The organism is Kitasatospora sp. NPDC048545, from assembly GCF_040651155.1.
GTDB lineage: Bacteria > Actinomycetota > Actinomycetes > Streptomycetales > Streptomycetaceae > Kitasatospora.
In genome coordinates this window covers 1-57,671 of record NZ_JBEZIQ010000020.1, presented here as the reverse complement: position 1 = coordinate 57,671, position 57,671 = coordinate 1, and the positions used below count along the sequence as shown (strand labels likewise).

At 73.4% G+C, this 57,671-nt stretch carries 48 protein-coding genes, 1 rRNA gene and 2 riboswitches (1 of these 51 running past the window's edge); of the genes, 20 read left to right on the top strand and 29 right to left on the bottom strand.

The features are described from left to right. Nucleotides 1-110, bottom strand: partial view of a response regulator transcription factor gene (locus AB0D10_RS20335; protein ID WP_360258073.1) — the start only. 580 nt of this gene lie to the left of the window's left edge; the window shows 110 of its 690 coding nt (coding positions 1-110); it begins with the start codon at nt 108-110; its stop codon lies off the left edge, out of view. A gap of 195 nt (nt 111-305) precedes the next feature. On the opposite strand from AB0D10_RS20335, the gene AB0D10_RS20330 reads away from it, so the two are divergent. Further along, complete coding sequence (locus AB0D10_RS20330) at nt 306-1,904, top strand: metallophosphoesterase family protein (RefSeq protein WP_360258071.1); 1,599 nt, start codon at nt 306-308, stop codon at nt 1,902-1,904. Nucleotides 1,905-2,077: 173 nt separating this feature from the next. On the opposite strand, the gene AB0D10_RS20325 is transcribed toward AB0D10_RS20330, so the two are convergent. Further along, nucleotides 2,078-3,316, bottom strand: a complete 1,239-nt coding sequence (locus AB0D10_RS20325; RefSeq protein WP_360258069.1) for an ATP-binding protein — start codon at nt 3,314-3,316, stop codon at nt 2,078-2,080. Between the two features lie 161 nt (nt 3,317-3,477). Between AB0D10_RS20325 and AB0D10_RS20320 the strand changes: the two genes are divergently transcribed. Then, nucleotides 3,478-4,041 (top strand): hypothetical protein, encoded by a 564-nt coding sequence (locus AB0D10_RS20320; RefSeq protein WP_360258067.1) that lies wholly within the window; start codon nt 3,478-3,480, stop codon nt 4,039-4,041. A 213-nt stretch (nt 4,042-4,254) separates the two neighbouring features. Further along, nucleotides 4,255-5,091, top strand: coding sequence for a (2Fe-2S)-binding protein (locus AB0D10_RS20315; RefSeq protein WP_360258065.1), 837 nt, complete (start codon nt 4,255-4,257; stop codon nt 5,089-5,091). Between the two features lie 309 nt (nt 5,092-5,400). Here AB0D10_RS20315 and AB0D10_RS20310 read toward each other — a convergent pair whose 3' ends face one another. The 5 genes from AB0D10_RS20310 to AB0D10_RS20290 all read right to left on the bottom strand — a co-directional run bounded on the left by AB0D10_RS20310 (nt 5,401) and on the right by AB0D10_RS20290 (nt 12,105). After that, the gene (locus AB0D10_RS20310) at nt 5,401-6,453 is read right to left on the bottom strand and encodes a hypothetical protein (RefSeq protein WP_360258063.1); all 1,053 of its coding nucleotides are present in this window, start codon (nt 6,451-6,453) and stop codon (nt 5,401-5,403) included. A 250-nt stretch (nt 6,454-6,703) separates the two neighbouring features. Continuing rightward, a complete protein-coding gene (locus AB0D10_RS20305) occupies nt 6,704-8,302 on the bottom strand; it encodes an alpha-amylase family glycosyl hydrolase (RefSeq protein WP_360258060.1) in 1,599 nt (532 codons plus the stop codon). A gap of 238 nt (nt 8,303-8,540) precedes the next feature. Next, nucleotides 8,541-9,161: a bifunctional 4-hydroxy-2-oxoglutarate aldolase/2-dehydro-3-deoxy-phosphogluconate aldolase gene (locus AB0D10_RS20300; protein WP_360258058.1), complete on the bottom strand. Its 621-nt coding sequence runs from the start codon at nt 9,159-9,161 to the stop codon at nt 8,541-8,543. Next, nucleotides 9,158-10,804 carry a D-aminoacylase gene (locus AB0D10_RS20295; protein ID WP_360258056.1) on the bottom strand — a complete coding sequence of 549 codons (1,647 nt, stop codon included), beginning with the start codon at nt 10,802-10,804 and terminating at the stop codon, nt 9,158-9,160. Before AB0D10_RS20295 ends, AB0D10_RS20300 begins: the two co-directional genes overlap by 4 nt. Then, complete coding sequence (locus tag AB0D10_RS20290; RefSeq protein ID WP_360258054.1) at nt 10,804-12,105, bottom strand: alanine racemase; 1,302 nt, start codon at nt 12,103-12,105, stop codon at nt 10,804-10,806. Before AB0D10_RS20290 ends, AB0D10_RS20295 begins: the two co-directional genes overlap by 1 nt. 270 nt (nt 12,106-12,375) lie before the next feature. On the opposite strand from AB0D10_RS20290, the gene AB0D10_RS20285 reads away from it, so the two are divergent. From AB0D10_RS20285 to AB0D10_RS20270, 4 genes are all read left to right on the top strand, one after another. Next, nucleotides 12,376-13,605, top strand: coding sequence for a sugar kinase (locus AB0D10_RS20285; RefSeq protein WP_360258052.1), 1,230 nt, complete (start codon nt 12,376-12,378; stop codon nt 13,603-13,605). Then, complete coding sequence (locus tag AB0D10_RS20280; protein ID WP_360258049.1) at nt 13,602-14,351, top strand: IclR family transcriptional regulator; 750 nt, start codon at nt 13,602-13,604, stop codon at nt 14,349-14,351. The genes AB0D10_RS20285 and AB0D10_RS20280 overlap by 4 nt, the downstream gene beginning before the upstream one ends. 28 nt (nt 14,352-14,379) lie before the next feature. Further along, the gene (locus AB0D10_RS20275) at nt 14,380-14,808 is read left to right on the top strand and encodes a RidA family protein (RefSeq protein WP_360258047.1); all 429 of its coding nucleotides are present in this window, start codon (nt 14,380-14,382) and stop codon (nt 14,806-14,808) included. A 131-nt stretch (nt 14,809-14,939) separates the two neighbouring features. After that, entirely contained in the window at nt 14,940-15,659 is a 720-nt protein-coding gene (locus AB0D10_RS20270) for a DUF2470 domain-containing protein (protein ID WP_360258045.1), read from the top strand. A gap of 520 nt (nt 15,660-16,179) precedes the next feature. Here AB0D10_RS20270 and AB0D10_RS20265 read toward each other — a convergent pair. Further along, nucleotides 16,180-17,166, bottom strand: coding sequence for a LysM peptidoglycan-binding domain-containing M23 family metallopeptidase (locus AB0D10_RS20265; protein WP_360258042.1), 987 nt, complete (start codon nt 17,164-17,166; stop codon nt 16,180-16,182). A 2-nt stretch (nt 17,167-17,168) separates the two neighbouring features. Next, nucleotides 17,169-17,306: riboswitch (cyclic di-AMP (ydaO/yuaA leader) on the bottom strand. 357 nt (nt 17,307-17,663) lie between these two features. Here AB0D10_RS20265 and AB0D10_RS20260 point away from each other — a divergent pair. After that, nucleotides 17,664-19,199 (top strand): MFS transporter, encoded by a 1,536-nt coding sequence (locus tag AB0D10_RS20260; protein ID WP_360258040.1) that lies wholly within the window; start codon nt 17,664-17,666, stop codon nt 19,197-19,199. Between the two features lie 40 nt (nt 19,200-19,239). On the opposite strand, the gene purB is transcribed toward AB0D10_RS20260, so the two are convergent. Beyond that, nucleotides 19,240-20,670, bottom strand: coding sequence for an adenylosuccinate lyase (gene purB / locus AB0D10_RS20255; protein ID WP_360258037.1), 1,431 nt, complete (start codon nt 20,668-20,670; stop codon nt 19,240-19,242). Nucleotides 20,671-20,788: 118 nt separating this feature from the next. Between purB and AB0D10_RS20250 the strand changes: the two genes are divergently transcribed. After that, entirely contained in the window at nt 20,789-22,942 is a 2,154-nt protein-coding gene (locus AB0D10_RS20250) for an ATP-binding domain-containing protein (protein WP_360258035.1), read from the top strand. 141 nt (nt 22,943-23,083) lie between these two features. Here the strand turns inward: AB0D10_RS20250 and AB0D10_RS20245 are convergent, their stop codons facing one another. From AB0D10_RS20245 to AB0D10_RS20235, 3 genes are all read right to left on the bottom strand, one after another. Beyond that, nucleotides 23,084-23,539: a MarR family transcriptional regulator gene (locus AB0D10_RS20245; protein ID WP_360258032.1), complete on the bottom strand. Its 456-nt coding sequence runs from the start codon at nt 23,537-23,539 to the stop codon at nt 23,084-23,086. A 104-nt stretch (nt 23,540-23,643) separates the two neighbouring features. Further along, nucleotides 23,644-24,060 carry a DUF3037 domain-containing protein gene (locus tag AB0D10_RS20240; protein WP_360258030.1) on the bottom strand — a complete coding sequence of 139 codons (417 nt, stop codon included), beginning with the start codon at nt 24,058-24,060 and terminating at the stop codon, nt 23,644-23,646. Next, nucleotides 24,057-24,812, bottom strand: coding sequence for a HipA family kinase (locus tag AB0D10_RS20235; protein ID WP_360258027.1), 756 nt, complete (start codon nt 24,810-24,812; stop codon nt 24,057-24,059). The genes AB0D10_RS20240 and AB0D10_RS20235 overlap by 4 nt, the downstream gene beginning before the upstream one ends. A 180-nt stretch (nt 24,813-24,992) precedes the next feature. Here AB0D10_RS20235 and AB0D10_RS20230 point away from each other — a divergent pair, with 180 nt between their 5' ends. Then, a complete protein-coding gene (locus AB0D10_RS20230; protein ID WP_360258025.1) occupies nt 24,993-26,351 on the top strand; it encodes an NAD(P)/FAD-dependent oxidoreductase in 1,359 nt (452 codons plus the stop codon). A gap of 224 nt (nt 26,352-26,575) precedes the next feature. Here AB0D10_RS20230 and AB0D10_RS20225 read toward each other — a convergent pair whose 3' ends face one another. Together AB0D10_RS20225 and AB0D10_RS20220 are read right to left on the bottom strand one after the other, a co-directional pair. Then, nucleotides 26,576-27,802: a GDSL-type esterase/lipase family protein gene (locus AB0D10_RS20225; protein WP_360258023.1), complete on the bottom strand. Its 1,227-nt coding sequence runs from the start codon at nt 27,800-27,802 to the stop codon at nt 26,576-26,578. 228 nt (nt 27,803-28,030) lie between these two features. Continuing rightward, the gene (locus AB0D10_RS20220) at nt 28,031-29,368 is read right to left on the bottom strand and encodes an aminotransferase class I/II-fold pyridoxal phosphate-dependent enzyme (protein ID WP_360258021.1); all 1,338 of its coding nucleotides are present in this window, start codon (nt 29,366-29,368) and stop codon (nt 28,031-28,033) included. Between the two features lie 34 nt (nt 29,369-29,402). Here AB0D10_RS20220 and AB0D10_RS20215 point away from each other — a divergent pair, with 34 nt between their 5' ends. The 6 genes from AB0D10_RS20215 to AB0D10_RS20190 all read left to right on the top strand — a co-directional run bounded on the left by AB0D10_RS20215 (nt 29,403) and on the right by AB0D10_RS20190 (nt 35,124). Further along, entirely contained in the window at nt 29,403-30,071 is a 669-nt protein-coding gene (locus AB0D10_RS20215; RefSeq protein WP_360258018.1) for a pyridoxamine 5'-phosphate oxidase family protein, read from the top strand. Between the two features lie 14 nt (nt 30,072-30,085). Continuing rightward, on the top strand, nt 30,086-30,790 hold the full coding sequence (locus tag AB0D10_RS20210) for an FMN-binding negative transcriptional regulator (RefSeq protein WP_360258016.1): 705 nt from the start codon (nt 30,086-30,088) through the stop codon (nt 30,788-30,790). 128 nt (nt 30,791-30,918) lie between these two features. After that, nucleotides 30,919-32,331 (top strand): sugar porter family MFS transporter, encoded by a 1,413-nt coding sequence (locus tag AB0D10_RS20205; protein WP_360258014.1) that lies wholly within the window; start codon nt 30,919-30,921, stop codon nt 32,329-32,331. Nucleotides 32,332-32,388: 57 nt separating this feature from the next. Then, entirely contained in the window at nt 32,389-33,090 is a 702-nt protein-coding gene (locus tag AB0D10_RS20200) for an alpha/beta fold hydrolase (RefSeq protein WP_360258012.1), read from the top strand. 109 nt (nt 33,091-33,199) lie between these two features. Continuing rightward, entirely contained in the window at nt 33,200-34,468 is a 1,269-nt protein-coding gene (locus tag AB0D10_RS20195; RefSeq protein WP_360258010.1) for an MFS transporter, read from the top strand. Between the two features lie 98 nt (nt 34,469-34,566). Further along, nucleotides 34,567-35,124, top strand: a complete 558-nt coding sequence (locus tag AB0D10_RS20190; protein ID WP_360258007.1) for an HAD domain-containing protein — start codon at nt 34,567-34,569, stop codon at nt 35,122-35,124. Here the strand turns inward: AB0D10_RS20190 and AB0D10_RS20185 are convergent. Then, nucleotides 35,102-35,890: a CPBP family intramembrane glutamic endopeptidase gene (locus AB0D10_RS20185; protein ID WP_360258004.1), complete on the bottom strand. Its 789-nt coding sequence runs from the start codon at nt 35,888-35,890 to the stop codon at nt 35,102-35,104. The two genes, AB0D10_RS20190 and AB0D10_RS20185, sit on opposite strands and share 23 nt — an antisense overlap. Before the next feature lie 105 nt (nt 35,891-35,995). Further along, entirely contained in the window at nt 35,996-37,501 is a 1,506-nt protein-coding gene (locus tag AB0D10_RS20180) for a glutamate--cysteine ligase (RefSeq protein ID WP_360258001.1), read from the bottom strand. 381 nt (nt 37,502-37,882) lie between these two features. On the opposite strand from AB0D10_RS20180, the gene AB0D10_RS20175 reads away from it, so the two are divergent. Both AB0D10_RS20175 and AB0D10_RS20170 read left to right on the top strand, forming a co-directional pair. After that, a complete protein-coding gene (locus AB0D10_RS20175) occupies nt 37,883-38,455 on the top strand; it encodes a hypothetical protein (protein WP_360257998.1) in 573 nt (190 codons plus the stop codon). A gap of 419 nt (nt 38,456-38,874) precedes the next feature. Further along, entirely contained in the window at nt 38,875-39,066 is a 192-nt protein-coding gene (locus AB0D10_RS20170; RefSeq protein ID WP_030256473.1) for a DUF5999 family protein, read from the top strand. A 137-nt stretch (nt 39,067-39,203) separates the two neighbouring features. On the opposite strand, the gene gcvP is transcribed toward AB0D10_RS20170, so the two are convergent. Next, nucleotides 39,204-42,104 (bottom strand): aminomethyl-transferring glycine dehydrogenase, encoded by a 2,901-nt coding sequence (gene gcvP, locus AB0D10_RS20165; protein ID WP_360257996.1) that lies wholly within the window; start codon nt 42,102-42,104, stop codon nt 39,204-39,206. Between the two features lie 238 nt (nt 42,105-42,342). Beyond that, a riboswitch (glycine riboswitch) is annotated at nt 42,343-42,446 on the bottom strand. Between the two features lie 151 nt (nt 42,447-42,597). On the opposite strand from gcvP, the gene AB0D10_RS20160 reads away from it, so the two are divergent. Then, nucleotides 42,598-43,761 (top strand): PRC and DUF2382 domain-containing protein, encoded by a 1,164-nt coding sequence (locus AB0D10_RS20160; protein ID WP_360257993.1) that lies wholly within the window; start codon nt 42,598-42,600, stop codon nt 43,759-43,761. Between the two features lie 225 nt (nt 43,762-43,986). Beyond that, on the top strand, nt 43,987-45,483 hold the full coding sequence (locus AB0D10_RS20155; RefSeq protein ID WP_360257990.1) for an MFS transporter: 1,497 nt from the start codon (nt 43,987-43,989) through the stop codon (nt 45,481-45,483). 190 nt (nt 45,484-45,673) lie between these two features. Here AB0D10_RS20155 and AB0D10_RS20150 read toward each other — a convergent pair whose 3' ends face one another. From AB0D10_RS20150 to rrf, 12 genes are all read right to left on the bottom strand, one after another. Then, nucleotides 45,674-47,077 carry a DNA polymerase IV gene (locus AB0D10_RS20150; protein ID WP_360257989.1) on the bottom strand — a complete coding sequence of 468 codons (1,404 nt, stop codon included), beginning with the start codon at nt 47,075-47,077 and terminating at the stop codon, nt 45,674-45,676. Between the two features lie 56 nt (nt 47,078-47,133). Next, the gene (locus AB0D10_RS20145) at nt 47,134-47,799 is read right to left on the bottom strand and encodes an ElyC/SanA/YdcF family protein (protein ID WP_360258255.1); all 666 of its coding nucleotides are present in this window, start codon (nt 47,797-47,799) and stop codon (nt 47,134-47,136) included. Between the two features lie 156 nt (nt 47,800-47,955). Then, on the bottom strand, nt 47,956-48,600 hold the full coding sequence (locus tag AB0D10_RS20140; protein ID WP_360257987.1) for a MerR family transcriptional regulator: 645 nt from the start codon (nt 48,598-48,600) through the stop codon (nt 47,956-47,958). A gap of 223 nt (nt 48,601-48,823) precedes the next feature. Continuing rightward, on the bottom strand, nt 48,824-49,300 hold the full coding sequence (locus AB0D10_RS20135; protein WP_030062493.1) for a bifunctional nuclease family protein: 477 nt from the start codon (nt 49,298-49,300) through the stop codon (nt 48,824-48,826). A 97-nt stretch (nt 49,301-49,397) separates the two neighbouring features. Next, complete coding sequence (locus AB0D10_RS20130) at nt 49,398-50,093, bottom strand: MerR family transcriptional regulator (RefSeq protein ID WP_360258253.1); 696 nt, start codon at nt 50,091-50,093, stop codon at nt 49,398-49,400. A gap of 179 nt (nt 50,094-50,272) precedes the next feature. After that, nucleotides 50,273-51,154: an FHA domain-containing protein gene (locus AB0D10_RS20125; protein WP_360257985.1), complete on the bottom strand. Its 882-nt coding sequence runs from the start codon at nt 51,152-51,154 to the stop codon at nt 50,273-50,275. A 226-nt stretch (nt 51,155-51,380) separates the two neighbouring features. Continuing rightward, nucleotides 51,381-52,304: a DUF881 domain-containing protein gene (locus AB0D10_RS20120; RefSeq protein WP_360257984.1), complete on the bottom strand. Its 924-nt coding sequence runs from the start codon at nt 52,302-52,304 to the stop codon at nt 51,381-51,383. Nucleotides 52,305-52,632: 328 nt separating this feature from the next. Beyond that, nucleotides 52,633-52,965 carry a small basic family protein gene (locus tag AB0D10_RS20115; RefSeq protein WP_030062488.1) on the bottom strand — a complete coding sequence of 111 codons (333 nt, stop codon included), beginning with the start codon at nt 52,963-52,965 and terminating at the stop codon, nt 52,633-52,635. Further along, complete coding sequence (locus AB0D10_RS20110) at nt 52,962-54,062, bottom strand: DUF881 domain-containing protein (protein ID WP_360257982.1); 1,101 nt, start codon at nt 54,060-54,062, stop codon at nt 52,962-52,964. Before AB0D10_RS20110 ends, AB0D10_RS20115 begins: the two co-directional genes overlap by 4 nt. 178 nt (nt 54,063-54,240) lie before the next feature. Further along, nucleotides 54,241-56,736: a mannose-1-phosphate guanyltransferase gene (locus AB0D10_RS20105; RefSeq protein WP_360257979.1), complete on the bottom strand. Its 2,496-nt coding sequence runs from the start codon at nt 56,734-56,736 to the stop codon at nt 54,241-54,243. 124 nt (nt 56,737-56,860) lie between these two features. Further along, nucleotides 56,861-57,481, bottom strand: a complete 621-nt coding sequence (locus AB0D10_RS20100) for a CDP-alcohol phosphatidyltransferase family protein (protein WP_360257977.1) — start codon at nt 57,479-57,481, stop codon at nt 56,861-56,863. A 98-nt stretch (nt 57,482-57,579) separates the two neighbouring features. Beyond that, nucleotides 57,580-57,671 (bottom strand): 5S ribosomal RNA (gene rrf, locus AB0D10_RS20095); the annotation flags it as partial.

The window sequence follows — 57,671 nt, the reverse complement described above, 5'->3', positions numbered from 1 at the left end:
ATGTCCGGCTGGGCCGCCAGGATCCGCCGCACACCGCGCCGCACGGCCTCCTGGTCGTCCGCGATCAGGGTGCGGATCACCCGCGGGCACTCGCCGTTCGCGCTCGTCACGCCCAGCAGTCTGCCACGCGGCCGGTCGGCGGGCCGTCCCGCCGAGCAGCCGGCGGGACCACGGGTCGCCCGGCGGGATCGCAGGTCGCCCGGCGGGACCACGGGTCGCCCGGGAAGCGGCAAGCGGCCGCCCCGGCGGGAAAGTTCACGCGGCGGCCCCGGCGCGGTTCACCTCCGTGCGGTGGGCTGACCGCCATGAACGCTTCCAGTGGACGTCTCCCCGTCAGCCGGCGCGGGCTCCTGGCCGGCGCCTCCGGCCTCGGCCTCGGTGGCGCCGTGTCGCTCTCCGGCCTCGCCGCCGCCCCCGCCGCGGCCGCCGACCCCGCCGCCTCACCCCTGCTGTGGCAGCAGCCCGGGCACTCCGGCGCGCCGCGGGTGGGCGGTCTGCACCTCCAGTTCGGCCCGGACGCCTCGCGCGAGGTGGTGGTGTCCTGGCACACCACCCGGTCCGTCGCCAACCCCCGGGTGATGTACGGGACTTCGAACGGCGGCTTCGGCCGGACGGTGCAGGCCGCGACCCGCACCTACCGGGACGCCGCCTCCGGCACCGAGGTCCGGGTGCACCACGCCCGGATCACCGGCCTGCGCCCGGACACGGACTACGTCTACGCCGCCGTCCACGACGGCACCACACCCGAGCTGGGCACCGTCCGCACCGCACCGCGCGGCCGGGCCGCCTTCACCTTCACCAGCTTCGGCGACCAGGGCACCCCCACCCTCGGCAGGAAGACCGCCAACGGCTACGTCAACGACAACCTCGGCAGCCCGGCCGCCGGCGACACCACCGCCGGGGTCGAACGGATCGCCCCGCTGTTCCACCTCCTCAACGGCGACCTCTGCTACGCGAACATCGCCACCGACCGGGTCCGCACCTGGTCCGACTGGTTCGAGAACAACACCCGCTCCGCCCGCCACCGCCCCTGGATGCCCGCGGCCGGCAACCACGAGAACGAGAAGGGCAACGGCCCGGTCGGCTACGGCGCCTACCAGGCCTACTTCGACCTGCCGGACTCCGGCTCGGACGACGAACTGCGCGGCCTCTGGTACTCGTTCACCGCCGGATCGGTGCGCGTCATCAGCCTCAACAACGACGACGTGGCGTACCAGGACGGCGGCAACTCCTACATCCACGGCTACTCCGGCGGCGCCCAGCAGCGCTGGCTGGAGCGCGAGTTGGCGACGGCGGACGCGGACCCGGAGATCGACTGGATCGTCGTCTGCATGCACCAGGTGGTGATCTCCACCGCCGACAGGTTCAACGGCGCCGACCTCGGCGTCCGCGAGGCCTGGGTGCCGCTGTTCGACAGGTACGGCGTCGACCTGGTGGTCTGCGGCCACGAGCACCACTACGAGCGCTCGCACCCGATCCGCGGCCAACAGCCGACCGACACCCGCACCCCCGTCCCGGTCGCCACCGGCACGAGGACCATCGACACCACCAAGGGCACCGTCCACATGGTGATCGGCGGCGGCGGCACCTCCGCGCCGTCCAACCAGCTGTTCTTCGACCCTCCGAAGGCCCGCGTCATCACCGGCGTCGGCGCCGCCGACCCGGCCACCGGCAAGCGCCCGCCGGTGTACGTGGTCGAGGACGCCCCGTGGTCCGCCTTCCGTGACGCCGACAACCCGTACGGCTTCGCATCCTTCGACGTCGACCCGGGCCGGCGCGGCGGACAGACCACCATCGACGTCACCTACTACTCCGTCAGCGGCCCGTACGGCGACCTCGTCCCCGTCAACCGGTTCACCCTCACCCGCCCGCGCGGCGCCCGCGGCGGCGGCCGGGGCCGCTGACCCTCCCCGCCACGGGCACGTACACCCCGCGCGCTGCACGACACGCCCCGCACGTACGCCCCACCGCGCGCGACACGCCCCGGCCAGCACCCCGCGGGACACGCCCCGGCCCGTACCGCGCGCACCGCGGCGGCGCCGGACGGGTCCGCACCCCGGCCGGCGCCGGCCCCGTACTACCGCCCCGGCAGCGTGCAGCTGACCTGCCAACCCGCGGGCTCGACCGGTCCCGTGGTCAGCGAGCCGCCGTGGGCGGCGGTGCGGGCGGCGAGACCGGCCAGTCCGGTGCCGCCGGAGCCCGGGCGGCGGCGCAGCAACGGCTTGCGGGCGGGGCCGCCGTTGTCGGTGACGGTCACCACCACGGCGCCGCCCCGTCCGGGGGCCACCCGGACGGCGACCTCGGTGGCCTGCGGGGCGTGGCGGCGGATGTTGGTCAGGGACTCCAGGACGACGGCGTAGGCGGTGGCCTGGGTCTCGCCCGGGAGCAGATCGGCGGTGTCGGGGGCCAGGTCGACGGTGGCGCCGGTTCCGCCCGTCGCACCGAAGCGGGCGACCAGCTCGGGGAGGTCGGCCAGGCCCAGGCGGCGCGTGGTCGCCCCCGGGGACCGCTCACCCCGCCCGTCCGACCCGGTCCACCCGTCGTCCCGCCCCTGCGGATCTCGCAGGGCCCCGACCATCTCGTCCATCGAGTCCAGCGCCCGCAGCCCGGCCTCCTCCAGCCGACGGAGCAGCGCGGCGGTCTCCTCCGGTTCCTGGCAGGGGAGTTGGCCGGCCTGGGCCTCCAGCACGATGCCGGTGATCTCGTGCGCGACGAAGTCGTGCAGCCCCCTGGCCACGTCGAGCCGCTGCTCGCGCCGGGCCCGTACGACGGCCCGCTCCCGGCGGGCGTCCAGCACGCGCAGGTAGAGGGCCGCCCCCGCGACTCCGAGCACCGGCAGCAGCGAGATCAGCACGCCGATCACCGGGCCGGCCGCGCCGCCCTGGGGCGTCCGCAGGGCGAACCGCAGCGGGAGCAGGACCGCCGCGAGCCCGACCGCTCCGCCGACCGGCCCGGCCCACCGGTCGGGCAGCCGGCGGACGGCCCGGAACAGCACGCCGAGCAGGGCGAGCCACTCGAAGGGCAACCAGAACGCGGGCAGCCGGTACGGCCCCGGGTAGAGCAGGTCGAGCAGCAGCGAGGCGCCCGCCACCGCCCCGGCAGCCGTGCCGAGCGCGACCCGGCCGATCGGCCACGGCAGGAGGGCCACCACCGCGGCGGCCGCCGCCATCAGGGCGAGCAGCACGGCCGGGCCGTACTCGCCCGGGTGGGCGAGGGCGACGGGCGCCGTCAGGACCAGCCCAGTGACGACGGCGAACAGGCGCCGGAACCGGGCGCCGCGGGGCCCGGCCGGCCTGGACGAGGATTCGGTGCGCACCCGGCCGAGCCTACGGGGCAGCTCTCCCGGGGGAGGCGGGGCTCCTCCCCGGGAGGGAGCAGGACGCCGTCAACTCCCCTCCGCAGCGGGAGGCTTGCCCGGCCGGGCTGCAGCAGACTCGTGGTCGTCGAAGCAGTCGCCCCGAAGGAGGACGAACCGTCATGAACCGCCGACTCGCCACCGCCGCCGCCTCACTCCTCCTGCTGGCCGCGACGGTCGCCACCGCCGCCCCGGCCTCCGCGGCGCCCGGCTCCGCAGCGGACCCGGCCGCGGCCGCGGGCGCCCCGACGGCGGTGAGCGTGCGCGGCACCGGGGACACCGTGCTCACCTCAGCGTTCCGCGACTTCGCCGGCGACCCGGTGCGGATATCGGTCGACGCCCGCGCGGCCTCCTCCATGGACCCCGGCAACACCCGCGGCCACTTCCACGTCCGCCACGTGCACGCCGACGGCCGACTGGTCGCCGACTTCGAGGGGGACATCACCTGCCTGGCCGTCGGCGGCCGGGAAGCGATCGCCACCGGTGTGATCACCAAGGGCGAGGCGCCGTGGTTCCCGGGCCTGGAGCCGGTCGGCCAGAAGGTGTCGGTCTCGGTCGAGGACGACGGCCGGCACGGGGACCGGCTCGGCTGGGTCTGGGGCGCGCTGGGCCAGCCGGTGTCGGACTGCCAGGGCACGGTACCGTTCATCCGCACGACCGGTGGCGACTTCACCGTGCGCGGCTGACACCCGCCCGACCAGGGCCTTCCGAGGCCCGCGAGGGTCCCACCCGGCTCCGCTCGGGCCCGCTCGGGGCGGCTGCCGCGCACCGGCGCGCCGCCGTCCGGCCGCCGCCCCGAGCACCCGGACCCTGGAGGCCCCGATGTCACCCGACCGCCCGACCGCACCCGGGCCACCCGAAGCCGGCGCGGGGTTCAACGACCCCACAGGGGAGGGCCGTTGAACCCCGCGCCAGACCCGTCCCGCGCCACCGCGAACCGTTCCCGTGGAGCCGCGAACCCGTCGCGCGCCACGCCCGGTGCCGCGCACCCGACGTCCGACGCCTCGCACTCCGCGCCCGGGCCGCTGCCCGACTACCGCCGGCTCGCCGCCGTCGGCCCGTACTTCGCACTGGACACCTCCCCCGGCGGCGCACCGCCCGCCGGCTTCCGCCCACTGTCCGAGCTGTACGGCACCGGGCCGGACGCGCCGCTGCGCGCGCGCCTCCGGGTGGTGGCGCAGCGGCTCGGCACTGCCGAACCCCGGGTCGCCGCCTCGATCCTGCACCTGGGACTGGCCGCCCGGTTCTGGTCGGTGGGCCTCGGATCTGCCGTCCTGCTGGGTACGGTCCCGACGCTGGACCACGCCTGGGTGCGGATCCCGGACCAGGGCCCGATCGACCTCTGGACGCCACCGGAGCCCGTCCGTCCGGACGCGGGAACGCTCGCCGACCAGCTCCACACCGCCGTCCTGGTGGGCCACGTGGAGCCGCTGGCGGCTGCCGTGCGGGCCGCCGCCCCGCTCTCCCCGCGCCTGCTGCTCGGCAACACCGCCTCCGCGCTGGCCGGGACGCTGCGGGTGCTGGACGCCCACGCGCCGGGCGCGGCCGGGGCGCTGGTCGCGGAACTGCTGGACCGCCCGCCGCTCGCGGGTTCCGGCACGCTGCGCACCGGCCCGCGCGGCACGGCGTTCCGGCGGAACAGCTGCTGCCTCTACTACCGGGTCGGACCGGGCGCCGGTCTCTGCGGGGACTGCTGCTTCACCGAACCGCCCGCGCTGCGGAAACCGAACCACTGACCGCGAATACCCGGGCAGCTGAAGGTCATGCGCGCCACCGCGGTCGCACCGCCCCTCCCGGGCGTCACACCCGCACCACGACCCGGTCCCCCGCCCCCGCCTCCGCACCCTCGCCGACACCTCGCCCTCTCAGCGCCCGAGGAGCCCGAAGAGCCCGAGGGGCCCGAAGAGCCCGGGAAGTCACGCTGAGCCGCCGCCCCGGCACGCGCGTCGGCCCGCGTCCGGCTTGTCCAGGGCCGGGCGCGGGCCGTGAATCCCCACCCGGTGCCGATGCCCTGGCACCCGGTGAAGCCTCCCGTAGGGGCGCGGTCAGACCGCGACCGCCTCCTCCATCTCCTCCTCGGCCTCCGCCGGGGTCTCCACCGCCCGGCGCCCGCGGCCCTCGTACAGCGCCGCGGCGACCACGGCCGCCGCTCCGAGCAGCAGCCAGACCAGCAGGGTCACGACGTGCCCGCCGAGGCCCGCGCCGCCGTCGAAGTACATGACGCTGCGCGCACCCTCCAGGAAGCCGGCGCCGGTCCAGAAGCCGTGCAGGGCGCCGAAGAAGCCGTTCTGCAGTTCGGGCCGGTAGATGCCGCCCGAGGAGGTGAAGTTGAGCATCACGAACAGCACCATCAGGGCCAGCGTGGTCCACTTCTTCAGGAAGGTGTGCAGGCCGGTGCCGATCAGCAGGATGCCCGCCGAGTAGAGCCAGCCGAGCACCCAGATCGCGGCGAGGTCGTGGTCGACGACGTGGAACACCGGCCCTGCGGTGACGATTCCGATGACGCTGACCACCAGCGAGACGGCCACCCCGGTCAGTGCCCGGACGGTCATGCTCAGCGCGGCACCGGCGGCGCCGATGACCGCGACGCTCGCGTACGAGCCGATGCTCAGCGCGACCAGCAGGAAGAACAGGCCCTGACCGGTCGGGTCGCCCGCGGCGGGGGTGGTGAGGTCGGTGACGTGCAGCGGCACGCCCTGCTTGTCGGTGACGGTGGTGAACACCGCCGTGGCGGCCACCACCGAGGTGTCCGAGTTCCCCTTGGCCACGATCAGCTCGGGGCTCCTGCCGTCGGGGACGAAGGCGCCGACCAGGTCGCGGTCGCGCAGTTGCCGCTCGGCGGCGGACCGGTCGTCGACGGTACGGACGTCGAGCGCGTTCCCGGCCTTCTCCTGGATGGCCTGCGCCAGTCCGTGCGCCTGCGGCGTGGTGCCGACCACGGCGACCTTGAGGTGGTGCGGCTCGGGCTGGTGGAAGGCGCCCTGGTAGGCGAGCGCCATGCCGAGGCACATCAGCAGCGGGGTGATCAGGTGGACGGCGAGGTGCTTGAGCGAGTGCCCCGTGGTGGGCGCCGCGGCGGGGTTCTGGGGTGTGCTCATGGCGTGCGTACCGTCCTCCGGTGGTGTCTCATCCTGCAAAGAAGGTGGCAAATACAACCATCGCACCGAGGAGCGCTGCGCAATACAGGTGGCAAATGCAACCATCTATGGATGTAGCTTACAACTATTCGACACCGGGCGGAAGCCGGCCCCACCACCCGTACCGGCCGACCGGCTTCCCGCCCGAACGCCCCGGCCTCAGCCCCCCGACCCGGGCACCCCCGACCGAGCACCCCCGCCCCGGGCGCCCTCAGCCCAGCTCGAACACGCCGTACGAGAACCCGTCCGCCCGCAGTTCCCCGTCCGTCACCCGCACGCCCTGCGCGTCCAGCGGCCGGATCCCCTGCGGCACCTCCGCAAGCACGTCCGACAGCCGTACGATCCCCGGCTCCCGCCGCGGGTTGACCGCGACCAGGTACCGCCCGGACCGGGTGTACACCAGCGGGTACCCGGCCTGCCTGACCTCCGCCCCGCCGGCGGAGCCCAGCCCCGGGTGCGCCCGGCGCAGCGCGATCAGCCGCCGGACGGTGTGCAGGAGCGAGGTCGGATCGGCGCGCTGGGAGAGCACGTCCGGGCGGTGCGGGTCCGGGTCCACCGGCAGGTACAGCCGCTCGGGGGGCGCGCTGGAGAAGCCGGCCGTGGGGCCGGGCGTCCACTGCATCGGGGTGCGCGAACCGGCCCGGTTGAAGCGCGGTCCGAGCACGCTGCCCTCGGTGTCGGGCAGTCCGGGCTGGTAGCGCATGCCGATCTCGTCGCCGTAGTAGACGGCCGGGAGGGTGGGCCAGGTGAGCAGGAAGGCGAACGCGGGGGCGAGCTGCTCGGCGGTGCGCGGGCCCGCGGCCAGCCGGGAGAAGTCGTGGTTGGCGGTCGGCAGCACGATGTGCCCGCTGCCCTCGGTGAGTTCGGCGGCGGAGCGCCAGGCGTCCAGGAAGGGCTGCGGGGTGCCCCGGCCCTCGGCGTCGAAGTAGCAGGACTCCTGCTGCCAGAACTCCTCGACCGTCCCGCCGTTGTTGTTCCAGAGGCAGCGCAGCGGGAGCCCGTTGTCCTCGCCGCCGAAGTGCAGGAAGAAGTCCGCGTGGAAGCCGGCGGCGACGGCGGCGGACGGGTCGCCCCACTCGGCGAACAGCGCGGCCCGGGGGTGGTCGCGGTCCAGCCAGTCGCGCAGTCCGGTCCAGAGCTTGGCGGTCTCGGCCTTGCCCGGGTCGTCCTTGACCAGTGAGTAGGCCATGTCCACCCGGAAGCCGGACACGCCGACGCCGAGCCAGTGCGCCATGATGTCGCGCAGCGCCGCCCGGTTGGCCCGCGGGCCCTCGGCGTCCACCGGCTGCCGCCAGGGCTCGTCCGGACTGCTGCGCGCGTAGCCGAAGTTGAGGGCGGGCTGGCAGTCGAAGAAGTTCGGCCGGTACCAGCCGGGGCGGCTGCCGGGCGAGGTGACGAAGCCGTCCACCCGGCGGTCGGACCAGATGTAGCGGTGGTCGGACGGGTCCTCGGCGGCGGCCAGGAACCAGGGGTGGCGGTCGGAGGTGTGTCCGGCGACGAGGTCCAGCAGGACCCGGATGCCCCGGCGTCCGGCGGCCTCGACCAGCGCGGCCAGGTCCTCGGTGCCGCCGTAGCGCGGGGCCGGCGCGAAGTAGTCGGTGATGTCGTACCCGGCGTCGCGGAACGGCGAGGCGAAGCAGGGGTTGAGCCACACCGTGTCGACGCCGAGCCAGGCGAGGTGGTCGAGGTGGTCCGTGATGCCGGCGAAGTCGCCGACGCCGTCGCCGTCGGAGTCGGCGAAGGTCTGCGGGTAGATCTGGTAGAGGACGGCGTCGGCGAGCCAGTCGGGGCCGGGGCGGGTCGAGGTCATGGGCGGGTCCTCCTGCCGGGTCCGGGGCCCGGGGTGCACCGGGCGGGGCTGAACCGGGCCGGACTCGGCCGGGGCCGAGCCGGGTGCCACCGATTCTCGTCCAATCCCGGCCGTCCCGACAGCCCGCCCGACAACTCTCCCCGACGGCCCGCCCCGACGGCCTGCCCCGACGATTCGCCCCCGGCTGCTCCGCCGGTACGCCCCGGCCTCCACACCCCGGACCGGCCACCGGACCGACCTACGACGCTCCGCACGCCTGCGTGAACGCCCGGGCCCGCCGGGTGATCTCCGCCCAGTCCCCCGCCGCGACCGCCGCCGGCGGTACCACGTCCGTCCCGGCGCAGACGGCGAGCGCGCCCTGCGCCAGGAACTCGGCGGCGTTGCCCGCGTTCACCCCGCCGGAGGCCACCAGTGGGACGTCCGGGTACGGGCCGCGCAGGTCCTTGAAGTAGCCGGGGCCGAACGACCGGGCCGGGAAGATCTTGACCGCGGCCGCCCCCAGGTCCACCGCCCGGGCCACCTCGGTCGGGGTCAGCGCCCCGAGCACCACCGGTATCCCGGCTGAGGTCGCCGCCGCCGCGACCTCGGGCCGGCAGCCCGGGGTGACCAGGAAGGAAGCCCCGGCCGCGGTCCCGCGCTCGGCCTGCTCCGCGGTCAGCACGGTGCCGACGCCGACCCGGTGGCCGGCCTGCGCGGCACGGCGCAGGTGCCGGGTCACGTCCGGTGTGGTGTAGGTGAATTCGGTCCATCGGATGCCGCCCGCGGCGAGCGCGGCGCACAGCGCGGCGGCGTCGGGGATGTCCGGCGCGCGGACCACCGCGATCACCCGGTCGTCCTGCAGGGCGGAGAAGGAGTTCATGCGGCTCGGGTTCCTCGGTCGGTGCGGCGCAGGGCGCGCCCGGGCCGGGCGCCGGTGGTGCGGCCCTGCCGGACGACGGCGGTGCCGTTGACGTACACGGACTCGATTCCCTCGGCGGGCCGCCGGGGGTGCTCGAAGGTGGCGGCGTCCCGGACCCGTTCCGGGTCGAAGAGCACCAGGTCGGCGTGGTGGCCGGGGGCGATCAGTCCGCGCCGGTGCAGACCCAGCCGGGCGGCGGGCCGGCCGGTCATCCGGGCGACCGTCTCCTCCAGGGTCAGTACACCCAACTCCCGGCTGTAGTGGCCGAGGTAGCGCGGGAAGGTGCCCCAGGCACGCGGGTGCGGCCGGGCGCCGACCAGCAGCCCGTCGCTGCCGACGGTGTGCGCTCGGTGGCGCATGATCGCCCGGACGTTCTCCTCGTGCCCGACGTGCTGGAGGATCGTGGTGGCCAGCTGGTCCCGGCGCAGCAGGTCCAGGAAGACCTCGGTGCCGGTCCGCCGTTCCTCGACGGCGAGTTCGGCGACGGTCCTGCCGACGGCCGGTGCCAGCTCCGCGGACCGGACGCCGGAGATCTGGATCGTCGTCCAGTCGGTGACCACGCCGTGGCAGCCGTCGCTGCCCTTCTCCTCCACTTCGTACCGGATCCGGGCGCACTCCGCCGGGTCGGCGAGCCGGGCCAGGGTCGCCGCCGGGCCGCCCTCGGTGGCCCGACTCGGCAGCAGGGCGGCCAGGGTGGTGGAGCCGGGCAGGTAGGGGTAGCTGTCCAGGGTGAGGTCGACGCTGTCGGCGAGCGCCCGGTCGACCAGTTCCAGCAGCTCGCCGGCTCGGCCCCGGTTGACGCCGAAGTTCATCGTGGCGTGGGTCAGGTGCAGCCCGCAGCCGCTCTGCCGGGAGATCTCCACCATTTCGGCGTATCCTTCCAACGCGCCTTCTCCGTAGGAGCGTTGGTGCGGAGCGTGGAAGCCGCCGTAGGCCGCGACGATGGTGCACAGCTGGACCAGTTCGGCGGTGTCCGCGTAACTCCCGGGCGTGTAGCTGAGACCGCTGGACATGCCGACCGCGCCGTCCAGCAGGCTCTTCGCCAGCACCTGTCGCATCCGGTCGAGTTCGGCCGGGGTGGGTGGCCGGTCGGCCCAGCCCATGACGAGGGTGCGCAGCGTGCCGTGTGGGACGAGGTAGCAGGCGTTGACGGCGACCCCGGTGCGGTCGATCCGGTCCAGGTAGCCGGCGACGTCGCGCCAGTCCCAGTCGAGGTCGGCCGGATCGCCGTTCCAGCCGGCGAGTTGGCGGCGCAGCGCGGGCAGCGTGGTGTCGTCCACCGGGGCGTAGGACAGGCCGTCCTGGCCGAGGACCTCGCAGGTGACGCCTTGGGTGACCTTGGCCGGGTGCTCGGGTTCGAGCAGCAGGGCGAGGTCGGAGTGGGCGTGCATGTCGATGAAGCCGGGGGTCAGGACCAGTCCGTCGGCGTCCACCACGTCGGGTGCGTCGAGGCGCCCGCCGATCCCGGTGATCAGGCCGTCGGCGATCCGCACGTCCGCCCGGTAGCGGTCGGCGCCGGTGCCGTCGACGACGGTGGCGCCGCGGAATACCGTCGGGCCCGTCGGGCCCGGCGTGCCCGGTCCGGCCGTTCTCGCCCCGGCCATCAGAAGAACGTCCTGACCAGTCCGGTGACCTTCGGCTCGGCGGCGTCCGCGGAGTCCAGCACCGGGATCGCCGTCCACTTGTCGAAGGCCGTGCACGGGTGCGACACGCCGAAGCGCAGTACGGCGCCGATCGGCGCGAGGTCGCCCGCGCCGCTCAGGAAGGCGTGCTGGTCGTTGAGCGCGGTGATCCGTGCCGTCGTTCCGGTCAACTCGACTCCACCGCGCACTCGTTGCGGCTCGGGCAGGCCCTCGTCGAAGGGCAGGTCGCGCTTTCCGGCGTCCAGCAGGGCGAGTTGTGGTTCGGGTCGGGATACCACCCGGGCCCAGCCGTGCAGCGCGCCGCGGAACGGTGTCTCGCCGGCGCCCCGGGCGAACGGCGAGACACCCCGGTAGAAGCCGTCGTCGTGGGCGACGTAGGCGCCCGAGCGCAGCACCACGAGGGTGTCCGGCAGGCCGGCCAACTCCTCGACCACCAGGTCGAAGTAGGCGCTGCCGCCGGCCGTGACCACCGGTGGCGCGTCGTCCGGGCAGGCGCCGGCGAGCCGGCCGTGGAGCCGGGCCAAGGTCCGGAGGTAGCCTCGGACGGCGGCCAGCCCGTCGGCCGTGGCGTCGTGCGCGAGCGCGCCCTCGTAGCCGCCGACGCCGGCGAGGCGCAGCATGGGGGCCCGTAGCACGGCGGCGGCGACCTCGACGGCGGCGTCCACGCCGCGGGCACCGGTCCGCCCGCCGGGCCCGCCGAGTTCGACCAGCACCTCGACCGGCCGTTCGGCGCCGGCGGCGCGCAGCGCCTCGTCCATCAGCCGCACGCTCTCGGTGGAGTCGACCCAGGAGAGGAAGGCGAAGCCGGGGTCGGAGGCCAGTTCGTCGGCGAGCCAGGCCAGTCCGGCCGGGTCGAGCAGGGTGTTGGCGAGCAGGATCCGCCGCACCCCGAAGGCACGGGCGACCCTGACCTGAGGCAGGTTGGCGAGGGTGATGCCGTGGCTCCCGGCGGCGAGCTGCGCCTGCCAGAGGGCGGGCGCCATGGTGGTCTTGCCGTGCGGGGCGAGCGCGACGCCCGCCTTGGCGCACCAGTCGGCCATGGTGCGGACGTTGTGCTCGACCGCGGCGCCGTCGAGGGTGAGCAGCGGGGTGCCGAGCGAGGAGAGGGTCGGGCCGTCGGCCAGCCACTCCCGCACGGTACGGCCCCACGACTGCGGGGGAGCGGCCTTGAACCGCCAGTCCAGCGGCTCGTCGGCCAGGGCCGCCACCGCGCCGACGGCGATCCCGGGCCCGGTGCCGCTGCTTGCGAAGGTCTGCTCCACGATCCTCCTTCCGTCATGTTGCAACATGCGCAACGCGGGTTGCACATGCTGGCAGCACGGTTCTAGCATCGGCGCCGGATCACGGTCAACGGAACCGGCCCACGCTCCACGGGGAACCGGCTCACGCTCGACGAACCGACACACGCCCGGCGAACCCGGCCCGCACCCTTCGCGGACGGTCGCCCGGCAGAGTCGACGCACGGTCAACGGACACGGTCAACGGAGTCGGCCCGCTCCCCGCGGAACGGCCGCAGACGAGGAGCCCCGCACATGCCGCGACAGGACATCCCGGGGGCGACCCGCCCGGGTCCTCCCCCGACGGCCGTGTGCGTGGGCGAGTCGATGGCCGTCCTGCTCCCGGACCGCCCGGGCCCGCTGGAGTCGGTGGCGAACTTCCGGCTCTCCGTCGGCGGCGCCGAGTCCAACGTGGCCGGCGCACTGGCCGCACTCGGCGTGCCGACCGCCTGGATCAGCCGGGTCGGCGCGGACGGCTTCGGCCGGCGGCTGCTCGCCGAGGTCGCCGCCCGCGGCGTGGACGTCTCGGCGGTCGCGGTCGACCCGCACCGCCCGACCGGCCTCTACCTCAAAGAGGTCGGCGGCACCACCGGCCACGACCACGACCTCGGCCCCGGCCGCAGCCGGCTGCACTACCACCGGCGCGGCTCCGCGGCCGCGGCGCTCTCCCCCGCGCTGCTCGCCGACCCGGCCGCCGCCCCGCTGCTGGCCGACGCCCGCCTCCTGCACCTGTCCGGCATCACCGCCGCCCTCTCCGACGACTGCCTCGCCCTGCTGCGCGCCCTGCTGGCCGACCGCCGCCCGGGCCGGCTGGTCAGCTTCGACCTCAACTGGCGCCCGTCGCTCTGGCGCGACCGCGACCCGTCGGTGCTGCCGCCGCTGCTGGACGCCGCCGACCTGCTGCTGCTCGGCGCCGACGAGGCGCAGGCCGCCTTCGGCACCGGCGACCCCGTCGCACTGCGCCGCCGCTTCCCGACGCCCGCCACCCTCGTGGTCAAGGACGCCGACCGGCACGTCACCGCCCTGGAGCGGGACGGCACGACGGTCACCGAACCGGCCCTCGCCGTCGAGGTGGTGGAGGCCACCGGCGCGGGCGACGCCTTCGCGGCCGGCTACCTGGCCGGCACCGTCCGGGGCCTGGACCAGCGCCGCCGGCTGCGGCTCGGCCACCTGAGCGCGGCCTGCGCGCTGACCGCCCACGGCGACCAGGCCGAACTGCCGCCCGCCGCCGTGGTGTCGGCCCTGCTCGACGCCTCCCCCGCGGACTGGGCCGCCACCCGGGTCAGCGCGGACGGCATCACCGGCCCCGCCCTCACCCCCGACCGCGCACGGGCCAGCGACCCCGCGCAGGCCCGCCACGGCGCACGGACCGGCGGCCCCACCCCCGCCGACGACGCCCACGGCGCCGGTGACCGGACGCCGGGCCCCCGCCCGGGCCCGGGCACAATGAGCGGGAACCCCAGCCCTCGAAGCGGAGCACGATGAGCCAGACCGTCACCCGCGCCCTGCGCATCCTCGCCCAACTCGGCGAGGGCGAACGCTCCCTCGACCAGCTCGCCGAGGTGCTCGGCGTCCACAAGACCACCGTGCTCCGACTGCTCCAGAGCCTCGAAGAGGAACGGTTCGTCTACCGCGACGCGGCCTACCGCTACCACCTGGGCGCCGGCCTCTTCGCCCTCTCCGGCCTGGCACTGGAGCAGCGCGGCATCCGCCGGATCGCCGCCCCCCACCTGGCCGAGCTGAACGCCGCCACCGGTCAGACCGTGCACCTGGCCGCCTACGAGGGCGGCGAGGTGGTCTACATCGACAAGTTCGACTCCCGCCACCCGGTCAGGATGTACTCCCGGATCGGCCTGCGCGCCGCCCTGCACAGCGCGGCCGTGTCCAAGGTGCTGCTGGCCGACCTGCCCCTGCCGGAGCGGCGCAGGGTGGTGGCCGGGATCGACTTCACCCCGCACACCGAACACACCCTCACCACGCCCGAGGCGCTGCTCGCCGAGCTGGAGAAGGTCGCCGCCCAGGGCTGGGCGCAGGACCACGCGGAGCACGAGGCCTTCATCAACTGCGTCGCCGCACCGATCCGGGACGCCAGCGGCCGGGTCGTCGCCGCCGCGTCCATCTCCGTCCCGGACGTCGTCCTCCCGTACGAGCAGGTGCTGGACCTCCTCCCGCAGCTGCTCGCCACCGCCCGCACCGTCTCGGCCGACTGCGGCCGCCCCGAACACCGCTGACGAACCGTCACGAGATCCGAGGAGTCCCATGCCCCCCGAGCAGTCCCCGATCGGCGAGAAGACCGAGATCCGCACCGAGGGCGCCCCGGCCCCCGCCTGGACCTTCTCCCAGGGCGTGCGCAAGGGCCCGATCCTGCAGGTCTCCGGGCAGGGCCCGCAGGACCCGGCGACGGGCGAGTACCTCCACCACGGCGACGTGAAGGCGCAGACCCGGCGCACCCTGGAGAACGTCAAGGCCGTCGTCGAGGCCGGCGGCGCCACGATCGAGGACGTGGTGATGTTCCGCGTGTACCTCACCAAGCGCGCCGACTTCCCACTGATGAACGAGGCCTACGCCGAGTTCATCGAGGAGAACATCGAGCCCGGTGGAGTGAAGCCCTGCCGCACCACCGTCTTCGTCGAGCTCCCGCAGGAGCCGATGCTGGTCGAGATCGACGCCCAGGCCGTCGTCGCCTGACACCGCGCCGCCCGACGTGCCGAAGGGCCCGGACCGCCCGTCCGGGCCCTTCGGCACGTCCCGGCGCCTGCTTGCCGAACCCCAACCGCGAACATTAGGTTAGGCTCACCTAACTATCTGGAGGTCCGTCCATGAGCCAGCCCACCGGCGACACCGAGGTCCCCGAGCCCACCACCGCCGAACGGATCCAGAGCCTGCTCAGCACGACCTCCTCGCTCGCCGTCCGCGCCCTGGGCGAACACCACGACCTCGACACTCCGGTCTCCGCCCACGGCTCCCGCCTGCGGATGCGCGCCCCGCTGGACGCCCCGCTCACCGTGGCCGCCGCCCACGCCACCGACGGCCTCGCCGTCGTCCTCGACGTCACCGACGTCTCCCCCGTCGCCGTCCGGGACCGCGTCCGCGGCCGGCTCACCCTGGCCGGCCGGCTGCGACTGGCGCACCTCGCCGACGACGGCCTCAGCGTCCACCTGCGCGTGGACGTCGCCCACGCCGTCCTCGCCACCCCGTACGGCACCGGAGCGGTCACCGCCGCCGACCTCTCCCTCGCCGGCCCCGACCCGATGGCCCGCCACGAGGCCGCGATGCTCACCCACTTCGCGGACGACCACGCCGACGCGATCGAGGTCCTCACCCGCCTCCTCGACCCCGCGCTACTCGCCCGGAACCCGGACGTCCGCCCGCTCGCCCTGGACCGCCACGGCCTGGTGCTGCGCCTGGACCACCCCGACGGCCACCGCGACGTCCGCCTGGTCTTCCCCGAACCGGCCCGCGACACCGAGGACTTCGGCCACCGGATGCACGACCTGCTGGCCGCCGCCCAGTACGGCCTGCCGGCCCACCGCGGCTGACCGGACACCCCGCGACCGCTCGCCAGACGAAGCCGGCCCGCCGCCCCTCACCCGACGACCCTCGCCCAACGGCCCTCACCCGACGACGCGGAACCGCCCGAGCCCGGCCGCCGGAGCACCGAACTCCCCACCTGTTCCAGCGCGTTCGGCAGACCCGTCGCCCACCCGCGATCCCCGGCCGACTCACCACCCGCGCAACGAAACCGCCGACGCCGCCGGCCTCGACAACGGCCCGCCCCGCATCGAACCGCCCCGCGCCCCTGCCGCCCCGCCTCCCGGAAGGTCACGCACCCGGAACGTCGCGCCCCGGAAACGGCAGCGCCCCGGAAACGGCAGCGGCCGGCCCGGCTCGCGAGGGAGGTGAATCCCGCGAGCCGGGCCGGCCTGGGCGTGTCCCGCGCCCATGTCCACTGCACGGCGATCATCCGGTCGAGCGGTCACCCGACATGACCATCCCGGAGGACCGATTCGCTCCGCAGCAGTGGTGGTTCCTGAAACCCTGGACCTGATCCCCGGAGGGTCAGAGCGCGACGCCGTGCGCGCGCAGGTAGGTGACCGGGTTGATGTCCGAGCCGTACTCCGAGCCGGTGCGGATCTCGAAGTGCAGGTGCGGGCCGGTCACGTTGCCGGTGGCGCCGGAGAGGCCGATCTGCTGGCCGACGGTGACGGTCTGACCGATCTTCACGCCGATCACCGAGAGGTGCGCGTACTGGGCGTAGTGGCCGTCGGCGAGCTTGATCTCGACCTCGTTGCCGTAGGCGCCGCCGTTGCCGGCCTTGACCACGACGCCGTTGGCGACGGCGCGCAGCGGGGTACCGGTGGAGGCGACGAAGTCCTGGCCGGTGTGGTGGCCGGAGGCCCACATCGAGCCGGCCACACCGTAGGCCTCGCCCAGCACCGGGTTGGCCAGCGGCGCGACGAAGCCGGAGGTGGCGGCGACCGGAGCGGCGGTCACGGCCGTGGCCGGAGCGGCGGTCTGAACCTGGGTCTGCACCGGGGCGGCGGGCTTGGCGGCCTCGGTCTTGACCGTGACCTGGGTCTGCGGCTTCACGGGGGCAACCGGGGCGGCCGGCTTGGCCGGGGCAGCGTCCGCGGACGGCGCGGCGGCCGGCGCGGCGGCGTGGCCGGCGAGGGTGAGCTGCTGACCCGGGAAGATCAGGTTCGGGTTGGCGCCGACGACCGAGCGGTTCTGCTCGTACAGCGCGTGCCAGCCACCCTCGACGTTCTTGACGTCGGCAATCTTGGACAGGGTGTCACCACTGACGACGCGGTAGCTCTCGGACGTGGCGGCCGCGGCGGCCGGAGCAGCCGGAGCGGCCTTCTCGACCGGCTTGGCGGCGGCGACAGGCGCGACGGCGGCGGGCGCGGCCGGGGCAGCGGGGGCGGTGTGGGCCTGGGCGCTCATCGCGGTGACGAGCGGGAGGGCGAAGGAGACACCGGTGACGGCGGTGGCGATGCCGATGCGGGCGGCGCGGGGCAGGACGATACGACGAGCCTGAGCAGGCATGGAAGTTTCCTCTCCGACGCCTGCGAGGTGAGCTGTCGGGTTCGGGCTGGAGTTGCCCGGCCGCATGCGCGGCTTCACCCCGAGCCGGCCCTGGACGCCCGCGCCCTGAGGCGCGAACTCCGGTCCGGCGACTTACCTGTGGGTCCCCCGCTCCTGCCGTACAGAGTTCAGATCGAACCGCCGGGCAGCGGCAGGACTCGGCGTTCCACCCGGCGGATCCGTCCGGACTGGCCGGGCGGTCGCTGAACTAAAACCCATCCGTTCGGGTGAAGCAATGTCGATCTCTTGAAGCCGCAACGATCCCCCCTGGGTCCGGTGACCCTCCGGATGATCCCCAGTACGGTGCGTACACCATCCATTCACCCCGAGCCACTGATCCGCGACCCTGCGCCGAAGTCGGCCACACCGCGCAGCCGACCGCTCACACAGCGCCCCCGCCGCCGACACGCCACCGGTGAGCCTTGTCACGTACGCCCCACGGGGCGCAGGATCAGGCCGTGGCCACCTCCGAGGCCGGCACCCTGCGCCTGGGCACCGCGCAGGGTCGCTGGGTACTACTGGCGACGGTGCTCGGCTCCAGCATGGCGATGCTCGACGGCACCGTGGTGAACGTCGCCCTGCCCCGGATCGGCGCCGACCTCGGCGCCTCCCTGGCGTCCCTGCAATGGACGCTGAACTCCTATCTGCTCACCCTGGCGGGCCTGATCCTGCTCGGCGGCGCGCTCGGCGACCGGTACGGCAGGCGCCGGGTCTTCCTGATCGGCGTGGTCTGGTTCGCCGCCGCCTCCGCGGCCTGCGCCGTCGCACCGAACATCCAGGTACTGATCGCCGCCCGCGCCGTCCAGGGCATCGGCGGGGCGCTGCTCACCCCCGGCTCGCTCGCCATGCTCCAGGCGGTCTTCCACCCCGACGACCGATCGACGGCGGTCGGCCTGTGGTCCGGCCTCGGCGGGGTGTCGGCCGCGGTCGGCCCCTTCCTCGGCGGCTGGCTGGTGGACGGCCCCGGCTGGCGCTGGATCTTCCTGCTGAACCTGCCGCTCGCGGCGGCCGTGATCGCGGTCTCCACCCGGTCCGTGCCGGAGAGCCGGGACGAGAGCGCCTCCGGCCGCTTCGACGCGCTCGGCGCGGTCCTCGCCGCGCTCGCCCTCGGCGCGATCACCTACGCCCTGACCGCCGCCGGCGAGGGCGTGTCCGCCGCGGTCTGGATCAGCGGCGTGCTCGGCGTGGTGCTCGGCGCCGCCTTCGTGGTCGTCGAACGCCGCACGCCCGAGCCGATGCTGCCGCTCGGACTGTTCTCCTCCCGGCTGTTCACCGCCGTGAACCTGGTCACCCTCTGCGTGTACGCGGCGTTCAGCGGCGTCTTCTTCCTGCTGGTGGTGCAGCTGCAGATCGTCGCCGGGTTCTCCCCGCTGGCCTCCGGCTTCGCGCTGGTGCCGATCACCGTGCTGATGCTGGCGCTGTCGGCGCGCGCCGGGCGCCTGGGGAAGCGGATCGGCCCGCGGATCCCGCTCACCGTCGGCCCGCTGCTGTGCGCCGCCGGCGTGCTGCTGATGCTGCGGATCGGCGCCGACTCCTCCTACTGGGCGGACGTGCTGCCCGCCGTCACGGTGATGGGCTGCGGGATGACCCTGCTGGTCGCACCGCTGACGGCCACCGTGCTGGCCGCCGTCGAGGTCCGGCACGCGGGCATCGCGAGCGGGGTCAACAACGCCGCCGCCCGGGCGGCCGGTCTGCTCGCGGTGGCCGCGCTACCGGCGCTGGCCGGACTGAGCGGCGACGCCTACCGGGTGCCGGCCGAGGTCGACGCCGCCTTCCACACCGCGATGCTGATCTGCGCGGGCCTGCTGGCCGGCGGCGGGCTGATCGCCTTCGCCACCGTCCGCGGCAACGTGCTCGACCCCGAGGACCACCCGGTGGCCGAGCCGGACTGCGAGTGGAACTGCGGCACCACTCCGCCGCTCGACCCGGGCCACGTCCGCACGCACGAGGGCCCTGCCACCGGTCCGGCGGCAGGGCCCTCGCCCGAGAGCTGACGCTGCGTCACATCATCGGTGCGTCAACGGATGCGGCACCTCAGAGGATGTCGCCCGGCGCGTACTTGGCGGCCTCGGGGTAGGCGGCCGCGACGGCCTCCACCCGGCGGACCACCTCGGCGACCTGGGCGCCGGCCGCACCGGTGAAGGAGAGCTTGTCGGCCAGCAGCGCGTCCAGCGCGGCCCGGTCGAGCGGGATCCGCTCGTCGGCGGCCAGGCGGTCCAGCAGCTCGTTCTCCCGGGCGCCCGCGCGCATCGCCAGCGCGGAGGCGACGGCGTGCTCCTTGATGACCTCGTGCCCGGTCTCCCGGCCGACACCCGCGCGCACCGCGCCCATCAGCACCTTGGTGGTGGCGAGGAACGGCAGGTAGCGGTCCAGCTCGGCCTCGATCACGGCGGGGAAGGCGCCGAACTCGTCGAGGACGGTCAGGAAGGTCTCCAGCAGGCCGTCGAAGGCGAAGAAGGCGTCCGGCAGCGCGACCCGGCGCACCACCGAGCAGGAGACGTCGCCCTCGTTCCACTGGTCGCCGGCCAGCTCGCCGGTCATCGAGGCGTAGCCGCGCAGGATGACGGCCAGGCCGTTGACGCGCTCGCAGGAGCGGGTGTTCATCTTGTGCGGCATCGCGGAGGAGCCGACCTGGCCCTCCTTGAAGCCCTCCGTGACCAGCTCGTGGCCGGCCATCAGGCGGATGGTCTTGGCCAGGCTGGACGGCGCGGCGGCGAGCTGGACGAGGGCGGTGAGCACCTCGAAGTCCAGCGAGCGCGGGTAGACCTGGCCGACGCTGGTCAGCACGTTCTCGAAGCCGAGGTGCCCGGCGACCCGGCGCTCCAGCTCGGCCAGCTTCTCGGTGTCGCCGCCGAGCAGGTCCAGCATGTCCTGGGCGGTGCCGACCGGGCCCTTGATCCCGCGCAGCGGGTAGCGGGCGATCAGCTCCTCCAGGCGGCGGAAGGCGACCAGCAGCTCGTCGGTGATCGACGCGAAGCGCTTGCCCAGGGTGGTGGCCTGCGCGGCCACGTTGTGCGAACGGCCGGCCATGACCAGCTCGGAGTGCTGGGCGGACAGCTTGGCCAGGCGGACCAGGACGGCCACGGTGCGGTCGCGCACGTGCTCCAGCGACTGGCGGATCTGCAGCTGCTCGACGTTCTCGGTCAGATCGCGGGAGGTCATCCCCTTGTGGATCTGCTCGTGGCCGGCGAGCTCGCTGAACTCCTCGATACGGGCCTTCACGTCGTGGCGGGTGACCCGCTCACGGGCGGCGATCGAGCCGAGGTCGACCTGGTCGATCACCCGCTCGTAGTCGGCGACGGCGGTGGCCGGCACCTCGACGCCGAGGTCCTGCTGGGCCTTCAGGACGGCGAGCCACAGGTGGCGCTCAAGGACCACCTTGTGCTCGGGGGACCACAGCTGGGCCAGGGTCGCCGAGGCGTACCGGGAGGCCAGGACATTGGGGATCTGGGGCTTCGCGCTCACGCTTCGCAAGAGTAACAGCCGAGGTCACGCCGAACGTCGGCGGATGGGGTAGGCTCGGTCGATTGAGCGCCCACTAGAAGGACTGCCACAACCTTCTCACCGCAAGGATACCACATCGATGAACGAACTTCCAGCGACCGCGGGGCACTCCGGCGACGCCCTCGCCGAGGCCCTGCACACCGAGCAGGCCCGACTCACCACCCTCTACGCCCGGCTGGACACCGTCCGCGAACGGGCTCACCGCACCGCCGACGGCGCCCACGACGGCGCCGGGCCCGGCGGCACCCACCAGGCCCGGCTGGAACGCGCGGTGCGCGCCCGCGAAGCCGCCCGCCACGCCGCCCGGCTCGACGCCGTCGAACGCGGCCTCTGCTTCGGCCGCCTCGACGAGCGCGACGGCACCGTCCACTACATCGGCCGCACCGGCCTGACCGACGAGGCGTACGAACCCCTGCTGCTCGACTGGCGCGCCCCCGCCGCCCGCCCCTTCTACACCGCCACCCCCGCCGACCCGGGCCCCGTCGTCCGCCGCCGCCACCTGCACACCCGCGGCCGCACCCTCACCGGCCTGGACGACGAGGCGCTCGACCTCGCCGGACCGGACGACTCCGGCCGGCGCGGGCTCGTCGGCGAGGCCGCCCTGCTCGCCGCCCTCGGCCGCGAACGCACCGGCCGGATGGGCAGCGCCGTCGCCACCATCCAGACCGAGCAGGACCGGGTGATCCGCTCCCCGCTGCGCGGCGCGCTCGTCGTCCAGGGCGGGCCCGGCACCGGCAAGACCCTCACCGCCCTGCACCGCGCCGCCTACCTGCTGTTCACCCACCGCGCCGCGCTGGAGCGCCGCGGCGTCCTGGTGATCGGTCCCAACCCGGGCTTCCTGCGGTACATCGACGAGGTGCTGCCCGCCCTCGGCGAGGCCGAGGTGGTGCTGCGCACCGTCGGCGAACTCCTCCCCGGCATCACCGCCACCGGCAGCGACGCCCCCGCCGCGGCCGTCGCCAAGGGCGGCCCCTGGATGGCCGGAGTCCTCCGCCGCGCCCTCGCCGCCCACCAGTCGGCCCCCGCCGACGGCCTCGACCTCGGCGAGGGACTGACCGTCTCCGCCCGGGCGTGCGCCCAGGCCCGGGACGCCGCCCGCGGCCTGCGGATCCCGCACAATCGGGCCCGCGCCTTCTACCTGCGCACCCTGCTCGACGCCCTCGCCATCGCCCAGGCGCTCTCGCTCGGCCGCCCGTACGACGAGGAGGAGGCGCACCACGCCCCGCGCGAACTGTGGGCCCGGGCGGACGTCCGCGCCGCCCTCGACCCGCTCTGGCCCCTGCTCACCCCGCAGCAGCTGCTCGAACGGCTGCTGGGCGACGGCGAGCTGCTCGCCGAAGCGGCCCCCGAGCACGCCGCCGCCCTGCTCCGCCAACCCGGCTCGCCGTGGACGGCCGAGGACGTCCCGCTGCTGGACGAAGCCGCCGAACTCCTCGGCGAGGACGGGCCGTCCGCCCCCTACACCGCCCCCGCCACCGCGGAGGAGACCGACGAGGAGTCCGAACTCGCCTTTGCCCAAGGAGTGTTGACCATCACCGGGCAGACCGACGACGCCCTGCTGGACTCCGCCGCACTGGCCGAACGCTTCCGGGACGACGGCCCGTACCGCTCCACCGCCGAACGCGCCGCCGCCGACCGCACCTGGGCGTACGGCCACGTCGTCGTGGACGAGGCGCAGGAACTGTCCGCGATGGCCTGGCGCACCGTCCTGCGCCGGGTGCCGTCGTGTTCCCTGACCATCGTCGGCGACCTCGCCCAGACCGGCTCCCCGGCCGGCGCCCGCAGTTGGGCCGGGATGCTCGACCCGCACCTGCCCGGCCGCTGGCGCGAGGAACGGCTGACCGTCAACTACCGTACGCCGGAGCCGATCATGGCCCTCGCCGCAGCCGTCCTGCGCGCCGCCGAACCCGGCATGCGGCCGCCCGAGTCCGTCCGGCCGGGCAGCGAGCACCCGCGCGCGGTCCCTGTCCCGGACGGCGACTTCGCCGCCGCGCTCGCCCGTCTGCCCGCGGCCGCGGGCACCACCGGTGTCATCGCACCGGACGGCCTGGCCGAGGAGCTGGGCGCGCTGACCGTCGCGGCCGCCAAGGGCCTCGAGTTCGACGCGGTCGTGGTGGTCGAGCCGGCCGCGCTCGCCCCGCGCGACCGCTACGTCGCCCTCACCCGGGCAACCCGCGCGCTCACCCTGCTCCACCACCGACCGCTGCCGCCGGAACTCGCCGAACTGCTCTGACCGGCCCCGCACCCGCCCGAACCGCTCGGCACCGGCCCGAACGGCTCGGAACGGCTCGGAACGGCTCGGAACGGCTCGGAACCGTTCCGGGAGCAGCGGACCCGACCGGCACCGACGGCACCGGCACCGGCGGCGCGGAACCTACTGCGCGCCGCCGGTCCGGCCGGCCAGCACCGGCAGGACCTGCCCGCAGATGGAGTGCAGGGCGATCCGCTGCTCGTCGGTCATCGCCTCGAAGGCCTGGTGGGTGCGGCTCATCTCGCCGCGGATGCGGTTGAGGATCTCCCGGCCCTCGGCGGTGATCACCACGATCTTCACCCGGCGGTCACCGGCGGCCGCCGCCCGGTTGGCCAGGCCCAGCGACTCCAGCCGGTCCACGATCCCGGTGACGTTCGACGCGTCGCAGCCCAGCCGCCCGGCCAGCGCGCGCATCGGCACCGGCTCCTGCACCGCGCCCAGCGCCTTGGCCTGCGAGGAGGAGAGCCCGTGCCGGGCCGCGGCCCCCGCGAAGTCCTGGAAGTACGCGGCGCCCACGGCGGCCAACGCCTCCATCAGCTCGGCGTTGGTCGGTACGGTCGTCGTCGCTGTCGAACCCATGGGGTCAGCGTACGACCAGGTGCTTCAGCAACTCAAGCTTTGACCGGGGCAACCGTCGGGGAGCCACCTCACACCCCGCCCGCCGGCCCGCTCCGGGCCTCCGCTCAGAGCACCAGCTGGTCGAACAGCCGCCGCAGTTCCGCGTCCGGGTCGGCGGTCAGTCCGGTGTGCACGGGCCCGGGCTGGACGATCGCGCTGCGCGGCGCGGTCAGCCACCGGAACCGCTGCCCGGGGCTGTCCCCGGCTGCCGGACCGGCCTGCGGGCCGCCCGCGCAGACCGCCTCGATCCCGTGCAGCGCCCGCCGCACGCCCTGCACGTCCACCACCGGGTCCAGCGCCAGCAGGCGCGCCTGGTCCAGGTGCGTGCGCGCCGCCAGGTGCGAACTCTGCCGGCAGTACAGCAGCACCCCGACGTTGACGCACTCGCCGCGCTCGACCCGCGGCACCGCGCGGATCACGGCGTACTCGTAGTCGTGCAGCTCGACCGCGACCGGCAGCACGTGCGTCGACGGATCGGTCATGCGGACACCTCCGGCAGCCAGTCGCGCGGACCGGCCAGTCGCCCGGTCAGCTGGGAACGGTACGCGGCGCGCACCTCGTCGGGCGAGTCGAAGCCGAACTCGTCCATCAGCCAGACGTCGGGGATCTGCGCCACGGCCGCCTCGACCGCCGCCTCCGCGAGCGGCGCGAGCTCCTTGTCGGCAGCCCCCAGGTCCGGCCGGGCGCCCAGCAGCGCATGGTCCGAGGCGTCGTACGGGCGGCGCACCCAGCCGGCCGCGCCGGGCCAGTTGTGGTGGAAGATCAGGCTCGCGCCGTGGTCGATCAGCCGCAGCCCGCCGGTCGCCACCAGCAGGTTGGGGTTGCGCCAGGACCGGTCGACGTTGCCGATGAACGCGTCGAACCACAGCACCCGGCCCGCGAGTTCGGGATCGACCTCGAAGCAGAGCGGGTCGAAGTTGAGCGCACCGCTGACGAAGGCCATCCCCAGGTTGGTCCCGCCGCTGGCCCGCATCTGGTCCTGGACCTGGTGATCCGGCTCGCTGCGCGCGAGCACCGGGTCCAGGTCGACGGTCACCAGCTCCGGCACCGGCAGCCCGAGCCGCCGTCCCAGCTCCCCGGCCAGCACCTCCGCGACCAGGGCCTTGCGCCCCTGCGCCGCACCGACCCATTTCAGCGCATAGAGCCGACGATCATCGGCCTCGACCAGGCCCGGCATCGAGCCGCCTTCTCGCAGTGGCGTCACGTACCGGATCGCCGTCACCTCGGGTAGCACGCCCACAGCCTATCGGTGCCGCCACCCCTTCTCCCCCACCACGGCGCAGCGACCACCCGCGCCCCGCCGCACCCCCTCTCCCCCCTCCTCCCTCCTCCGCCCCACCCCGGTGGCAGCCCCCGCTGCTCCGTGCGAGTGTGGCGGACAGTAATGGGGACCTTCACGGCAAAGGGATGAGCGATGGAACGACCTCGGATCCTGATCGTGGGCGGTGGCTTCGCCGGACTGGAGTGCGCCCGCCGCCTCGAACGCAAGCTGTCACCCTCGGAGGCCGAGATCTCGCTGGTCACGCCGTTCAGTTACCAGCTCTACCTCCCCCTCCTCCCGCACGTCGCCGCCGGCGTCCTCACCCCGCAGTCCGTGGCCGTGTCCCTGCGCCGCTCGCTGCGCCGCACCCACATCGTCCCCGGCGGCGCCATCGGCGTGGACCCGGCCTCCCGGGTGTGCGTGATCCGCAAGATCACCGACGAGGTGGTCGCGCAGAAGTACGACATCCTGGTCCTCGCCCCCGGCAGCGTCACCCGCACCTTCGACATCCCGGGCCTGACCGACTACGCCCGCGGCATGAAGACGCTCGCCGAGGCGACCTACGTCCGCGACCACGTGATCGCCCAACTCGACCTCGCCTCGGCCACCCTGGACCAGCGGGAGCGCGAGTCCCGGCTGCAGTTCGTGGTGGTCGGCGGCGGCTACGCGGGCACCGAGACGGCCGCCTGCCTGCAGCGCCTGACCACTGCCGCCACCCACCGCTACCCGCGGCTCGACGCCCGGCAGATCAAGTGGCACCTGATCGACATCGCGCCGAAGCTGATGCCGGAGCTCGGCGACGCGCTCGGCCAGGCGGCCCTGGAGGTCCTGCGGGGGCGCGGCATCGAGGTGTCGCTGGGGGTCTCGGTGGCCGAAGTCGGCGCCGAGTCGGTCAAGTTCACGGACGGCCGGGTGCTCCCCAGCCGCACCCTGATCTGGACGGCCGGGGTAGCCGCGAGCCCGCTGATCGGCACGCTGGACGCCGAGACGGTGCGCGGCCGGCTCGCCGTGACGGCGGAGATGCGGGTGCCGCAGTTCGAGGGCGTCTTCGCGCTCGGCGACGCCGCCGCCGTGCCCGACCTGGCGAAGGGCGACGGCGCGGTCTGTCCGCCGACCGCCCAGCACTCCGCCCGGCAGGGCCGGGTGGTGGCGAACAACGTGATCGCCTCGCTCCGCAACCAGCCCCTGGAGCCCTACTACCACAAGGACTTGGGCCTGGTGGTCGACCTGGGCGGCAAGGACGCGGTCTCCAAGCCGGTCGGCGTGGAGCTGCGCGGGGTGCCCGCCCAGCTGGTCGCCCGCGGCTACCACATGATGGCGATGCGCACCAACGTGGCCAAGTTCCGGGTGGGTGCCAACTGGCTGCTCAACGCGACCGCCGGGGACGACTTCGTCCGTACCGGTTTCCTGGCCCGCCAGCCCGCCCGGCTGCGTGACTTCGAGTACACCGACGCCTATCTGACGAAGGATCAGGTTCGGGCCCACGCCCAGTCCCTGCTCGCCAAGGGCTGACCCCGGCGACCCCGCGGCGCGACCCGGCCGGCGCGACCCGACCGGGACGACGACCGCTCCGACCGGCGCACCGGCCACCACGCCGCCGACGCCCCCGGCGCCCCCGGCGCCCCCGCGACCGATTCCGCGGGGGCGCCGAAGCACGCGCCGGCAACCGGCCGGCACCGTGGCCGCCCGGCACCGCAGCCGGCCGGCACCCGGTCACCGCCGGGCTCACCGCATCGTCACCGCGCGGTCAGGTACATCCCGCTCGCGTCCTGCCCGGCCGTGTTGCGGCACGCGTAGTCGCCGCTCGGGCGCCCCCACAGCAGGGTCAGGCAGCGCCCGACCGCCTGCTGGCCGTAGTAGTTGGGGTGCATCGACTCCTGCAGCGCGCCCTGCGTGGAGTTCAGCCCGCCGTCCAGGAAACGCGCCCACTCACTGGTGGTCGCGGACGGGCCGGAGCTCGCGGTCGGCTGCTTGGTGGCCGTCGAGCAGACCTCCCGGCCCTGCAGCATGTCCGACAGGTCCAGGAACTGCGCCCCCTTGGAGGCGGCGACGCCGGCCAGCGCCTGGGAGATCTGCGGGACCATCGAGTCGCGGGCCCAGTCGGCGTCCCCGTCCCAGAACGGGCAGCCGCCGGTGTTGGAGCGGGTCCAGCCGCTCTCCGGGTACCGCATTTCCGCGCCGCGCGGGATCGGCGACGGGTAGGACTGCAGCACCAGCCGGTAGTCCGACTGGGCGTAGCCCGCGTCGGCCATCACGGCGCGGACCTCGTCGACGGCCTTGCCGACGCCGGCCATCGCGGCGGGCATCTTGTCGTCGATCTGGGACTGCGCCGAGTCGTGGCAGTACGAGTACCAGATCAGGTAGTCCTGCACGCAGGTGGAGATGATGTCGGCGAAGCCCAGGTCGTTGCCGCCGATCGACAGGGTGATCAGCTTGACGTTGTTCTGCCGTGCCACACCGGCGAGTTGGTCGGCCTGCGGGGCCTCGCCCTTGAAGGACTGGCCGCCGTTGGAGGCGCGGAAGACGTTGGCGGCGACGGCGCCGGAGCAGGCCAGGTCGATCTCGTTCTGGGCGCCGGTCGAGGCGCTGAGCACCTCGGCGACGTCGGAGCGGTCGCAGCCGCTCGCCGCCGTGGCGCCGTAGACCCGCGAGGGGTCGTACGAGCTGCCGGTCCAGGCGCGGTCGCTGCCGTTGCGGCTGCCGCTGGTGCCGGCCGAGTTGCCCTTCCAGCGGCCGGCCTCGCCGGAGATGTAGCTGTCGCCGAGCGTGACGCTGGCGGTGGGGCCGGAGGGTACGGCGGCCGGGGCGGCCGGGGCCGCGGAGGCCGGCGCGGCCGGGGCCGCGGAGGCCGGCGCGGCGACGGCCAGACCCGCGGCGGCGAGCGGGAGGGCGGCGGCTGCGGCGAGCAGCCGCCGTCCGAGTCGAGGCGCGCTGCGGGTGATGCTCGAACTGTTTTCGGGCACGGCGGAACTCCTGCGGCTCGGTCTCCCCGTGGCATGGGGAACGGGAAGACGCCTTGGTGAGGGTGGGCCGCCGGCCGGTGGCGCGATGAAGATGACATGCCCCCGCCTGTTACCGCTAGGTATCTGCAGCAGGTTTCCGCTTTTGTTACCGCCGGGTTCAGACCAGACCGGCAACCGGATCCCGGGATGCCGCCTGCGGTTCACACCGGCCACAGGACTCCCCGGGCGTCACACCAGCCGCGATCGGCCCCCGTCCGCCCCCAGCACCGCCGCCAGGTCCTCCGCCAGCGCCCGGGCCTGCGCCGGCTCCAGCCGAGCCGTGGTGAACCGCAGCCCGGGCGGCGACTGGATCCGGTACCGCGCCCCGGGCGCCGCGACCCAGCCGCGCTGCACCAGTGCCGCCAGCGCCGAGGTCTCGTCCGGCACCGGCACCCAGACGTTCAGCCCGCTCCGGCCGTGCGCCTCGATCCCGCGCGCCGCCAGCTCGCCCAGCAGTGCGTCCCGCCGGGCCCCGTAGGTGGCGGCCACCCGCGCGACCGGCGCCGCGTCGGCGCGCCACAGCTCGGCGACGGTGCGCTGCAGCAGCTCGCTGACCCAGCCGGCGCCCAGCCGCAGCCGTCCGGCGACCCGTCCGATCGTCTCCGCGTCACCGACCGCCACCGAGACCCGCAGGTCGGGCCCGTACGCCTTGGCGGCCGAACGCACCACCGCCCAGTGCCGCGACCCGGCACCGACCAGCGGGTGGTACGGCTGGTCGACCATGCCGTGCCCGTGGTCGTCCTCGATCAGCAGCACCCCGGGATGCTCGGCCAGGACGGCCTTCAGCTCCTCGGCCCGGCGCGCGGTGAGCGCCGCACCGGTCGGGTTCTGCGCCCGACTGGTGACCACCACCGCCCGGGCCCCCTCGGCCAGCGCCGCCGCGAGCGACTGCGGCAGCGGCCCCTCGTCGTCCAGCCGGACGGGCAGCTGCCGCAGGCCCATCGCGGGCAGCAGGTCGAGCAGGCTGCCCCAGCCCGGGTCCTCGACGGCCACCGCGTCGCCGGCGCGCAGCCGGGCGCCGAGGATGCGCTCGACGGTGTCGAGCGAGCCGGAGGCGACGACGATCGGTCCGCCGGGCAGGCCGTCGGCCTCGAAGGAGGCGCGGGCGAGCGCCAGCAGGTCCGGGGCGACGGCCGGGTGTCCGTAGAGCACCGGTTCGGCGCGGGCGGCCGCGGCGGCGGCAGCGAGGGCGGGTCCGAGGTCGGGCAGCAGCGCCGGGTCGGGGTTGCCGGTGGAGAGGTCCCGGGCGTGCGGGGGGACGGGGATGCTGATCTGGTCCCGCGGGACGAGCGCGGGTCTGGGGAGGATCCTGCTGCCCTTGCGGCCGGCCGTCTCGATCACGCCGCGGTCGCGCAGCAGGCGGTAGGCGGCGGCGACGGTGTTGGGGTTGACGCCGAGTTCGGCGGCGAGGTCGCGCAGCGGGGGCAGCGCGGTTCCGGGGGCGAGCATTCCGCTGCTCACGCCCTGCTCGATGTGCGCCGCGATTTCACTGGCGCGTCGCCCTTTCAGCGGATAGTCTCCTAGCACAAAGACGATTATGCACTAGTACATAGAGGTTGTCATGTCAGACGCCCCGGAAGGCCCGCCGACCTACTCCCGCACCCCCAGGACCACCCCCACCCGCTACAAGGACCGGGCCACCTGGGAGCAGGCGGAGATCCACGCCATCCTCGACAGCGCCTACGTCTGCCACCTCGGCTTCGTGGCCGACGGCGCCCCCGTGGTCCTGCCGACGATCTACGCCCGGGTCGGCAGCCGGCTCTACGTCCACGGCTCCACCGGCAGCCGGCCGATGCGCGGTGCCTCCGGCGAGCAGGGCATGCCGGTCTGCGTCACCGTCACCCAGGTCGACGCGCTGGTGCTGACCAAGTCCGCGTTCAACCACTCGGTGAACTTCCGCTCGGTCGTCGCCCACGGCACCGCGCACCAGGTCACCGACCCCGAGGAGCTGGACGTCGCACTGGCCGCCCTGGTCGACCACGCGGTCCCCGGCCGGTCCGCCGAGGTCCGCCCGGCCAACGCCAAGGAGCTCGCCGCGACGGCCGTCCTCCGCCTGGAGCTGGACGAGGTCTCCGCCAAGACCCGCGCGGACGACGCCGACGACGACCCGGAGGACGCCGACCTGCCGCACTGGTCCGGCCTGATCCCGGTCACCACCGTGCACGGCACCCCCGTCCCGCACGACGGCACCGCACCGCTCCCCGCGCACCTGCGCCGCTACCCCCACTGACGAGGAACACCCCGATGCTGATCAGATCCTGGGACCGCGGCGACGAGGACGAGTGGCGCGCCTGGCTCGCCGAGGGCCGCGACTTCGGCCTGCTCGCCGCCAACGGCGCCCCTGGCGAGGGCCCGGTGCTCGTCCCGACGCACTTCCTGCTGGACGCCGAACACGGCGAGATCCTGCTCCACCTGGCCGCGCCCAACCCGCTGCTGGCCGCCGTCCGGGCCGACCCCAAGGTCACCCTCGCGGTCACCGACGGCTACGCCTTCGCCCCGGGCCACTGGCGCGGCGCCCCGGGCACGCCGACCAGCTACTACGCCTCGGTCCACTTCCACTGCACCGCCGAGGTCGTGGAGTCCGCGGCCGGCAAGGCCGAGATCCTCAACCGCCAGCTGGCGCACTTCCAGCCCGAGACGCCGGAGGTCCGGGTGGTGCCCGGCAGCGGGGAGCTGGCCCGTCAACTGCCCGGTCTGCGCGGGCTCCGGCTGACCGTGGACGAGGTGCGGGCCAAGTTCAAGTACGACGACAAGAAGCCCGCCGAGGCGCAGCACGCGATGGCCGACCGCCTCGCCGAGCGCGCCGACGACGGCGGGCGCGGCCGCGACCAGTACGCCGCCGCCCGCACTCAGCTGCTCCGCCGTCACCAGCGGCGCACCACCGCACCACCGGCCGGCGACGCCCGCACCGCCACCCGGCGCGCCGTCACGCCGCGCGCCGCCGACTGACCCCGCGTCACCCGATCGGCCCCGAAATCGGCCCCGAACACGGGCAGGGCGGGCCCGGCGCTGCTCGAATGTGAGGCGAGCCCTGCCCACTCGCCGTCAGAGCGGGCCCGTCCTCCCCGGGAGCGCGCGTGTCCTCAGTCAACGGCCGGCGGGTGTCCGGCGAGGCTCACCTCGGCCACGTGATCTTCATCTCGGCAGCCGCCGCCATGGGCGGCTTCCTGTTCGGCTACGACAGCGCGGTGATCAACGGCGCCGTGACGGGCATCCAGAAGCACTTCGAGGTGGGCCACGGCACCACCGCCTTCGTGGTGGCGATCGCGTTGCTGGGCTCGGCAGTCGGCGCGGTGATCGCCGGCCGGCTCGCCGACCACCTGGGCCGGGTGCGCACGATGCTGCTGGCCGCCGTACTGTTCGCAGCCAGCGGCATCGGCTCGATGTTCCCGCCGAACATCGAGGCCCTCGCCACCTGGCGCGTGGTCGGCGGCATCGCGATCGGCATCGCCTCGGTGATCGCGCCCACCTACATCGCCGAGGTCGCGCCGACCGCCTACCGCGGCCGGCTGGCCTCCTTCCAGCAGATGGCGATCGTGCTCGGCATCACCGTCTCCCAGCTCGCCAACTGGGCGCTCAACCAGGCCGCCGGGGGTGAGTCCACCGGCCACCTCGGCGGCATCCAGGCCTGGCAGTGGATGCTCGGCGTGGAGACCATCCCCGCCCTGGTGTACGGCCTGATGGCGCTCGCCATCCCGGAGTCGCCGCGCTTCCTGATCGCCGACCACCGCGAGGAGCAGGCCCGCACGGTGCTGGTCGAGGTCGAGGGCGAGGGCGTGGACCTGGACTCCCGGGTGGCGGAGATCCGCGCGGTGCTGGAGTCCTCCCACAAGCCCCGGATCAAGGACCTGCTCGGCGGCCGCTTCGGGCTGCTGCCGATCGTCTGGATCGGCATCGGCGCCTCGGTGTTCCAGCAGTTCGTCGGCATCAACGTGATCTTCTACTACTCGTCCTTCCTCTGGCAGTCCGTCGGCATCAACGAGTCCAACTCGCTGCTGATCAGCCTCTCCACGTCGATCGTCAACGTGATCGGTACGGTGATCGCGATGGTCCTGGTGGACCGGATCGGCCGCAAGCCACTCGCCCTGGCCGGCTCGATCGGCATGGCGGCCGCGCTCGGCACCGCCGCCTGGGCGTTCTCCTTCCGGCAGGGCACCGGCGACTCCGCGACCCTGGACAACACCCATGCGGTCGTCGCCCTGATCGCCGCGCACGTCTTCGTGTTCTGCTTCGCCTTCTCCTGGGGCGTCGTGGTCTGGGTCCTGCTCGGCGAGATGTTCCCCAACCGGATCCGCGCGCTCGCGCTGTCCGTCGCCGCGTCGGCCCAGTGGATCGCCAACTGGGCGATCACCGTCAGCTTCCCGGACCTCGCCGACTGGAACCTCTCGGCGACGTACGTCATCTACGCCTGCTTCGCGCTGCTCTCCATCCCGTTCGTGGCCTTCTTCATCAAGGAGACCAAGGGCCGCGCCCTGGAGGAGATGGGCTGACCCCGCCCGTCCCCTCGAACCCCCGCCGCTCGCGGCCCGACCCACGGAGAGGAAGCCATGCCTGACCAGGGCAGCTCCCGGCAGAACGTCACCTTCCCGAGCAACGGCCGCACCGCGCACGGGTACCTGGCCCACCCGCCGCAGGGCGCGGGGCCCGGTCTGGTGGTGGTGCAGGAGTGGTGGGGGCTCACCTCGCACGTCGCCACCGTGGCCGACCGCTTCGCCGCCGAGGGCTTCACCGTCCTCGCCCCCGACCTGTTCGGCGGCGCGACCACCCACGACCCCGCCGAGGCGGCCGGGCTCAAGCGCGAACTCCCCGTCGAGCGGGCCGTCGAGGACCTCGCCGGGGCCGTCGACCACCTGCTCTCGCTGGACGGCGTGGTCGGCGACGCCGTGGGGGTGGTCGGCTTCTGCATGGGCGGCGGCTTCGCCCTGCTGCTGGCCGCCCGGGCCGGCGACCGAGTGGCCGCCGTGGTGCCTTTCTACGGCCTCCCGCCCGACCCCGACTTCGACTACCGCGGCCTGACCGCCCATGTCCTCGGCCACTTCGGCGAACTGGACGGCTCGATCCCGATGGCCGCCGTGGACGAGGCCGCGATCCGGATCGGCGAGGCCACCGACGTCCGCCCCGAGATCCACTTCTACCCGGCCGGTCACGCCTTCATGAACGACGAGGACCTGCTCGGCACGTACGACCCGCTCCAGGCCGGGATCGCCTGGAGCCGCACCCTCACCTTCCTCCGGGGTCACCTCGGCTGAGCCGACCGGCCGGCCCCCCCGGGTGCCGTCCGGGCCACCCGCTGCGGGCCGGACCGTCAGGTGCGAAAACCCGATGGACACCTGTACGGACTCCCGCCATAGTCGCCGGGTGCCCACCCCACCCACGCGCCCGCGCCGATCCTCCTGGGCGAGCCGCAACTTCCGCATCCAGACCGCCGCCACGGTGATCAGTGGCCTGGGCAACGCCGGTGCCCCCATCGCCACCGCCTTCGCCGTCCTCGGCAACGGCGGCTCCACCACCGACGTCGGCTACGTCACCGCCGCCCGGCTGCTGCCCACCGTGCTGCTCCTGGTCCTCGGCGGCGCCCTCGCCGACCGGCTGCCCCGCCACCGGATCATGGTCGCCGCCAACCTGTTCAGCGGTGCCTCCCAGGCCGTGCTGGCCGCCCTGGTCCTGGCCGGGAACGCGCAGCTCTGGCAGCTGCTGCTGCTCTCCGCCGCCGGCGGCGCCGGCTACGCGCTCTACTCCCCCGCCTCCGGCGGCATGATCATGCAGGCCGTCCCCGAGGAGCACGCGGCCCGCGCCTTCTCGGTCTTCCGGATGGGCCAGAACGCCTCCCAGATCGGCGGCGCAGCCCTCGGCGGAGCGCTCACCGCCGCCGTCGGCCCCGGCTGGGTGCTCGCCCTGGACGCCCTGTGCTTCCTGGTCGCCGCCGCACTGCGCTTCTTCCTGGAGCCGGAGAAGTCCCCCGCCCCCTCCGGCGGCAGCGTGCTGCGGGACCTGCGCGAGGGCTGGCAGGAGTTCGCCTCCCGCCGCTGGCTCCGGGTGATCGTGCTGCAGTTCTCCGTCCTGGTCGCCTGCGTCGGCGCGGTCGAGTCGGTGTACGGGCCGGCCGTCGCCGAGGAGCGGCTCGGCGGCGCGGGAGCCTGGGGCTTGGTGATGTCCGCCTACGGCGTCGGTCTGGTGGCCACCGGCCTGCTGATGGCGCGCTGGCGGCCCCGCCGGATCCTGCTGGTCGGCAACTGGGGGGTGTTCCTGTTCGGCCTGCCCGCGCTGGCCCTGGCCGCCGCGGTGCCGCTGCCGCTGCTGGTCGCCGCGATGTTCCTCTCCGGCGTCGGCGTCACCGTCTTCGGCGTCAACTGGATGGTCGCGCTCCGGCAGGAGATCCCGGAGGAGATGTTCTCCCGGGTCTCCGCGTACGACGAGCTGGGCTCCTACTCTCTCGCCCCGGTCGGCACCGCGCTGGCCGGCCCGGCCGCCGTGGCGCTCGGTCTCGGCGGCGCGCTCTGGACCTGCGCCGTCGCCTGCCTGGTGCTCAGCGCGGCGGTCCTGCTGGAGCCGCAGGTGCGCCGGTTGAGCCGCCGGAGCACCACCGACGCACCGGTGCCCGCCACCGAGCCCGTGCCCGCACCGTGAGCGCCCCGTGCGCCCCGCGTGCGCCTGACGGTGGGCAACCAACGGGACGGGTGGGTCGTCCGAGAGGGTAGGAAACACCACCGCTCGGGGGGCCACCGGTGCCGAAGCCACTGCTGTTCCTGGACGTCGACGGGGTGCTGAACCCCGTCTGTCCCGATCCGGACGCCGGGTTCGACACCCACGCTCTGTTCGGCTACTCCGTCCTGCTCTCCACCCGGCACGGCGCGTGGCTGCGCGAACTCGCCGGGACGTACGAGCTGGTCTGGGCCACCACCTGGGAGGAGCACGCCAACACCCACGTCGCCCCGCTGATCGGTCTGGACCCGCTCCCGGTGGTCCGCCTCGCCGGCTACGTCCCGCAGCCCGGCGATCCGCGCGTCCCGTTGATGGAGCTGTTCTCCGCCGCGAAGTGGGCCCCGCTGCTGCGCTACGCCGGGGGCCGCCCGTTCGCCTGGGTGGACGACGTGATCCCCGCCCGGCTGGTCCGCAGGTCGCTCTGGCGCCGCGACCGCCTGTTGCTGCCGATCGACCCCGGCCAGGGCCTGGAGCGCCGGCACGTCGACCGCCTGCTGACCCGCCCGCCGCGCCGCCGGGCCGTCCCGACCAAAGGCCGAGCTCCCGAGGACGGGGCGGTCAGGCGGTCGGCAGCCAGCTGACGTGACCGGCGAGCAACGCGTACCCGACGAAGGCCACCGTGTCGATCAGCGCGTGCGCCACCACCAGCGGCATCACCCGCCCCCAGCGCCGGTACAGCAGGCAGAACACCGCCCCCATCACCATGTTGCCGACCAGCCCGCCGACCCCCTGGTACAGGTGGTACGAGCCGCGCAGCACCGAACTGGCCACCACCGCAGCCGGCCAGGACCACCCCCACTGCCCCACCCGGCGCAGCAGGTAGCCGAGGACGACGACCTCCTCCAGGATGGCGTTCTGCCAGGCCGACAGCACCAGCACGGGCACCCGCCACCAGACGTCCGGCAGCCCCGAGGGCGCCACCGTCAGGTTGTACCCGGCCGCCTGCGAGGCCAGGTACAGCGCCAGCCCGGACCCGCCGATCGCCGCCGCGACGGCCGCGCCCCGGCCGAGGTCGCGCAGCTTCTGCCCGAGGTCGAAGCCCAGCACCTTCAGCGTGACGCCCTCGCGCACCAGCAGGTAGCCGACCAGTACCACCGGCATCAGGCCGCGCCCGATGTAGTACAGCTGCCAGACCAGGTCCAGCCAGGGCCGTCCGGGCGCCCGCGAGCCGTTCAGCGTGGCGACCTGCTGGCCGAGCTTGATCGGCTCGGTGAGCGAGCCCGCGAAGCTGATCAGCGCGCTGATCCCGCTGGCCCCGAGCGAGAGGCCGAGGACGATCAGCAGCTCCGCCCCGAGCTGACGGCGGGTGGGCTGCGCGGCCTGCGGCGCGGTCGGGACTGCGGTCACGGGGGCTCCAGCGGACGGGCGGTCGCTCCGGCCGTCGGCCGACCGCCGGAGCGATCATCCTGACACAGCGGCCCGGTCAGCCGACCGGCCCGGTGCGTGCGGGGCTCAGCCGACCGGCCAGGTGTGCACCGGCTCCCCGCCGCGCATGTGTTCGGCGTAGCGCCGGGTCATCGCCGCGAGCGCCGCGGGCCGGTCCATCCCGTACTGCTCGCGCAGCCGGTGGAAGGTCGCGCTCTGCCAGGCCGCACCGTTGGTGCGGCGCAGGCAGCGCTGCTCGATGATGCCCAGGTAGCGGTCCCGGTCGGCCGGCTCCACGCCCCAGGCGTCGAGGCCCTGGTAGGCCATCGGCAGCAGCTCGCCCAGCACCAGGTCGACGGCGGACACCGTCTGCAGGCCGCTGCCGCGTCCGGCTCGTCCGGGGCGCGGCCACTGGAACACCGCGTCGATGCCGTACCGGGCGCCCTGCCGGAAGTTCTCGTCCGCCCGCTCGAAGGGCAGTCGGGTCCAGACCGGCCGGGGCTGCTCGGCGAGCACCCGCACCAGCCCGTAGTAGAAGGCGGCGTTGGCCAGTGTGTCGGCCACCGTCGGCCCGGCCGGCAGCGCCCGGTTCTCCACCCGCAGGTGCGCCACCCCTCCCGAGACGTCGTAGATCGGCCGGTTCCAGCGGTAGATGGTGCCGTTGTGCAGCCGCATCTCGGCGAGCTTGGGCGCGCCGCCGGAGGCCAGCACCTTCAGCGGGTCCTCGTCGTCGCAGATCGGCAGCAGCGCGGGGAAGTAGCGCAGGTTCTCCTCGAACAGGTCGTACGCCGAGTCCACCCAGCGCTCGCCGAACCAGGTGATCGGGCGCACGCCCTGTGCCTTGAGCTCCGCCGAACGGGTGTCGCAGGCCTGCTGGAAGAGCACCGGGCGGGTCTCCCGCCACAGCTCCCGCCCGAACAGGAACGGGGAGTTCGCCCCCAGCGCGAGCTGCGGCCCGCAGAGCGCCTGGGCCGCGTTCCACACCGAGGAGAAGCGCTCCGGGGTCACCTGGAGGTGCAGTTGCAGCGAGGTCGCGGCGGCCTCGGCGACCATGGTGATGGACTCCAGCTGGAGGTGCTCGACGCCCTCGATGTCGAGTGCGATCTCCTCCCCGCGGGCGGCCAGGATCTGGTCGCTGAGCAGGGTGTACCGCTGGTTGTGGCTCATCGCGTCGAGCCCGGTGTGGCCGTGCTCCAGCGTCGGCAGGATGCCCACCATGACGATCCGGGCGCCCGCTTCGGCGGCCCTCCGGTCGGCGTAGCGCAGCCCGGTGTCGATCTCCTCGCGCAGTTCCTCGAAGACGTGCCCGCAGAGCCGGTGCGGCGTGATGTTGACCTCGATGTTGAACTTGCCCAGCTCGGTCTGGAAGTCGCTGGAGCCGATCTCGCTCAACACCTGGGCGTTGTTCATGGCCGGCAGGCCCTGCTCGTCGGCGAGGTTGAGCTCGATCTCCAGTCCCATCACCGCCCGCGGCCGGTCGAAGCAGTCCTCCCGCAGCATCCGCCCCAGCGCCTCCTGACAGGCCTGGAGCTTGCGCCGGTACAGCTGCCGGTCCGCCAGATCCGCCCGAGTCGCCACGACCTTCTCGCCCACGGTCCCCTCCTCCTGAGACACCCCGTTGAGCCACCCGGCCGACCGACCGTGCAAGCATCATGCCCACCTCGAAGATCGATACCCGAATGCTTGTACTGGCTTGCAATGCAAGGCATCTGACGGAATTTCAGACCATCTGCAGACTTGCCCGGCGCCACGGCCTGTGATAAACAGATCACCCTGCGCTTCTGTTCGATGGAATTCGCACAGCGCGCCGGCCGGAACGTTCCGCCCCGAAGCCCTCGTCGAGGGCGGCGACCGCGCCGGCACCGCGATCCTGCACAACCGGACCCGGCCAGCCCCCGTCACCGATGACGCGCCGCGCCATGCCGGTATGCCGCACTCGCAACGCCGATCTCGCTTGGAGAGGCGGACCCCGCCATGACTCTGCAGACCCCACAGCCCCCGCCGAGCGCCCTGCGCGCGGTCCTGGGCGCACTCGACTCGGAGACCGCGCTGCGCCAGCCCGCCGCCGCAGCGCTGCGTCGTCCGGCCGGCACCCTGGTCCCCGCGCATCCGCTCGCGGTGCACGTCCTGGACGGCCCGCGCCCCGAGCTCCCCGCCGCCCGCCGCACCGGGTGGCGCTTCCTGATCAAGGACGGCGCCGACGTCGCCGCCGCCGCCGAAGTGGTACAGGCCGTCGAGGGCCACACCTTCTCCCACTTCACCGCCGGCCCCTACCTCGACTCGACGGTCCGGGCGCTGCGCGAGGCCTGGCAACTCGCCCAGAGCTCCCGGATCCGCCGGCAGCCCCGGCTCCTGACCTTCCCGGGCCAGTACGCGACGGCGCTCTGGCTGCACAGCCCCGACACCGGCCCGGCCGGCGACCTGCTGATCCCGCTCGCCCCCGCCCCGCTCGGCGTCACCGCCCACCGCGCCTACCCCGCCGCCGAGCTGCTGCCGCTGCTCGCCCGGGCACCGCTCGCCAGGCCGCTGCTGCTCGGCACGTCCTGAACCACCCGCACCCGCACGGGCCGCCGGACCACCCGCCCGGCGGCCCTCCGCCGTGTCCGTACCTCCCGCGCCCGGGGAACGTCACCCGAACAGAGAGCACTCGAACGGGGCATCCGCCATGGCCTGATCGGGCCATCCCCCGGCTGGCCCACCGGTGCGCGTTCTCCCCCCGGCCCCACCTGAACGGGTGATCTATGCGCGGGAGTTGTGGCGCGTGTCACGAAATGCCTGCGCGCACGTCCGCAGATGCCGACACTGGGAACCAGCGTGGAAGGACCACCTGTCCTACCCACTTGAGCGCCGGTCAACACCTGGTCGGCGTGCGGACAGGATCCGGCTACCGCGGCGGCCCCCGGGACGGCACGACCTCCGGCGACCGCACCACGGGGAGGATCGCAGAGCGAAGCGAGGGTACGCGTATGTGCCAGCACCGTCCTGAGTGCCCGTCGGCCGAATCCGAGGACCGCGAGGCGGCCGTGTCGGTGGCCTGCCACCCGGAGCAGGGCTGGAGCCTGCTCTGCAACGGCGTCGTGCTCTTCGAGGACACCGGAGAGTTGCTGCCGGACGGCAGGGTGATCGCCCCGCGCCGCCCCGTCGCCCACGCGGCCTGACCACCGGCCCGACCACGCGACCGGCCGGCCATACCACCGGCGCGGCCGGCCGAGCCGTCGCGGTACGGGCAGGGCCCCGGCGGAGAGTTCCGCCGGGGCCCTGCCGAACGTCCGGGCGCCCCCGGCGCCCGGGTCCGTCAGACGCCGTACTCGTCCAGCGGCGGGCAGGAGCAGACCAGGTTGCGGTCGCCGTACGCGCCGTCGATCCGGCTCACCGGCGGCCAGTACTTGTCCGCCGGGTTCACGCCCGCCGGGAAGACCGCCTCCTGCCGCGAGTAGCCGTGCGCCCAGTCGCCGGCCAGCTCGGCGGCGGTGTGCGGGGCGTTGCGCAGCGGGTTGTCGTCGGCCACCCACTCGCCCGAGCCGACCTTGTCGATCTCGGCCCGGATCTCGATCATCGCGTCACAGAAGCGGTCGATCTCGTGCAGGTCCTCGGACTCGGTGGGCTCGATCATCAGCGTGCCGGCCACCGGGAAGGACATCGTCGGCGCGTGGAAGCCGTAGTCGATCAGGCGCTTGGCGATGTCGTCCACCGTCACACCCGTCTCCTTGGTCAGCGGGCGCAGGTCGATGATGCACTCGTGCGCGACCAGCCCGCCCGGGCCGGTGTAGAGCACCGGGAAGTGCGGCGCCAGGCGCTTGGCGATGTAGTTGGCGTTCAGCACCGCGACCTGGGTCGCGTGCTTGAGGCCCTCGCCGCCCATCAGCCGGACGTACGCCCAGGAGATCGGGAGGATCGCCGCCGAGCCCCACGGCGCGGCCGAGATCGGACCGACACCGGTGGCCGGGCCGGCCTCCGACTGCAGCGGGTGGTTCGGCAGGTACGGCGCCAGGTGGGCGCGCACCGCGACCGGGCCGACGCCCGGGCCGCCGCCGCCGTGCGGAATGCAGAAGGTCTTGTGCAGGTTCAGGTGCGAGACGTCCGCGCCGAACTTGCCCGGCTTGGCCAGGCCGACCAGGGCGTTCAGGTTGGCGCCGTCCACGTACACCTGGCCGCCGGCCTCGTGCACCATGGCGCAGATCTCGGTGATCTCGGTCTCGTACACGCCGTGGGTCGACGGGTAGGTGACCATCAGCACCGACAGGTTGTCGCGGTGCTGCTCGATCTTGGCCTTCAGGTCCTCGACGTCCACGTCGCCGTCGACCAGGGTCTTCACCACGACGACGCGCATGCCGGCCATCACGGCCGAGGCCGCGTTGGTGCCGTGCGCGGAGGACGGGATCAGGCAGATGTCGCGCTGGGTGTCGCCGTTGGCGTGGTGGTAGGCGCGGACGGCCAGCAGACCGGCCAGCTCGCCCTGCGAACCCGCGTTCGGCTGGATCGAGACGGCGTCGTAGCCGGTCACCTCGACGAGCTGCTGCTCCAGCTGGCGGATCAGGGTCAGGTAGCCCTGGGCCTGATCGATCGGCGCGAAGGGGTGCAGCTGACCGAACTCCGGCCAGGTCACCGCCTCCATCTCGGTGGTCGCGTTGAGCTTCATGGTGCAGGAGCCCAGCGGGATCATGCCCCGGTCCAGCGCGTAGTCCCGGTCCGACAGGCGGCGCAGGTAGCGCAGCATGGCGGTCTCCGAGCGGTGGCTGTGGAAGACCGGGTGGGTCAGGTACTCGTCCTCGCGCAGCAGCGCACCCGGCAGCGCGTCGGCGGCCTCGGCGACCTCGACCGCGTCGACGCCGAACGCGGCCCAGACGCCGGCCAGGTGCTCGCGGGTGGTGGTCTCGTCGGTGGAGACGGAGATCCGGTCCTCGCCGTCCTGGTGGACGTTGATGCCGTTGGCGCGGGCGGCGGCGGCGATCTCGGCGGCGCGGCCCGGGACGACCGCGGTGACGGTGTCGAAGAACTCGCCGTGCAGCAGCTCGACGCCGCCGGCCCGCAGGCCCTCGGCGAGGGCGGCGGCGTAGCGGTGGGTGCGGCGGGCGATGTCGGCCAGGCCGTCCGGGCCGTGGTAGACGGCGTACATCGAGGCCATCACGGCGAGCAGCACCTGGGCGGTGCAGATGTTGCTGGTGGCCTTCTCACGGCGGATGTGCTGCTCGCGGGTCTGCAGCGCCAGGCGGTAGGCCCGGTTGCCGTCGGAGTCGACGGAGACGCCGACCAGGCGGCCGGGCAGCGAGCGGGCGTACTCGGCGCGCACCGACAGGTAGCCGGCGTGCGGGCCGCCGAAGCCCATCGGCACGCCGAAGCGCTGCGAGGTGCCGCAGGCGATGTCGGCGCCCAGCGAGCCCGGGGACTTGAGCAGGGTCAGCGCCAGCAGGTCGGCGGCGACCGCGACGATCGCGCCCAGGCCGTGCGCCTGCTCGATCACCGAGGTGAGGTCGCGGACGACACCGGTGGCACCCGGGTACTGCAGCAGAACGCCGAAGACGCCGCGCTCGGCGATCTCGGCCGGGATGCCGTCGGACAGGTCGGCGACGACGACCTCGACACCGGTCGGCTCCGCACGGGTCTGGATCACCGCGGTGGTCTGCGGCAGGGTCTCGGCGTCGACCAGGAAGACACCGCCCTTGACCTTGGTGACGCGGCGGGCCAGGGCCATCGCCTCGGCGGCCGCCGTGCCCTCGTCCAGCAGCGACGACCCGGAGGTCGGCAGGCCGGTCAGGTCGGAGACCAGGGTCTGGAAGTTGAGCAGCGCCTCCAGGCGGCCCTGCGAGATCTCCGGCTGGTACGGGGTGTAGGCCGTGTACCAGGCCGGGTTCTCCATGACGTTGCGCAGGATCACCGGCGGCGTGAAGGTGCCGTAGTAGCCCAGGCCGATCATCGGCTGGAGGACCTGGTTGCGGCCGGCCAGCTCGCGCAGCTCGGCGAGGACCTGGGCCTCGGTCCGGCCCGCGGGCAGGTCCAGGCCGGTGATGGAGCGGATCGCCTCGGGCACGGCCGTGGCGGCGAGCTCGTCCAGCGAGCCGTAGCCGACGGACGCCAGCATCTTCTCCTGCGCGGCGGCGTCGGGGCCGATGTGGCGGTTCTCGAAGGGGCTGGCCAGCTCAAGCTCGGTGAGGGTCGAGGCGCCGGTGGGGCGTCCCGCGTTCGGCTGGGCGTTCATGGTGGTCGAGGCCTCCTGGTCACGGACCGGCGGGGGTACGCGCGCCTACCGGCCTTCCTCGCTGCGGAACAGCGAATGAGCCACGGCGGGCGGACCCGTCAGGCCTCCCCCTCTGTCATCGGGACCTGAGAGCTTCGCCCGCACGGCGCGCTGCGGCACGCCGTCGGCTTGCACCGTCGGTGAGGGTGGTGATCGCCGGCTTCCGTGCCGACGCTCCTGCCCTGCTTTCCAGAGTGACCTACCCCACACGGTACGGATGCCTGAGAGATTCCGGGGAGGAGTTGCTCCTTCGGCGCCCCGACCAGCGGTTTTCGCGGTCGGAGACTCTCCCGAGCGGGCTCTGCGGTCGCCGCCCAGGGTACCAGCGGGAGGCCATCCGATCACGGGTGCTTCCCGTCACCCCGGGTCTACGCGCGTCCCCCGGACGGCCCAGCCCGCAGCCCGTCCGGCGCACCCCGGTCGCGCCCGTCCGATTCATGGCATTTGGTGTGGAGTGGCGGACGGGACGGGCGCTCCTGCCGCCTTCCTGCGGGAGTTCCGCTGGCTCAGCGCACTGGAGGAAAGCGTGCAGACCGACATCGACCCCCGGGACCTCATCGGCCACAAGGCGGTCGACCGAAACGGAGACAAGATCGGCACGGTCGACGAGGTGTACCTGGACGACGCCACCGGCCAGCCCGAATGGGCCGCCGTCCGGACCGGCATCTTCGGCCGGGACGCCTTCGTCCCGCTCACCACGAGCGAGTTCTCCGGCGACGAGCTCCGGGTGCCGTACGACAAGTCACTGGTCAAGGAGTCCCCGGACTTCGGCGTGGGCCAGCACCTGTCCCCCGCCCAAGAGCTCCAGCTGTACCGCTACTACGGCCTCGATACCCCGGCGGACGACCACCCGGCCGGCGAGGACAGCGGCCGGACCGCTCAGCCCGACCACGACTTCGGCACCACGACGGCCGTTCCGGCTGCCGCGGCCGCCGCGGCCGCCACCAAGCCGCACGCCCTCCGCTCCCCAGAGCCCGCCAGGGCTGCCAACGGCACCAGCACCGCCACGGAGGACAGCGTGCGCACCGTCAGCACCCCCGCACCCGCCGCCGCGCCCGCGGCGGCCGCGACACTCGCACCCACCGTCGAGCCCAAGCCGCAGCCCGCAGCGATGTCCGCCCCGACGTCCGCCGCCCCCGCGTCCAGCGCGGGCGCCGCCTCCCGCAACGAACCGGTGGAGATCACCTGCCGCGAGGAGCGGCTGGACATCACCACCGAATGGCACACGGTGGGCACCGCGAAGCTGCGCAAGTACGTGACGAGCGAACAGATCGAGCGCCGCGTCCCGGTGGTCCGCGAACGCGTCCGGGTCGAGCGGATGCCGGTCGGCGAGGCCGAGCGCGCCTCGCTCACCGAGAAGGAGATCGCCGAGGCCGTCGAGGAGGTCACTCTCCGCGGGGAACGCCCGGTGGTCCGCAAGTACCTCGCCCCCATCGAGCGCGTCCGCCTCGTCGTCGAGCGCTACACCGCCGAGGAGGTGATCCGGGACGAACTCCGTCGCGAACACGTCGAAGTCCACGACAACACCACGCCTCCGGCCGCCACCACGCCACCTCCGTCGACGACCACCCCGGCACCGGGGAACTCCCGCCCCTCGGCCCTGCGCCCCCTCGTCTGACCCCCACCCCCACAAGGGCCCCGACCACCCCCGGTCGGGGTCCTTCCCCATGCCCTGGCTCCTCAAGCCCCGCCCCCACCCCGCAGCCGCAGCCCGCCGCAGGCGGCCCCCGGAAGCCCCGACTCTTCCCCTTTGCCAAAGCTTAACCGCTCGATATTTGACACTCTGAAGTATTTCCCTGCATGGTTACTTCAGTTCATTCACTATGTACGGGAGGAAGCAACCGTGAGTGAGGCACCCCAGCCCACCACCGCGGCCGAGAAGCAGAGCAGCGCCCGGGTCCTGCCGGCCCTCATCCTGGCGATGCTGTCGTTCAGCGTGGTGCAGACCGCGGTCGTCCCGATCCTGCCCTCGCTGGCCAAGGAACTGAGCGTCTCGGCCTCCAGCGTCACCTGGCTGATGACCGCCAACCTGCTCTCCGCAGCCGTGCTGACTCCCCTCCTTGGCCGCTTCGGCGACCTCCGGGGCCGCAAGCCGATGCTGCTGATCTCGCTGGCGGGCCTGGTCGCCGGTTCGGCGCTGGCCGTCAGCACCCACTCGTTCACCTGGCTGGTCGTCGCCCGCGTCCTGCAGGGCGCCGGCGGTGGCGTCATGCCGCTGGCGATCAGCATCGTCCGCGACGAGCTGCCCAAGCAGAAGGTGACCGGCGGAGTCGCCGCCATCAGCGCCTCGATGGGTGTCGGATCCGGCCTCGGCCTGGTGGCCACCGGTGTCCTGTTGGAGCACTGGAACTACAAGTCGATCTTCTGGATGGGCCTGGTCTTCGGCCTGATCGCGATCGCCCTGGTCGCCTTCCGCGTCCCGTCGGACCCGGTCACCGACAAGGAGGGCGGCGCCGACCCGCTCGGCGCCCTCACCCTGGCCGGCTGGCTCTCCGCACTGCTGGTCGCGGTCAGCCAGGGCAACCACTGGGGCTGGACCTCCACCAAGACCCTCGGTCTGTTCGCCGTCGCCGCCGTCGTCGCCCTGGTCTGGGGCGTCATCGAGACCAAGGTCGCGCACCCGCTGGTGGACATGAAGATGATGTCCCGCCCGGCCGTGGCCTTCACCAACCTGGCGGGCCTGCTCATCGGCTTCGGCATGTACGGCTCGTTCATGGTCATCAGCAACTTCGCCCAGACCCCGGAGAAGCTGACCCACTACGGCTTCACCGCCACCGTCCTGCACGCCGGTGTGATGCTGCTGCCGTCCGCGATCGGCTCGATGGTCGCCGCGCCGCTCGGCGCCCTGCTGATCGCCCGCCGCGGCCCGCGTCTGCCGCTGGTCCTCGGTGGTGTCCTCGGCGCCGTCGCGATGGCCTACCTGGCCCTGCGGCACAGCCGTGAGGGCGACATCTACACCGCCTCGGCGATCTTCGGCCTCGGTGTCGGCCTCGCCTTCGCCGCGATGCCGGCCTACATCAACGGCGCCGTCCCGGTCGAGCAGAGCGGTATCGCCAACGGCATGAACTCGGTGCTGCGCACCGTCGGTGGCGCGATCGGCACCGCCGTCATGGCCGCCATCCTGACCGGCGACACCATGAAGCTGCCGCCGCAGATCCCGCTGTCGCTGCCCACCCTGGACGCCTACAAGCACGCGTTCTGGGTCGCGGCCGTGGTCTGCCTGGTCGCCGGTGTCGTCCCGTTCCTGATCCGCGGTGCCAAGTCGGCCGCTCCGCTGACCGTCGTCGGCGGCTCGGCCCAGCAGGACTCCAGCGACGAGCTGGTGAAGACCGACGCCTGACGAGGCGTCCGGCCCCGCGCTCAGGGACAGGGCGCGGGGCCCGGTCTCCGTACGTCGCGAGGGCATCACGAACGTACGGGGCCCGGCACGGTGATGCGGCCCCACCCGGTACTCCCCCACCGGGTGGGGCCGCTTTCGTGTTCCCGCCCCCCGTCGTCCCCCCGTCGTCCCCCCGCCCCTCGGCGCCCCCTCAGCGCCCGTCGTCCGCCCCGCCGTCCGTGTCCGGGTCCTCGTCCTGGCGTAGCGGCAGCGGCCGCGTCGGCTCCAGCGCCGGGTCGTCCACCGCGAAGGTCCGCACTCTCCCGGGCCCGCTCCAGGGCGTCTCGAACCGCACGGTGACCCTCCCGACGCCGCTGCCCTGCACCCAGCCCGGCCCGAACTCCGCGTGCCGGACGTCCTGTCCGGGCATCCACCGCCGCACCGTGACGGCCTCCGGCTCCTCCTCGGCGGTCTCGACCTCCTCCGCCGCCTCCGCGTGTTCCGCCACCTCCTCCCGCAGGGCCTGCGCGAACAGGTCCTCCTGGGTGTAGTCGGCGAGTTGGGCGACACCGACGCCGAGCAGCCGGACCCCGCCGGTGATGTCCACCTGTTCGGCCAGCCGTCGTGCGGTCGCGGTGATCACGGACTCGTCGTCCGTGGGTCCGCCGAGCGTTTCCGAGCGGGTCAGCGTCGAGAAATCGAACCGCCGCACCTTGAGCACCACGGTCCGCCCCGAGCGCCCGGCCGCTCGCAGCCGCCGCACGCACCGGGCGGCCAGCGCCTCGACCTCGCGCAGCACCCGCTCCCGGTCGGCCAGGTCCACCTCGTAGGTGTCCTCCACCGAGACGGACTTGGCGTCCTGGTCGGCCACCACCGGCCGCTCGTCCAGTCCTGTCGCCATCTGGTGGATCCCGGCGCCGTGCGCCCGTCCGAGCAGCTGGACCAGCTCCGTCTCGCCCGCCTCGGCGAGGTCGGCGACGGTACTCAGCCCGGCCCTGCGCAGCACCTGTTCGGTGGCCGGCCCGATCCCGGGCAGCGCCCGCACGGGCATCGGCCCGAGCACGGCCCGTTCCTGCCCGGGCTCGATCAGCACCAGGCCGTCCGGTTTGGCCTGCTCGGAGGCGATCTTGGCCATCAGTTTGGACCCGGCGGCCCCCACCGAACCGGTCAGTCCGGTGAGCCGCCGGATGTCAGCCCGCAGATCCTCCGCCAGCGCGAGCACCAGCCGCTCGCCGGTGTCGTGGTCCGTCTCCGCCAGCACCGGGCCGTACGGACCGGCCTCCAGGTCCACGAAGGCCTCGTCCAGGCTGAGCGGCTGCACCAGCGGCGACAGTTCCCGCAGCAGGCCCATCACGGTCTCGCTGACCTGCCGGTAGGCCTCGAAACGGCCCGACAGGAAAGCCGCGTTGGGACAGAGCCGCCGAGCCTGCGCCATCGGCATGGCCGAGTGCACCCCGAACTTCCGCGCCTCGTAGGAGGCCGTGGAGACGACCCCCCGCCCGCCGAGCCCGCCGACGATCACCGGTTTGCCGCGCAGGCTCGGCTTGGCCGCCTGCTCCACCGCCGCGAAGAAGGCGTCCATGTCGAGGTGGATGATGCTCGGCAGTGATCGCACCCGCCGATCATCGCGTACGGGTCCGACAGTGCGTACGAACCCGGCCGGACGCCCGCCTACGGCTGCTTGGCCGCCGCGCTCGCCAGCGCCTCGGGGATGCCGTCCTCCTTGGGGCCGAGGAACACCGGGTCCGGCCGCAGCCAGGCGTTGACCGCCGCCTTGCCCGCCCCGGCCACCTCCCGCAGCCCGCCGTACAGCCAGGTCTCGTCGTGCAGTTCCGGCACCCCGACGGCGTACGACCGGATGCCCGCCGCCTCGCAGAGCGCCAGCGCCCGCCGGACGTGGAAGTCCTGGCTGACCAGCACGGCCCGGTCCACCCCGAAGATCCGGTGCGCGCGGGTGCAGGAGTCCCACGTGTCGAAGCCGGCGTAGTCCCGGACCACCCGCTCGGCGGGCACCCCGTGCCCGGTCAGGTACGTGAACATCGCGTCGGGCTCGTCGTACTCGACCCGCCCGTTGTCGCCGGTCACCAGGATCGCTCGGACCTTGCCCTCGCGGTACAGGTCTACCGCCGCGACCAGCCGGTGCTCCAGGTACGGCGAGGGCTTGCCCTGGTCCAGCCCGGCGCCGAAGACCACCGCGACGGGCGCGGACGGCGCGCTCTCCACCGTGCCGACCCGGTCGCCCGCCGAGATCCACACCCAGGCGCTCGGTGCCAGTGCGAGCGTGCAGAGCACCGTCCCGACCTGGAACACCCTGCGCTGCGTCCGCCGCTGCCGCAGCCGTGTCCCCAGCAGTCCGGCCCTGCGCCGCAGCAGCCCCGATATCCCGGTGCCGACCCCCACGTGCCCCTCCCTCGATCGTTTCCAGGCAACACGACGAGGCCGCGGGCCCGAACGGTTCCCCGTCCGGGCCCGCGGCCCCGTCGAAGTCGGTGCTCAGACCGCCCGGTTGCGCCGCTGGGCGAGTTCGTCGGCCGGGTCCTGCCCGACCAGTGTCTCGCCGGTGTCCGTGCGTTCGGCGTGCAGCCGCCCGAGGGTGAGCTCCAGCTCCCGCCAGACCGCTCCCACCGCGATGCCGAAGACCCCCTGACCGCCCTTCAGCAGATCGACCACCTGCTGCGGAGTGGCGCACTCGTACACCGTCGCGCCGTCGCACATCAGCGTCATCCCGGCCAGGTCGGCCTGGTCCGCGGCCTGCAGGTGGGCGACGGCGACCCGGATGTTCTGGAGCGAGACGCCCGCGTCGAGCAGCCGCTTCACGATCTTGAGCAGCAGGACGTCGCGGAAGCTGTAGAGCCGCTGGCTGGTCGCCGGGTACGCCGTCCGGACGCTGGGTTCCAGCAGCCCGGTGCGGGCCCAGTAGTCCAGCTGGCGGTAGGTGATGCCGGCCGCCGCGCAGGCCGTCGGGCCGCGGTAGCCGATCAGTTCGGATGTCGGGGCCAGCCGCTCGATGGCGGGCTGCCCCGGCTGCACGGCCGGGAACCTGCCCACCCGGGACAGGTCCGTGACGGTGCGAGCGGTGCGCGGCACGTGCACGGCGCACAGGCCTCCCACGGCCGCGTCATCGCCGGTGCTGCTCATGCTTGCCTCCGTCCACTTGTGCTGCGGGCAACCCGACTGCGGGCATCGGCCACCCGGACAGCCACTCCTGACGGTAGGCAGTCCCCTATGACCCGTCAACGATCGCCACGCCGGGCCAGACAAACCACGTCACTCAGGAGAGTGGTTTTTCGTGCCCCTAGTGTGGGTAGGTCGACGGTTTTTGGCAAAACGAATAAGCCGAACAGCCGTAGTCGCGGCCCCGCTACTGCGGGCCGCCGCCCCCGAAGTCCTCGGGCGAGACCTGGTCGAGGAACTCCCGGAACTTCTCGACCTCGTCCTCCTGCTCGTCCGGGATCGCGATGCCCGCCTCGGCGAGCACCTCCTCGCTCCCGTAGATCGGCGTGCCGGTCCGCAGCGCGAGCGCTATCGCGTCGGACGGCCGGGCGCTCACCTCGACCCCGCCGGCGAACACCAGCTCGGCGTAGAACACGCCCTCCCGCAGATCGGTGATCCGCACCTCGGTGAGCTGCTGGCCGAGCGCCTCCAGGACGTCCTTGAACAGGTCGTGCGTCAGCGGGCGCACCGGCGTCATGCCCTGCTGGGCGAAGGCGATCGCGGTCGCCTCGCCGGGGCCGATCCAGATCGGCAGGTAGCGATCTCCCCCGACCTCCCGCAGCAGCACGATCGGCTGGTTGGAAGGCATCTCCACTCGGACACCCACGACGTCGAGCTCATTCACACAGGCAACCCTATGGCTCCGGTCCCGGATATGAAAGCGCAGAGCAGACGCCGCTGGTCAGCGCGGTGCCCCCGGCGTCCGGAGGCCGTTCGTACGGCTACCCGCGGGTCCGCAGAGCGGCCTGGACCATTGCGGCGTGCAGCCGCACGGACAGCGTCGCGAGCTCCCGCGCGGTGGCCTCGGCGTGGGCCCTGGTCTGCGGGTTCCGGTGCCGGCGCAGCGGTGCCACGACCTGCTCCACCAGTGCGACCTCGCGGTCCGCCGCCGCCTTCATGGCTCTCAGGTGCCGCGGCTCCAGGCCGTACCGGCCGAGCTCCGCGACCAGCCGTGCCACCTGCAGCGCCTCGCCGTCGTACCCGCCGTCCGGGCCCGGCGCGACCAGCCCGTAGGACTCCCACTCGACGAGTTCCCGCTCGCCGGCCTCGGCGGCGGCCAGCAGCTCGGCGCGCCCCAGCCGGACCCCGGACGGGACGTCGGCGGAGGCCACCAGTTCGCGGTCCGCCTCCTCCACCGGTCCGGGCCGGGTGTCGGCGGCGGAGGGCAGCGCCGGCGGGCTCTCGCCGCGCTCGATGGCGTCCAGGTGCTCGCGGATCACCCGCAGCGGCAGGTAGTGGTCCCGTTGCATCCGCAGGACGTAGGCCAACCGCTCGACGTCGGCCGGGCTGAACTTGCGGTACCCGGAGGGCGTGCGCTGCGGCTCGACCAGCCCCTCCGCCTCCAGGAAGCGGATCTTGGAGATGGTGACCTCGGGAAAGTCGTCGCGCAGGAAGGCGAGCACCGCGCCGATGCTCAGCAGTTCGTCACCGCCGCGGCGCCGCCCGGCGGACCGCTCCGCGCGGACCGGCTGCCTGGGGCCCGCGACCACCCCGCGCCCGCCGCGGTCCGCCTGCGGACCGGACGCGACTGGGGTGGCCGCCCCGAGAGAAGAGGAAGGGGTATTCGTATTCACTCGGGCTCCTGCCGACGTTGGTTTCAGTACCCCCGGTTGTGGCCGGCGAAGAACACCAGCCGGTACTTCCCGATCTGGACCTCGTCGCCGTTGTTCAGCGACACCTCGTCGATCCGCTCCCGGTTCACGTAGGTGCCGTTGAGGCTGCCCACGTCCGCGACGCTGAAGCCGGCCGGGGTGCGGCGGAACTCCACGTGGCGGCGCGAGACCGTGACGTCGTCCAGGAAGATGTCACCCTGCGGGTGGCGCCCCGCCGTGGTGACGTCGGAGTCGAGCAGGAACCGGCTGCCCGAGTTCGGGCCGCGCTGCACGATCAGCAGCGCCGAGCCCGGCGGCAGCGCGTCGATCGCCGACAGCACCTCGGCCGACAGGGCCGGCGTGGCACCGGTGCCGGTCGTGGTGTTGGGGTCGTACGACTCCAGGCCGGAGATGGAGATGGTCGACGTGGTCTCCGCCGCCCCCTCGGGCAGCAGACCGCCGCGCAGGGCGGTGCCGCAGTTGGAGCAGAACCGGGCCGAGGCCGGGTTCTGGTTGCCGCACCTGGGGCACGGAGAGGAGCCAGCCATGTTCACAGCCTCCTGGCGCGGCACACCCGACGGGTTGTGCCCGGCGTACGGGTCCGGGGCAAACCCTCCACCAGAGGTTGAGGGTCCTGACGGGAAACCTATGCGCGGGTCGCCGGAGGGGTCAACCGACGCGCCGTAGCCCGCCTGATTCCCCGCGTACTGGGCGGCGCCGCCGTCCCGGAACAACTGCTGTCCGGCGTACGGAGCGGCCTCGGGGGCGGGTCGCATGCCCGGCACCGCGGGCTCGTCCTCCGGCCGGCGGTGGCGCGCGGTGGGCGCCTCGACGGCGGCGGCGTCACGGTCCTTGTTGCGACCGAACAACTTCGAGAAGAAACTCACGGGCGAATCCCCTTGCGTGTGACAGACCCGCCCGCGGGGCAGGGTGAGAACCTCGGACGGGCTGCGAAACCGGTTGCGGCTCGGGCCCGCTGGAGTGGCACTCCGACAGTTGGTGCTGCGGTTGTTGCTCCGGAGCGTACTGGTGTGAACCAGTCTCGCCCACGTGACGGCGACGCCCCGCAGCGGGTGCCGCCGACCCCTGACGGGCCGTTCGTCGGACGCCTCGTCACTTCGATGCCGGCTTGGCGTACTGCGGCGTCTTCGGATCCACGAGGGCGTCGACGACCACCCTCTGCTGCTGGGTGATCGTCGCCCGCGCCTGGTGGCTCTCCAGCGTGCGGACGACACCTCCCGGGATGTTCAGCGCGGGTGTCAGATCCTGCGGGTTCCCCACGACGGTGAACCGATAGGGCTGCGAGACCTTCTTCCCGTCGATCTGCACCCCACCGCCCGACAGGTCGGTGAAGTAGGTGTTGACCACCACGCGCACATCGTTGATCTGAATCGCCTCCGCCCCCGCCGCTCGAAGTTCCTGCAGGGTGTCCAGCAGCATATCTGCCTTCACCTGCCCTTGGGGATCATCGACCGTGAGTACGATGCCCGGACCAGTGGCTTTGACGGTACCGGCGAGAACACCGAGTTCCGTCACCTTCTTCCTGGTCTGTTCCTGGGCCTCCTTGGCCTGGTTGGAGCTGTTCTCCAACTTCGCCAGGGACTGCTCCAGCTCCGCCTTCTCCTGCTGGAGACGCTGCTGACGGCTGTCCAGTTCGTCGAGGATCCGCACCAGGTCCTCCTGGCGGGCCCCGCGCAGTTGGCTGTGGTGGTCGTTGGTCGACCGCACCTGGATCGCGAGCCCCAGGCCGAGCGAGAACAGCAGCAGCGCCACCACCAACTGTCCGCGCGACAACCGCGGCGGCCACAGCGCCGCCTGCAGGCGCCGCCGACCGGCGCTGCGGTCCACGGCGGCGGGCGGCTGCGCCACGGCCTCCTCCGCGACCGGCTCGGGTTCGGACTCCGGCACGACGGCGGGCGCGGGCTCGACGGCCGCAGCGGCCCGGGCGGCCGGCCCGGGCGCGGGCACCGGCCGGGCCGGCGACTCGGGCGCGCGCTCCGGCCCCGGTGAACGCTCCGGCAGGACCGGCTTCAGCAACCTGAGCGTCGGCTCGGGCGTCGAGGCGGCCTCAAGCTCAGCCTCAGCGTCGGACTCCTCCTCCGCCGGTGCCGCCCCGGCATCCTCGGCACACCCGTCGGCGTCCGCCGGAGCAGCCGGCCGGGTGTCCGCGCCCTTCTCCGGCCCGGGCGCCTCGGTGCCCTCCTCGACGACCTTCCCGGCCGTCTCCTCGGTCCTCTCCTCGGTCCTCTCCTCAGCCGTCCTCCGGTCCGGCTGTGCAGGCGGCTTCCCGACGGTCCGCTCAGCGGTCCGCGCGGCCACCGGCGCCTCCGGCTCCCGCTCCTCCTCCGCCGCCGTGCGGCCCGACTCAGGCACGGAAGACATGGCGCCGGATCGCGGCCGCGTTGGAGAAGATGCGGATGCCGAGGACGACGACCACGCCCGTGGACAGCTGCGAGCCGACGCCCAGCTGGTCACCGAGGAAGACGATCAATGCCGCGACCACCACGTTCGACAGGAACGAGACGATGAACACCTTGTCGTTGAAGATCCCGTCGAGCATCGCCCGGACACCGCCGAACACCGCATCGAGCGCCGCGACCACCGCGATCGGCAGGTAGGGCACAACGGCGTCAGGCACCTCGGGTTGGACGAAGAGGCCGACGACCACCCCGATCACAAGACCCAGTACGGCAATCACGGTCTGGCTGCTCCTGTCCCTGTCGTGGTCTTGGCGGTTCCGGTCGACGGGCGCCGCTTGGGGGTCGGACCACCGCTGGTCGCGGTTGGTGAAGCGGATGGTGAAGCCGGTGGGGCCGATGGTGAGACGGACGCGCCTGGGCTCTCCGGAGTTCCGGGGCCGGCCGAGGACGTTCCGCCCGCCGCGGGCGTGGCCGGGGGGCTCGCGGCCGACGAGGACTCGGGCGTGACCGGCTGCGCGGTCCGCAGCGTCACCCCCACCGCCGCCGGCAGCGTCAGGCTCTTCTGCGTGGAGAGCGTCGACTTGATGCCGTACTTCTCCTGGAGCAGCCGCAGGTACTGCCCGGCCATGTCGTTCTCGAAGGCGGTGAGGAGCTTCGGCCCGTCCCCGATCGCCTGGATGCTGTACGGCGGCACCAGCGGCCGGTTGTCCACCAGCACTGCCTCGCCCGCGGCCCGGATCGCGGAGAGCGCGGTCAGCCGCTGCCCGTTGATCGCGACGGCCTCCGCCCCCGACCCCCACAGTCCGTTCACCACCAGCTGCAGGTCGCGGTCCCGCAGCCGGCCGCTGTTGGAGAAGCCCTGCCCCGCCCGCGGGTCGACGTTGCCGCCCGCTCCCGTCCCCGCGGCGTCCTCCAGGACCAGCTTCATGCCCGGCCCGGTGACCTCGCCCAGCCCCACGGCGCCGGTCAGACCACCCGTGTCGCCCTCCCCCGAGGCGAGCGCCTGCTGCTGCGTGCTGTCGACCTTGCGCCGCAGCTCCTGCACCTGCTTCTGCATCTGGTCGGCCGCAGTGTTGCTGTCGTTGATCCGGTGGATCAACGCGTCCCGCTCCTTGGCCAGCGACGGCTCGGCCTTGTGCGCGTTCACCGCGCCCACCGTCACCACCGCTCCGACCAGCGCCAGACCCGCGCCCAGCGTGAGCAGTCCCCGGAGCGTTCCGGGTATCCGGCTGTCGTGGGCACCGCCCCGCGCGGCGGCCGCTTCGGCGTAGCCCTCGTCCAGGCTGTGGTCCATCACGTTGGTCAGCAGGGACATCGAGGCGTCCGGGCGGTTGTACCGCCCGTTCGGGGCACTCGGCGTCGGCGTTGCTGGCATGCGGACCATCGTCCCACGACGACGAGGGGGCCCGTGCACGGCCCCTGAGCTGCACACACGGCGCACACATGACGGAAGTGGCGGATTATTCCGAATGAGGTGAAATCGGACAGCGGGGCGCACGAACGATGCCGCGCGCCCCGCCGATCGGGGCCGTACCGTCACCGACTCCGGGTCGTCACCGCCCGGCGCCCTCGACCACCGCCGCCCATTCGTCCAGCAGCGCCTCGGTGGCCTCGTCGTCCGGGCCCTCCGCCCACAGGTGGGTGGTCGCCTCGGCCGGATCGGGCAGCACCAGCGTCCAGCGCCCGTCCGCCTCGACCACCCGGACACCGTCGGTGGTGTCCAGCCGCCGGCTGCCGGCCGCCTCCACCACCGAGCGCATGACCATGCCCTTGGCCGCCCAGGGCGTCGCAATGTCCCGGCGCCGGATGTGCGCCTGCGGGATCCGCGCGTCGATCTGGCTCAGCGTGAGCTGGGTCCGCGCCACCAGGCCGACCAGCCGGACGAAGGCCGCGGCCCCGTCCAGCACCCCGCTGAACTCGGGCACCACGAAGCCGCCGCGCCCGTCCCCGCCGAACACCGTGCCCTCGGCGGAGGCCGCCTTCGCGAGGTCGTCCGGGGTCGTCGTGGTCCAGATCACCTGGGTGCCGTGGTACGCCGCGACCTGCTCGGCGATCCGCGTCGTGGTCACCGGGAGCGCCACCTGGCCACTGCGTCGCTCCGCCGCCACCAGGTCCAAGAGCACCAGCAGCGCCCGGTCGTCGTCGATCACCCGGCCCAGCTCGTCCACGAACGCGACGCGCTCACCGACCGGGTCGAACCGGACACCGAAGGCTGCCCGCGAGGAGGCCACCAGCTCGCCGAGCCTGGCCAGCCCGGCCCGCCGCGTCTCCGCGTCCTCGGTCGGCCGCGCCTCGTCGAGCCCGCTGGAGACGGTGAGCGCCTCCACCCCGAGCCGGCCGAGGATGCTCGGCAGGACCAGACCCGCACTGCCGTGCGCGGTGTCCACCACCACCTTCAGCCCGGCTTCCCGGACCCCGGTGGTGTCCACCGTCCGCAGCAGGTTGCCCGCGTAGGAATCGAAGACGCTGGACGGGAAGGTCAGGTCCCCGATCTCGCCCGGGAAGGCCCTCCGGTACTCCTGGCGCGCGTAGACGCGGTCGAGTTTGCGCTGCCCGGCCTGCGAGAGATCGGCGCCCCGCTCGTCGAAGAACAGGATGTCCAGCGAGTCCGGCACCCCCGGGGTGGTCCGCAGGAAGATCCCGCCCGCGCTCCCCCGGGCCGTGTGCTGCCGGGCCACCGGCATCGGCACGTTCTCCAGGTCGCGGACATCGATCGCCGAGGTCTGCAGGGCCGAGATCATCGCCCGTTTGAGCGCACGGGCACCACGCGAGTGGTCACGCGCAATGGTGACGGTGGCACCCTTCTTCAGCGTCGTCGCGTAGGCCCCGGCCAACCGGACGGCGAGCTCCGGGGTGATCTCGACGTTCAGGATCCCCGACACGCCGCGGACGCCGAAGAGGTGCTCCTGCCCGCGCGACTCCCAGATCACCGAGGTGTTGACGACGGCGCCGGCCTCGATGGTCTTGAACGGGTAGACCCGGACGTTCGCCCCGATGATCGACTCCTCGCCGACCAGGCACTCGTCCCCGATCACCGCACCGTCCTCGATCCGCGCGGCCCGCATCACATCGGTGTTCTTGCCGACCACGCAGCCGCGCAGGTTGCTCTGCGGCCCGATGTACACGTTGTCGTGCACCACGGCCTTGTGCAGGAACGCGCCGCGCTTGACGACCACGTTGCTGCCCAGCACGGTGTGCTCGCGGATCTCGACGCCGGCCTCGACCTTGGCGTAGTCCCCGATGTACAGCGGCCCGCGGAGCACCGCCTCGGGGTCCACCTCGGCCCCCTCGGCGACCCAGACTCCGGGCGAAATCTCGAACCCGTCCAGCTCGACCTCGACCTTGCCCTCCAGGACGTCCGCCTGGGCCTTGCCGTAGCTCTCGTGGGTGCCGACGTCCTCCCAGTAGCCCTCGGCGACGTATCCGTAGACCCGCTTGCCCTCCTTCAACAGCTGGGGAAAGACGTCGCTCGACCAGTCGACGGACTCACCCGCCGCGACGTAGTCGAAGACCTCGGGTTCCATCACGTAGATACCCGTGTTCACCGTGTCGGAGAAGACCTGCCCCCAGGTCGGCTTCTCCAGGAAGCGCTCGACCCTGCCGTCGTCGTCCGTGATCGTGATACCGAACTCCAGTGGATTCGGCACCCTGGTGAGACAGACGGTGACCAGCGCGTCCTTGCTTCGGTGAAAGTCGATCAATTCGGAGAGATTGAAGTCGGTCAGCGCGTCACCGGAGATCACCAGAAAGGAGTCGTCCTTGAGCGCGTCCTCGGCGTTCTTGACACTCCCCGCCGTGCCCAGAGGTGTCTCCTCGTGGGCGTAGGTCAGATGCATGCCCAGCTCTTCACCGTCACCGAAGTAGTTCTTGACCAGTGACGCCAGGAACTGCACGGTGACCACGGTGTCGGAGAGGCCGTGCCGCTTCAGCAGCCGAAGCACATGCTCCATGATCGGCCGATTGGCGACCGGAAGCAGTGGCTTCGGCATGCTGGAGGTCATCGGGCGGAGTCGAGTGCCCTCGCCCCCTGCCATTACAACGGCTTTCATTACGGGTGCGTCCTCCTTCGCGGTGGTGGACCAGCAGGTCCATCAAACCGTTCCAGAGGGTTCTCTACCCGGAAGGTATCGTCCGACGCACCGGTGGAGCGTGGGGCTTCTCTCAGATCACGTCTCAGACTGCGGACGCCGAGCCCGCCGGACGCCCCTTGATGATCTGCCGCGCCTGAACCGCGTACAGAATGGCCGCCCACCAGTACAGCGTGGTCCCCCACCAGATGAAGGCCCAGCTCACCACCTCGGCCGGCCGCGCGATCCAACTGTCCACACTGCCGAGCAGCAGGAGCGGAAACGCGTACATCAGGTTGAAGGTGGCGGCCTTCCCCAGGAAACTCACCTGCAGCGGCCCGTAACCGTGCTTGTTCAGAATGGGCAGCAGCGCGGCGATGAACACCTCCCGGGCCAGCAGAATCGCCGTGAGCCACCACGGCAGAATCTCACGCCAGGTCAATCCGACCAGCGTGGACAGCACATAGAGCCGGTCGGCCAGCGGGTCCAGCACCTGGCCCACCCGACTGATCTGCCCCCACCGCCTGGCGAGCTTTCCGTCCAGGTAGTCGCTGATTCCACTGAGCATCAGGATCAGCAACGCCCAACCGTCATTGTTGGGCCCCCCGAAGACCGGCCACAGAATGAGCCAGAGAAAGAGCGGAACGCCGACCAGCCGGCCCATGCTCAGCAGGTTGGGGATGGTGAGGACGCGATCGGTCTGGACCCGCGTCTCCTGGACCTCCACCCGGGGGCCTCCTGTACCGTGTGAGGACAATGCACGTTGACCATACAACAGAGAAGCCCCCGTCCGGTTCACCCGGCGGGGGCTTCTCTCGAAGAATTGTTCGGCGGCGTCCTACTCTCCCACAGGGTCCCCCCTGCAGTACCATCGGCGCTGTGAGGCTTAGCTTCCGGGTTCGGAATGTAACCGGGCG

Excerpts from the sequence above, each read along its gene's own strand:
- AB0D10_RS20270 (WP_360258045.1), top strand. The coding sequence starts at position 14,940 with ATGAGCCAGCCCACCGGCGACACCGAGGTCCCCGAGCCCACCACCGCC.
- AB0D10_RS20240 (WP_360258030.1), bottom strand. The coding sequence starts at position 24,060 with ATGACCGATCCGTCGACGCACGTGCTGCCGGTCGCGGTCGAGCTGCAC.
- AB0D10_RS20295 (WP_360258056.1), bottom strand. The coding sequence starts at position 10,804 with ATGGCCGGGGCGAGAACGGCCGGACCGGGCACGCCGGGCCCGACGGGC.
- AB0D10_RS20305 (WP_360258060.1), bottom strand. The coding sequence starts at position 8,302 with ATGACCTCGACCCGCCCCGGCCCCGACTGGCTCGCCGACGCCGTCCTC.
- gcvP (WP_360257996.1), bottom strand. The coding sequence starts at position 42,104 with ATGAACGCCCAGCCGAACGCGGGACGCCCCACCGGCGCCTCGACCCTC.
- AB0D10_RS20300 (WP_360258058.1), bottom strand. The coding sequence starts at position 9,161 with ATGAACTCCTTCTCCGCCCTGCAGGACGACCGGGTGATCGCGGTGGTC.
- AB0D10_RS20320 (WP_360258067.1), top strand. The coding sequence starts at position 3,478 with ATGAACCGCCGACTCGCCACCGCCGCCGCCTCACTCCTCCTGCTGGCC.
- AB0D10_RS20215 (WP_360258018.1), top strand. The coding sequence starts at position 29,403 with ATGTCAGACGCCCCGGAAGGCCCGCCGACCTACTCCCGCACCCCCAGG.
- AB0D10_RS20170 (WP_030256473.1), top strand. The coding sequence starts at position 38,875 with ATGTGCCAGCACCGTCCTGAGTGCCCGTCGGCCGAATCCGAGGACCGC.
- AB0D10_RS20210 (WP_360258016.1), top strand. The coding sequence starts at position 30,086 with ATGCTGATCAGATCCTGGGACCGCGGCGACGAGGACGAGTGGCGCGCC.
- AB0D10_RS20310 (WP_360258063.1), bottom strand. The coding sequence starts at position 6,453 with ATGAGCACACCCCAGAACCCCGCCGCGGCGCCCACCACGGGGCACTCG.
- AB0D10_RS20245 (WP_360258032.1), bottom strand. The coding sequence starts at position 23,539 with ATGGGTTCGACAGCGACGACGACCGTACCGACCAACGCCGAGCTGATG.
- AB0D10_RS20140 (WP_360257987.1), bottom strand. The coding sequence starts at position 48,600 with ATGAGCAGCACCGGCGATGACGCGGCCGTGGGAGGCCTGTGCGCCGTG.
- AB0D10_RS20110 (WP_360257982.1), bottom strand. The coding sequence starts at position 54,062 with ATGCCAGCAACGCCGACGCCGAGTGCCCCGAACGGGCGGTACAACCGC.
- AB0D10_RS20275 (WP_360258047.1), top strand. The coding sequence starts at position 14,380 with ATGCCCCCCGAGCAGTCCCCGATCGGCGAGAAGACCGAGATCCGCACC.
- AB0D10_RS20285 (WP_360258052.1), top strand. The coding sequence starts at position 12,376 with ATGCCGCGACAGGACATCCCGGGGGCGACCCGCCCGGGTCCTCCCCCG.
- AB0D10_RS20175 (WP_360257998.1), top strand. The coding sequence starts at position 37,883 with ATGACTCTGCAGACCCCACAGCCCCCGCCGAGCGCCCTGCGCGCGGTC.
- AB0D10_RS20250 (WP_360258035.1), top strand. The coding sequence starts at position 20,789 with ATGAACGAACTTCCAGCGACCGCGGGGCACTCCGGCGACGCCCTCGCC.
- AB0D10_RS20280 (WP_360258049.1), top strand. The coding sequence starts at position 13,602 with ATGAGCCAGACCGTCACCCGCGCCCTGCGCATCCTCGCCCAACTCGGC.
- AB0D10_RS20265 (WP_360258042.1), bottom strand. The coding sequence starts at position 17,166 with ATGCCTGCTCAGGCTCGTCGTATCGTCCTGCCCCGCGCCGCCCGCATC.
- AB0D10_RS20200 (WP_360258012.1), top strand. The coding sequence starts at position 32,389 with ATGCCTGACCAGGGCAGCTCCCGGCAGAACGTCACCTTCCCGAGCAAC.
- AB0D10_RS20105 (WP_360257979.1), bottom strand. The coding sequence starts at position 56,736 with ATGAAAGCCGTTGTAATGGCAGGGGGCGAGGGCACTCGACTCCGCCCG.
- AB0D10_RS20230 (WP_360258025.1), top strand. The coding sequence starts at position 24,993 with ATGGAACGACCTCGGATCCTGATCGTGGGCGGTGGCTTCGCCGGACTG.
- AB0D10_RS20330 (WP_360258071.1), top strand. The coding sequence starts at position 306 with ATGAACGCTTCCAGTGGACGTCTCCCCGTCAGCCGGCGCGGGCTCCTG.